Annotated in this window: 63 protein-coding genes (1 of these 63 cut by a window edge); 24 read left to right on the top strand and 39 right to left on the bottom strand. The window is 58.9% G+C overall.

Annotation, left to right across the window (positions count from 1 at the left end; all coding sequences use genetic code 11):
• The 13 genes from ACR0NO_RS12735 to ACR0NO_RS12675 all read right to left on the bottom strand — a co-directional run.
• Positions 1-656: the 5' portion of a DUF2163 domain-containing protein gene (locus tag ACR0NO_RS12735; RefSeq protein WP_480724197.1), read on the bottom strand. 232 nt of this gene lie to the left of the window's left edge; the window shows 656 of its 888 coding nt (coding positions 1-656); it begins with the start codon at positions 654-656; its stop codon lies off the left edge, out of view.
• The gene (locus tag ACR0NO_RS12730) at positions 656-1,288 is read right to left on the bottom strand and encodes a phage distal tail protein, Rcc01695 family (protein ID WP_480724196.1); all 633 of its coding nucleotides are present in this window, start codon (positions 1,286-1,288) and stop codon (positions 656-658) included. Before ACR0NO_RS12730 ends, ACR0NO_RS12735 begins: the two co-directional genes overlap by 1 nt.
• A gap of 12 nt (positions 1,289-1,300) precedes the next feature.
• Positions 1,301-1,963, bottom strand: coding sequence for a phage tail tape measure protein (locus ACR0NO_RS12725; protein WP_480724195.1), 663 nt, complete (start codon positions 1,961-1,963; stop codon positions 1,301-1,303).
• Entirely contained in the window at positions 1,950-2,159 is a 210-nt protein-coding gene (locus tag ACR0NO_RS12720; RefSeq protein WP_480724194.1) for a rcc01693 family protein, read from the bottom strand. Before ACR0NO_RS12720 ends, ACR0NO_RS12725 begins: the two co-directional genes overlap by 14 nt.
• Positions 2,156-2,473: a gene transfer agent family protein gene (locus ACR0NO_RS12715; RefSeq protein WP_480724193.1), complete on the bottom strand. Its 318-nt coding sequence runs from the start codon at positions 2,471-2,473 to the stop codon at positions 2,156-2,158. Before ACR0NO_RS12715 ends, ACR0NO_RS12720 begins: the two co-directional genes overlap by 4 nt.
• On the bottom strand, positions 2,473-2,886 hold the full coding sequence (locus tag ACR0NO_RS12710; protein ID WP_480724192.1) for a phage major tail protein, TP901-1 family: 414 nt from the start codon (positions 2,884-2,886) through the stop codon (positions 2,473-2,475). Before ACR0NO_RS12710 ends, ACR0NO_RS12715 begins: the two co-directional genes overlap by 1 nt.
• A 20-nt stretch (positions 2,887-2,906) precedes the next feature.
• Positions 2,907-3,320, bottom strand: coding sequence for a DUF3168 domain-containing protein (locus tag ACR0NO_RS12705; RefSeq protein ID WP_480724191.1), 414 nt, complete (start codon positions 3,318-3,320; stop codon positions 2,907-2,909).
• Entirely contained in the window at positions 3,317-3,655 is a 339-nt protein-coding gene (locus tag ACR0NO_RS12700; RefSeq protein ID WP_480724190.1) for a phage head closure protein, read from the bottom strand. The genes ACR0NO_RS12705 and ACR0NO_RS12700 overlap by 4 nt, the downstream gene beginning before the upstream one ends.
• On the bottom strand, positions 3,652-4,251 hold the full coding sequence (locus ACR0NO_RS12695) for a head-tail connector protein (protein WP_480724189.1): 600 nt from the start codon (positions 4,249-4,251) through the stop codon (positions 3,652-3,654). The genes ACR0NO_RS12700 and ACR0NO_RS12695 overlap by 4 nt, the downstream gene beginning before the upstream one ends.
• Positions 4,252-4,420: 169 nt before the next feature.
• Positions 4,421-5,599 (bottom strand): phage major capsid protein, encoded by a 1,179-nt coding sequence (locus tag ACR0NO_RS12690; protein WP_480724188.1) that lies wholly within the window; start codon positions 5,597-5,599, stop codon positions 4,421-4,423.
• Between the two features lie 34 nt (positions 5,600-5,633).
• On the bottom strand, positions 5,634-6,191 hold the full coding sequence (locus tag ACR0NO_RS12685) for an HK97 family phage prohead protease (RefSeq protein ID WP_480724187.1): 558 nt from the start codon (positions 6,189-6,191) through the stop codon (positions 5,634-5,636).
• 14 nt (positions 6,192-6,205) lie between these two features.
• Positions 6,206-6,424 (bottom strand): GTA head formation protein, RCAP_rcc01685 family, encoded by a 219-nt coding sequence (locus tag ACR0NO_RS12680; protein WP_170676437.1) that lies wholly within the window; start codon positions 6,422-6,424, stop codon positions 6,206-6,208.
• Positions 6,417-7,565: a phage portal protein gene (locus ACR0NO_RS12675; RefSeq protein WP_480724186.1), complete on the bottom strand. Its 1,149-nt coding sequence runs from the start codon at positions 7,563-7,565 to the stop codon at positions 6,417-6,419. Before ACR0NO_RS12675 ends, ACR0NO_RS12680 begins: the two co-directional genes overlap by 8 nt.
• Before the next feature lie 239 nt (positions 7,566-7,804).
• Here ACR0NO_RS12675 and ACR0NO_RS12670 point away from each other — a divergent pair, with 239 nt between their 5' ends.
• On the top strand, positions 7,805-8,653 hold the full coding sequence (locus tag ACR0NO_RS12670; RefSeq protein WP_170639582.1) for an SDR family NAD(P)-dependent oxidoreductase: 849 nt from the start codon (positions 7,805-7,807) through the stop codon (positions 8,651-8,653).
• A 261-nt stretch (positions 8,654-8,914) separates the two neighbouring features.
• Positions 8,915-9,169, top strand: coding sequence for a hypothetical protein (locus ACR0NO_RS12665; RefSeq protein WP_480724185.1), 255 nt, complete (start codon positions 8,915-8,917; stop codon positions 9,167-9,169).
• A 72-nt stretch (positions 9,170-9,241) separates the two neighbouring features.
• On the opposite strand, the gene ACR0NO_RS12660 is transcribed toward ACR0NO_RS12665, so the two are convergent.
• Together ACR0NO_RS12660 and ACR0NO_RS12655 are read right to left on the bottom strand one after the other, a co-directional pair.
• Entirely contained in the window at positions 9,242-10,585 is a 1,344-nt protein-coding gene (locus ACR0NO_RS12660; RefSeq protein WP_480724184.1) for a DNA-packaging protein, read from the bottom strand.
• Entirely contained in the window at positions 10,521-10,865 is a 345-nt protein-coding gene (locus tag ACR0NO_RS12655) for a hypothetical protein (RefSeq protein WP_170466153.1), read from the bottom strand. Before ACR0NO_RS12655 ends, ACR0NO_RS12660 begins: the two co-directional genes overlap by 65 nt.
• 414 nt (positions 10,866-11,279) lie before the next feature.
• Between ACR0NO_RS12655 and ACR0NO_RS12650 the strand changes: the two genes are divergently transcribed.
• The gene (locus ACR0NO_RS12650; RefSeq protein ID WP_480724183.1) at positions 11,280-12,785 is read left to right on the top strand and encodes a peroxidase family protein; all 1,506 of its coding nucleotides are present in this window, start codon (positions 11,280-11,282) and stop codon (positions 12,783-12,785) included.
• Positions 12,786-13,109: 324 nt separating this feature from the next.
• Positions 13,110-14,366, top strand: coding sequence for a DEAD/DEAH box helicase (locus tag ACR0NO_RS12645; RefSeq protein ID WP_480724182.1), 1,257 nt, complete (start codon positions 13,110-13,112; stop codon positions 14,364-14,366).
• A gap of 44 nt (positions 14,367-14,410) precedes the next feature.
• On the opposite strand, the gene mltG is transcribed toward ACR0NO_RS12645, so the two are convergent.
• From mltG to fabD, 7 genes are all read right to left on the bottom strand, one after another.
• Positions 14,411-15,568 carry an endolytic transglycosylase MltG gene (mltG, locus tag ACR0NO_RS12640; RefSeq protein ID WP_480724181.1) on the bottom strand — a complete coding sequence of 386 codons (1,158 nt, stop codon included), beginning with the start codon at positions 15,566-15,568 and terminating at the stop codon, positions 14,411-14,413.
• Positions 15,569-16,834 (bottom strand): beta-ketoacyl-ACP synthase II, encoded by a 1,266-nt coding sequence (fabF, locus tag ACR0NO_RS12635; RefSeq protein ID WP_480724180.1) that lies wholly within the window; start codon positions 16,832-16,834, stop codon positions 15,569-15,571. It lies immediately after the preceding gene.
• A gap of 191 nt (positions 16,835-17,025) precedes the next feature.
• Positions 17,026-17,769: a 1-(5-phosphoribosyl)-5-[(5-phosphoribosylamino)methylideneamino]imidazole-4-carboxamide isomerase gene (locus ACR0NO_RS12630; RefSeq protein WP_170639577.1), complete on the bottom strand. Its 744-nt coding sequence runs from the start codon at positions 17,767-17,769 to the stop codon at positions 17,026-17,028.
• 124 nt (positions 17,770-17,893) lie between these two features.
• On the bottom strand, positions 17,894-18,433 hold the full coding sequence (locus tag ACR0NO_RS12625; protein ID WP_480724179.1) for a GNAT family N-acetyltransferase: 540 nt from the start codon (positions 18,431-18,433) through the stop codon (positions 17,894-17,896).
• A gap of 139 nt (positions 18,434-18,572) precedes the next feature.
• Positions 18,573-18,806 (bottom strand): acyl carrier protein, encoded by a 234-nt coding sequence (locus ACR0NO_RS12620; RefSeq protein ID WP_008756330.1) that lies wholly within the window; start codon positions 18,804-18,806, stop codon positions 18,573-18,575.
• 209 nt (positions 18,807-19,015) lie between these two features.
• Positions 19,016-19,753 (bottom strand): 3-oxoacyl-[acyl-carrier-protein] reductase, encoded by a 738-nt coding sequence (fabG, locus tag ACR0NO_RS12615; protein ID WP_480724178.1) that lies wholly within the window; start codon positions 19,751-19,753, stop codon positions 19,016-19,018.
• A 42-nt stretch (positions 19,754-19,795) separates the two neighbouring features.
• Positions 19,796-20,734, bottom strand: coding sequence for an ACP S-malonyltransferase (gene fabD, locus ACR0NO_RS12610; protein ID WP_480724177.1), 939 nt, complete (start codon positions 20,732-20,734; stop codon positions 19,796-19,798).
• Between the two features lie 174 nt (positions 20,735-20,908).
• Between fabD and ACR0NO_RS12605 the strand changes: the two genes are divergently transcribed.
• Positions 20,909-22,135, top strand: a complete 1,227-nt coding sequence (locus tag ACR0NO_RS12605) for a cytochrome b/b6 domain-containing protein (protein ID WP_480523288.1) — start codon at positions 20,909-20,911, stop codon at positions 22,133-22,135.
• A gap of 60 nt (positions 22,136-22,195) precedes the next feature.
• Here ACR0NO_RS12605 and ACR0NO_RS12600 read toward each other — a convergent pair whose 3' ends face one another.
• Positions 22,196-22,768: a YceI family protein gene (locus tag ACR0NO_RS12600; RefSeq protein ID WP_170374040.1), complete on the bottom strand. Its 573-nt coding sequence runs from the start codon at positions 22,766-22,768 to the stop codon at positions 22,196-22,198.
• A gap of 130 nt (positions 22,769-22,898) precedes the next feature.
• The gene (locus tag ACR0NO_RS12595) at positions 22,899-23,417 is read right to left on the bottom strand and encodes a hypothetical protein (protein WP_480724176.1); all 519 of its coding nucleotides are present in this window, start codon (positions 23,415-23,417) and stop codon (positions 22,899-22,901) included.
• Positions 23,418-23,701: 284 nt separating this feature from the next.
• Here ACR0NO_RS12595 and rpsF point away from each other — a divergent pair, with 284 nt between their 5' ends.
• The 6 genes from rpsF to ACR0NO_RS12565 all read left to right on the top strand — a co-directional run bounded on the left by rpsF (position 23,702) and on the right by ACR0NO_RS12565 (position 27,461).
• Positions 23,702-24,055 carry a 30S ribosomal protein S6 gene (rpsF, locus tag ACR0NO_RS12590; RefSeq protein WP_068332653.1) on the top strand — a complete coding sequence of 118 codons (354 nt, stop codon included), beginning with the start codon at positions 23,702-23,704 and terminating at the stop codon, positions 24,053-24,055.
• A gap of 27 nt (positions 24,056-24,082) precedes the next feature.
• The gene (gene rpsR, locus ACR0NO_RS12585; protein WP_005608650.1) at positions 24,083-24,310 is read left to right on the top strand and encodes a 30S ribosomal protein S18; all 228 of its coding nucleotides are present in this window, start codon (positions 24,083-24,085) and stop codon (positions 24,308-24,310) included.
• Between the two features lie 12 nt (positions 24,311-24,322).
• Positions 24,323-24,943, top strand: coding sequence for a 50S ribosomal protein L9 (rplI, locus tag ACR0NO_RS12580; RefSeq protein ID WP_480724175.1), 621 nt, complete (start codon positions 24,323-24,325; stop codon positions 24,941-24,943).
• A 148-nt stretch (positions 24,944-25,091) separates the two neighbouring features.
• Positions 25,092-25,577, top strand: a complete 486-nt coding sequence (locus ACR0NO_RS12575; protein ID WP_480724174.1) for a transglycosylase SLT domain-containing protein — start codon at positions 25,092-25,094, stop codon at positions 25,575-25,577.
• A gap of 220 nt (positions 25,578-25,797) precedes the next feature.
• On the top strand, positions 25,798-26,499 hold the full coding sequence (locus ACR0NO_RS12570; RefSeq protein ID WP_170374044.1) for an autoinducer binding domain-containing protein: 702 nt from the start codon (positions 25,798-25,800) through the stop codon (positions 26,497-26,499).
• Between the two features lie 107 nt (positions 26,500-26,606).
• Positions 26,607-27,461 (top strand): acyl-homoserine-lactone synthase, encoded by an 855-nt coding sequence (locus ACR0NO_RS12565; RefSeq protein ID WP_170374045.1) that lies wholly within the window; start codon positions 26,607-26,609, stop codon positions 27,459-27,461.
• 94 nt (positions 27,462-27,555) lie between these two features.
• On the opposite strand, the gene tig is transcribed toward ACR0NO_RS12565, so the two are convergent.
• The 3 genes from tig to ACR0NO_RS12550 form a co-directional block, all read right to left on the bottom strand.
• Positions 27,556-28,887: a trigger factor gene (gene tig / locus ACR0NO_RS12560; RefSeq protein ID WP_170660300.1), complete on the bottom strand. Its 1,332-nt coding sequence runs from the start codon at positions 28,885-28,887 to the stop codon at positions 27,556-27,558.
• Between the two features lie 184 nt (positions 28,888-29,071).
• Complete coding sequence (locus ACR0NO_RS12555; protein WP_480564029.1) at positions 29,072-30,196, bottom strand: porin; 1,125 nt, start codon at positions 30,194-30,196, stop codon at positions 29,072-29,074.
• Positions 30,197-30,504: 308 nt separating this feature from the next.
• Entirely contained in the window at positions 30,505-32,148 is a 1,644-nt protein-coding gene (locus ACR0NO_RS12550; protein WP_480724173.1) for an NAD(P)H-hydrate dehydratase, read from the bottom strand.
• Between the two features lie 169 nt (positions 32,149-32,317).
• Between ACR0NO_RS12550 and ACR0NO_RS12545 the strand changes: the two genes are divergently transcribed.
• The 5 genes from ACR0NO_RS12545 to ACR0NO_RS12525 all read left to right on the top strand — a co-directional run bounded on the left by ACR0NO_RS12545 (position 32,318) and on the right by ACR0NO_RS12525 (position 36,795).
• On the top strand, positions 32,318-32,656 hold the full coding sequence (locus ACR0NO_RS12545) for a P-II family nitrogen regulator (RefSeq protein ID WP_170325301.1): 339 nt from the start codon (positions 32,318-32,320) through the stop codon (positions 32,654-32,656).
• A gap of 33 nt (positions 32,657-32,689) precedes the next feature.
• On the top strand, positions 32,690-34,096 hold the full coding sequence (gene glnA / locus ACR0NO_RS12540) for a type I glutamate--ammonia ligase (protein ID WP_170374049.1): 1,407 nt from the start codon (positions 32,690-32,692) through the stop codon (positions 34,094-34,096).
• A gap of 103 nt (positions 34,097-34,199) precedes the next feature.
• Complete coding sequence (locus ACR0NO_RS12535) at positions 34,200-34,844, top strand: MSMEG_1061 family FMN-dependent PPOX-type flavoprotein (RefSeq protein WP_480724172.1); 645 nt, start codon at positions 34,200-34,202, stop codon at positions 34,842-34,844.
• A 63-nt stretch (positions 34,845-34,907) separates the two neighbouring features.
• Complete coding sequence (locus ACR0NO_RS12530; RefSeq protein ID WP_170553052.1) at positions 34,908-35,699, top strand: lytic murein transglycosylase; 792 nt, start codon at positions 34,908-34,910, stop codon at positions 35,697-35,699.
• A gap of 199 nt (positions 35,700-35,898) precedes the next feature.
• Positions 35,899-36,795, top strand: coding sequence for a hypothetical protein (locus tag ACR0NO_RS12525; RefSeq protein WP_480724171.1), 897 nt, complete (start codon positions 35,899-35,901; stop codon positions 36,793-36,795).
• A gap of 36 nt (positions 36,796-36,831) precedes the next feature.
• Here the strand turns inward: ACR0NO_RS12525 and ACR0NO_RS12520 are convergent, their stop codons facing one another.
• Positions 36,832-37,575: a heme-dependent oxidative N-demethylase family protein gene (locus ACR0NO_RS12520; protein ID WP_480724170.1), complete on the bottom strand. Its 744-nt coding sequence runs from the start codon at positions 37,573-37,575 to the stop codon at positions 36,832-36,834.
• A 124-nt stretch (positions 37,576-37,699) separates the two neighbouring features.
• Here ACR0NO_RS12520 and dddP point away from each other — a divergent pair, with 124 nt between their 5' ends.
• Positions 37,700-39,043, top strand: a complete 1,344-nt coding sequence (gene dddP / locus ACR0NO_RS12515; RefSeq protein ID WP_480724169.1) for a dimethylsulfonioproprionate lyase DddP — start codon at positions 37,700-37,702, stop codon at positions 39,041-39,043.
• Between the two features lie 4 nt (positions 39,044-39,047).
• Here the strand turns inward: dddP and ACR0NO_RS12510 are convergent, their stop codons facing one another.
• Entirely contained in the window at positions 39,048-39,239 is a 192-nt protein-coding gene (locus tag ACR0NO_RS12510) for a hypothetical protein (protein ID WP_170666482.1), read from the bottom strand.
• A gap of 216 nt (positions 39,240-39,455) precedes the next feature.
• Here ACR0NO_RS12510 and ACR0NO_RS12505 point away from each other — a divergent pair, with 216 nt between their 5' ends.
• Positions 39,456-40,670 (top strand): bifunctional alpha/beta hydrolase/OsmC family protein, encoded by a 1,215-nt coding sequence (locus ACR0NO_RS12505; protein WP_480724168.1) that lies wholly within the window; start codon positions 39,456-39,458, stop codon positions 40,668-40,670.
• A gap of 12 nt (positions 40,671-40,682) precedes the next feature.
• Here the strand turns inward: ACR0NO_RS12505 and ACR0NO_RS12500 are convergent, their stop codons facing one another.
• The 4 genes from ACR0NO_RS12500 to ACR0NO_RS12485 all read right to left on the bottom strand — a co-directional run bounded on the left by ACR0NO_RS12500 (position 40,683) and on the right by ACR0NO_RS12485 (position 42,814).
• The gene (locus ACR0NO_RS12500; RefSeq protein ID WP_475215438.1) at positions 40,683-41,018 is read right to left on the bottom strand and encodes a hypothetical protein; all 336 of its coding nucleotides are present in this window, start codon (positions 41,016-41,018) and stop codon (positions 40,683-40,685) included.
• Positions 41,019-41,027: 9 nt separating this feature from the next.
• Positions 41,028-41,585, bottom strand: a complete 558-nt coding sequence (locus tag ACR0NO_RS12495) for a hypothetical protein (protein WP_480724167.1) — start codon at positions 41,583-41,585, stop codon at positions 41,028-41,030.
• Between the two features lie 140 nt (positions 41,586-41,725).
• Positions 41,726-42,313: a biotin transporter BioY gene (locus ACR0NO_RS12490; RefSeq protein WP_480724166.1), complete on the bottom strand. Its 588-nt coding sequence runs from the start codon at positions 42,311-42,313 to the stop codon at positions 41,726-41,728.
• Between the two features lie 72 nt (positions 42,314-42,385).
• The gene (locus ACR0NO_RS12485; protein WP_480724165.1) at positions 42,386-42,814 is read right to left on the bottom strand and encodes a DUF6314 family protein; all 429 of its coding nucleotides are present in this window, start codon (positions 42,812-42,814) and stop codon (positions 42,386-42,388) included.
• Positions 42,815-42,931: 117 nt separating this feature from the next.
• On the opposite strand from ACR0NO_RS12485, the gene purB reads away from it, so the two are divergent.
• The 4 genes from purB (at position 42,932) to ACR0NO_RS12465 (ending at position 47,129) form a co-directional block, all read left to right on the top strand.
• Positions 42,932-44,236, top strand: coding sequence for an adenylosuccinate lyase (gene purB, locus ACR0NO_RS12480; protein WP_170458892.1), 1,305 nt, complete (start codon positions 42,932-42,934; stop codon positions 44,234-44,236).
• 173 nt (positions 44,237-44,409) lie between these two features.
• Complete coding sequence (locus tag ACR0NO_RS12475; protein WP_170466070.1) at positions 44,410-44,958, top strand: tetratricopeptide repeat protein; 549 nt, start codon at positions 44,410-44,412, stop codon at positions 44,956-44,958.
• Positions 44,959-45,035: 77 nt separating this feature from the next.
• On the top strand, positions 45,036-46,121 hold the full coding sequence (locus ACR0NO_RS12470) for a flagellar motor switch protein FliG (RefSeq protein ID WP_480724164.1): 1,086 nt from the start codon (positions 45,036-45,038) through the stop codon (positions 46,119-46,121).
• Positions 46,122-46,205: 84 nt separating this feature from the next.
• A complete protein-coding gene (locus ACR0NO_RS12465) occupies positions 46,206-47,129 on the top strand; it encodes a lysophospholipid acyltransferase family protein (protein WP_480724163.1) in 924 nt (307 codons plus the stop codon).
• Here ACR0NO_RS12465 and ACR0NO_RS12460 read toward each other — a convergent pair whose 3' ends face one another.
• Positions 47,130-47,831, bottom strand: a complete 702-nt coding sequence (locus tag ACR0NO_RS12460) for a DUF1223 domain-containing protein (RefSeq protein WP_480724162.1) — start codon at positions 47,829-47,831, stop codon at positions 47,130-47,132.
• A gap of 222 nt (positions 47,832-48,053) precedes the next feature.
• Between ACR0NO_RS12460 and acnA the strand changes: the two genes are divergently transcribed.
• Both acnA and ACR0NO_RS12450 read left to right on the top strand, forming a co-directional pair.
• A complete protein-coding gene (gene acnA, locus ACR0NO_RS12455; protein WP_480724161.1) occupies positions 48,054-50,744 on the top strand; it encodes an aconitate hydratase AcnA in 2,691 nt (896 codons plus the stop codon).
• A 143-nt stretch (positions 50,745-50,887) separates the two neighbouring features.
• Entirely contained in the window at positions 50,888-51,589 is a 702-nt protein-coding gene (locus tag ACR0NO_RS12450) for an SDR family NAD(P)-dependent oxidoreductase (RefSeq protein ID WP_480724160.1), read from the top strand.
• On the opposite strand, the gene ACR0NO_RS12445 is transcribed toward ACR0NO_RS12450, so the two are convergent.
• The 5 genes from ACR0NO_RS12445 to ccmA form a co-directional block, all read right to left on the bottom strand.
• A complete protein-coding gene (locus ACR0NO_RS12445; RefSeq protein ID WP_170553002.1) occupies positions 51,586-52,125 on the bottom strand; it encodes a DsbE family thiol:disulfide interchange protein in 540 nt (179 codons plus the stop codon). The genes ACR0NO_RS12450 and ACR0NO_RS12445 overlap by 4 nt on opposite strands.
• Positions 52,118-52,276, bottom strand: a complete 159-nt coding sequence (gene ccmD, locus ACR0NO_RS12440) for a heme exporter protein CcmD (protein WP_170374069.1) — start codon at positions 52,274-52,276, stop codon at positions 52,118-52,120. The genes ACR0NO_RS12445 and ccmD overlap by 8 nt, the downstream gene beginning before the upstream one ends.
• Positions 52,273-53,046, bottom strand: coding sequence for a heme ABC transporter permease (locus tag ACR0NO_RS12435; RefSeq protein ID WP_480724159.1), 774 nt, complete (start codon positions 53,044-53,046; stop codon positions 52,273-52,275). Before ACR0NO_RS12435 ends, ccmD begins: the two co-directional genes overlap by 4 nt.
• A 61-nt stretch (positions 53,047-53,107) precedes the next feature.
• Positions 53,108-53,764 (bottom strand): heme exporter protein CcmB, encoded by a 657-nt coding sequence (gene ccmB, locus ACR0NO_RS12430; RefSeq protein WP_480724158.1) that lies wholly within the window; start codon positions 53,762-53,764, stop codon positions 53,108-53,110.
• Positions 53,761-54,375: a heme ABC exporter ATP-binding protein CcmA gene (gene ccmA / locus ACR0NO_RS12425; RefSeq protein ID WP_480724157.1), complete on the bottom strand. Its 615-nt coding sequence runs from the start codon at positions 54,373-54,375 to the stop codon at positions 53,761-53,763. The genes ccmB and ccmA overlap by 4 nt, the downstream gene beginning before the upstream one ends.
• Positions 54,376-54,414: the final 39 nt, after the last annotated feature.

Genomic DNA, 54,414 nt, shown 5'->3' with positions numbered 1-54,414 from the left:
TCCTGCTTGATAGACCCCCATAGCCCATTTGCTGTGCCCGAGGTCACATCCAAACGTCCCCGTTCAAACCAAGCTTCGTCAGAGGAGTTCCCACCACGCAGCCGCAACGACGTGCCTCCGTCAAAACCGGAGACTTCAGCCTCGACCTGATAGCCGGGCTGGCCTTCGGCAAATCGGCACGCGGAATCCCCCAAGACGGCTGTGCAGGGCTTTTGATAGATCCGTCCCAGAGGGCGGTTCAGCAGATCGGTCAGCCCGCGCAGCTCTGCGTGAAAGGCTCCGCCCGCACGCCGTAGCTCACCAATCGAGCCGCGAAACTGCAGCACACGCTGCTCTGGCGCGGCCCAATTGACCAGCCAGGCACGTACCTCGGCCCCGTCAAAGCGACCGGCCTCAATATCATCCTCACGGACCGAGGCATCGGAAAGCGCGCCCATCGCCTCGGAATTATCAACCGACAGCCCGGTCGCCTGTTCGATAGCGGCTGCAGTCAGGCCGGTGCTGGCCCGAAAGGTCAGCTCGTCGAACTGCAGCTCCATATCATGATCAGTAAAGCCAAAGACCTGACCATCCTTGCGGGTGATCGCCCAGCATCTGCAGACCGTGGTCAGACCGCTTTGCAGATGGGCTTGCAATGCCTGAGTATCCCCACCCATCAGACGCGCACCTCGACCACTGGGACATTCGGCACATCCCCGGCCTGAAAGCTGGCCACGCTGGTCTGGATCTTGTCGGTGTCGAAACGCACCGGCACGTCAAACTCGAACCCCGCCGTGATCTCGACTTGCTCGGGCGGAGGGGCCACGAATGTGACCACCCCACGGGCCAGATCGACCTCATAGTCGACGCCTTCGCGCATGGCGTCCTGATCAAGGCCCAGACGCACCGTACCAAGGACAGGCTTGGTGATTGGTCGCACATAGCTGACCCCGCCCGAGCTATAGGTCTTCACCAGTTGAAACTCGGTGCGTTCTCCGTCGCCGCGCGCTATGACCTGATCGCCGTGTTCGACGTCAGCCGTGGCCGAGCCGGACTTGTAGTCCGACCAGTCCTTCCAGCGGAATCCGAACATCTGGCCCTGACGCGCCTCGAAGAATGAGATCATCGTTTCGATGTCATTCAACGACCGCATCCCCAGCCCGGCATCATAGCGCCTGCGCGAATGCGCCCAGGGCGTGTTGCGTTCTTCAAACCCGTTGGCCAGCGTTACGATATCCGTGCGCCGTTCCGGACCGCCAACCGAGCCAAAGCTTAAGCTCGCGGGAAATCTCACCTCGTGGAAATTCATCTTCTGCTCCCCTTATCTGTTGCGATTGCCACGGCCCAAAGCGCGGCTCATCTGCGCCGCGATCTGGCCTTGCGACCGGCGGAACCCCTGCACATCGGGCGTGGAGATATTCATCACCACATTCACGGCACGCCCGCCGCCCTGCGTCCGAACGCCCAGCTTGCCGTCTGCGCCGCGCGCCAGAGGCATGATCGCCTCAGGCCCTGCCTCGCCCATCAGCCCAGTTCCGCCCCGCATCGGAAACATCGTCGGGCTGCTGACTACGCCACCATTTGCGAAAGGCATCACCCGGCCCTGGCTGAAGCTGCCACCATCCGCAAAAGGCAGAATGCCCTGCACCAGACTGCCGACCCCATTGGCCAGCATGCCGCTAAAATGATCCGTCACCGGCTTGATCGCCGCCGAATAGGCTGTGCGGATCATCGAGTTCTTCAGCACATCCAGCGCATCCGACAGGTTCATCCCGTCCAGCACCACGCCGTCAAACGCCTTGCGCAAACCGCCGGACAGACCCCGTTCCAAAGTGGCAACGTCCTTGCCTGTCTCTTCAAAGGCGGCCCTGACCCGCTGCAAGTGACCATCAAATGCTGCTGCCATGCTCGCCGCGTCACCCAGCGCGTCGCCCAGCGACTCGCCTCGTTCCTGCAGGTCGTCAAAACCCTCACGATCCGTCATCACACTCTCCTTGTTCTTTGTCCGGATAGGCCGCCAGCAAAGCGTCGAGGCCCTTCCGGTTCATCGCAGGCATCGCCGCGCCCTGCCCCAGCATCAGCCGCAACTCAGCCGGGGTCAGACGCCAGAACTGATCCGGCGTCAGCCGCAGGCCGAGGATCCCGGCCCGCATCAGCGCGGGCCAGTCGAACCCGCTCACTGCTCCGGCACCATGAAGGCGCGGGCCAGCAATTCGGCTGCCGCTTTGGCACCCGCCATCGGTCCACCAGCGATTTCGGCATGCAGCAGATCATCGCGTGTGACCGGCGCGCCGCCGCCGCGCAAACCAGCGACCAACAGCGCCAGTACATCGCCGCTGGAATAGGCACCGCCTTCGAACCGCTGCACCAATTCAACCAGAGATCCGGCCCCCAGTTCCCGTTCCAATTCCGCCAAGGCACCCAATGTGAGCTTGAGCACCCGCTGCTCCCCATCGATGGTCAAAGCCACCTCGCCCGTCCACGGATTGGCCATCAGAGCGCCGTAAAGCTCAGCGCACCGGCGCTTGCCATGCTCATCTCATAGGTCGCCTCACCGTTATGCGATCCCGCATATTCTATGCTGCTGACCTGAAACGGGCCTTCGACGATGCCGAAATCAGGGATGATCACCTGAAAACCGGGCGTCTCACCGTCAAAGAACAACTGACGCGCCCGTTCATCCGTGCCTTCATCCTTGAACACACCCGAGCCCGAGATCGAGGCCGACTTGACCCCCGCCCCTGACAACAGCTCGCGCCACCCGCCTTGACTTTCCAGGCTGGTGACATCCACGCTTTCCGTGTTGAAACTGATCCGCGTGGCGCGCAGGCCCGCGATGGTCTCGAACAGGCCGGTGCCGTTCATATCCACTTTGACCAACAGGTCTTTTCCGTTCTGGGCAGCCATATGCTCTCTCCGTTGATTGCTTAGTCGTCTTCCACGCGGGCGCGGAATCTCAGGTCGATCTGGCGGATCGCGCCGCCAGTTCCCGTGCGCCGGGCGCTGGCCCGTTCGAACCACAAACCCACCAGATGACCCCGGTCCAAACTCAGCGCCGCACCTTCCAGTGCGTCACACACCGCGCCGGCCAGCGTCTTGGCCGCGCCAAAGCCCGCTGCCTCGGACACCACCGAGACCGTGAAGCGATGCACAGCCCCTGCGTTTGCGCGGTCCGAGGCCTCTCGCACCTCTTCCGGACCCAAAGTCACGTAGGTCTGCGGCATGGTCCCCGCAGGCACCGCGTCGTAAATCGCTCCGCCCGACAGCGTGCTGACCTGCGCATCGCTTGACAGCTGCTGAAACACCGCCGCCTGCAAAGCAGCTGAAACGCCATAGCTCATGCCGCCACCTCTTCATCTGCAAAACAGGTCAGGTACTGGCCGCGCGGATCGCGCTCGGCCACCGCGCGGATCACGAAACGCCGGGCCCCTTCGCGGAACCGCTGGTCCGGAGCGGGCCGCATGCTCGACCCCTCAGGCGCACCCCGCACAACGATCCGGTAGCCCACGCGCGAGACCGAAGCCCCACCGACCGCTCGCTCCGCCCCGCTACGCGCGGTCACCTCGGCCCAGAGCGAGCCCAAAGCGGCCCAGGTTTCGGTATAGCCCCCAGCGCCGTCAGCGGCGCGAACCGGCGCCTCCAGCTCTAGCTTGCGGTTCAGTCGAGGCGCGTTCATTGCAGCACCCCAGCGCCGAAACGCACCGTGCGATAGCGCTGGATTAGGCTCGTCACGCCAAAGGGCATGCACCCCGCGCCCAGCGCGGTCTCATCGCGGTATTCATAATAATGCGCCGCCAACAGCAGCACCGCCTGTCCCAGATCGGCGGGCAAACCGCCCCAATCTGCGGCCATGCCCGCTGTGAAGGCGATCTTTACCGATCCACCCGTCTGGATTCTCGGCAAACAAGACCCCGCCGCACGCACCCGAGGGCGCTGCTCATCCCGCTCCAACCGGTACGTCGCGCTGTCCGCCACGGTTTCAGCGCCCAGCGCATCCGTCAGCGTGACAACGCCAACTGAAACCACCGGCGCTACTGGCAGAACTTCGCTTTCCGGATCGCGCCAGCCGTTCAGGCTCCACGAAAACTCCCGCTCGATCAGCACCTTGCCGGTGCGCGCCTCGATCGCTGCAATCGCTGCACGCAGAAAACCGGTCAGAACCTCATCATGCGTATCACCCTCAGCGAACCCCGTGCCCAGCCGCAGATGGGCTTTGAACTGATCCACCGGCAGCGCCGCATCCGCGATGGCGGTTTCTTCGATCAACATCATCTATTCACTCCGCAATCTCGGACCCCTCCGGGGCCGTATCCTTGAAAATGACGGGCACGCGCCGCCCCACGTTGCTCGGACGGAGGGGAGCAGCTAGACAACGCAGGGGATCTCACCCCGGCCCGTACCCGCCGCCCGAGGGACTTGCGCCCCCCGGATTCAGCCCGTTTTAGGCGGTGCCGAATTTCACCAGCTTGATTGCAGCAAAATCGCTCACATCACCGCCCACGCGCTTGGTCGCGTAGAACAGCACATGCGGCTTGGCGCTGAAGGGATCGCGCAACACGCGCAGGTCGGGACGTTCGGCAATGGTGTACCCCGCCTGGAAATCGCCAAAGGCAATCGAGAAGCTGTCGGTCGCCGCATCCGGCATGTCCTCGGCGATCAGCACCGGATAGCCCATCAGACGCGCAGGCTCACCCGCGGCCAGACCATCGGACCACAGGAAGCGGCCATCGCTGTCCTTCAGCTTACGGATCAGACCAGCGGTTTTCGAGTTCACAACGAAGGTGCCGTTCACGCGATACTGTGCGCCCAGCGCATAGACCACATCCACGATCGCATCCGCATCGACATCACCCGCCGTGCCGGTCGCAACATAGCCCAGATTGCCCCAGGCCCAGACGTCATTGTCGACAGCCGGGTGATCCAGAATACCCTTGGGCTTGTCCGCCCCATCACCACCGATAAACGCAGCCGCCTCGGCGCGGGCGAATTTGTCGGCGATACGGCTGGCCAGCCAGCCCTCGACGTCAAAGGCACTGTCATCCAAAAGACGTTGCGAGGCCTTGGGCAGCGCGCTCAGCTCGTGCAGCGGGATCGAGATGCGGTCGATGGACGGCGTCGCGGTCTCGGTCGTCGCCGAAGCCTCATCAGCCCAACCAGCGCCAACGTCGGCATGGTCGATCAGCACGTCGAACGAGTTCGCCTCGACATTAACCACCGACGCAATAGACCGGATCGAAGCGGTCGAATTCAGAACTGATTTGATTGTTTCCGCGGTCTGCGGATCAACCAGATAGCCGCCATCGCTGTTCACCGCGCTCGACAGAGATTTCGAATCCATCTCGAGCCCGCGCAGCCCATCATCTTCGCCCGAGCGCACATAGGCGTCGAAGGCTTTCTGATGTGGTGCGCCGTCCTCGATCAAGGCCGCAAGATGCGGGCGCGCCGCGATGGTTGATTTACGATCCAGCATGGTCAGTCGCTCTTCTGTCTGTTGCAGTTGGGTTTTAACTTCAGCCTTGAGGCCCTTGAATTCATTCACGAAGCCAGCCATCGCGTGCTTCACCTCCTGAACCAGGGGCGCACCCTCTCCGGTCAAGGCCGGGGTTTCGGTCTTGCTCATCAGAACTTCCTTTTTGGGTGGGTATTGAGGCGCGCTAGGTCCGCGCCAGCTCCTGCCGGGCGTCGCTGAACACCTCGGCAATACTGCGCCAAGTGTTCTCGGCATCAGGGTCGCACCCCTTCGCCGCCACCCGCGCACTGGGCAACATCGGAAAGGTCACCAAAGACACCTCCCACAGCTCCAGTTCGGTCAGGACCCGCTGGCCCTTGTCATTCTTCACGGCCCGCTTGGTGCGATAGCCGATCGACAGGCCATCCATCGCGCCCGCCCGGATCAGTTCCGCCGCCTCACGGCCCTTTTGCGTAGCCTCCAGCAGACGCCCTTCGACCCAAAGGCCCCGGTCGTCCTCGCGGACCTCGTCCCAGACACCGATGGGCTGCGCTGGATCGTGCTGCCACAGCATCTTGACCCGCTGCCCAGCCTTTGCCAGCCCGTCAAGCGAGCCGCGATACGCCCCGCGCTGCACCACATCGCTGCCCTGATCGACCTGTCCGAACAGGCTGGCATAGCCTTCGATCACGGCGTCATCGGTGACGGACAACGCGTCTCCGAACCGGGCAAATTTACGCTCTAAATCCATGAACTTCTCCATGTAAACTACTGAATTCAAGGCGTTACAACCAAGATGGATTGAAACGCCTGCGCCAGGATCACCGCGACCACGCCATAGACCGTCAGCCACAACCGGCGCTCCAGCCGCTCCATCATCTCTTCGATCTGATCCAGCCGCCTGCATAGATGCGCGTGCTGGATCTCGACCACCCGCTCATGCGCGGCCAGACGCAGGCCCGGCGCGCATTCGAACGGAGGATACCCTTCAGACATCGGCACGCTCTGGCAACCCTAGCAACGCGCGTTTCTCGGCATCCGTGAGGAAATCAGCCCCGTTGACCCGCGCCCATTGCGCATCGCGTTCCGCCGACAGCGCGGGAACTTGATCCAGATCGGGCTTCAGCATCAGATCCTCGCCGGTAAAGCCAACCAGCCATTCTGACACCGCCGCCGCCACCCGCGTCACCAGAGGCAGCACCGTCAGGCGATAGAACGCCCGGTTGGCCTCCTGATAGTTCGAATAGGTCGCGTCCCCTTGGATCCCAAGCAACATCGGCGGGACCCCAAAGGCCAGCGCGATCTCGCGGGCGGCGGCTTCCTTGGTCTTTTGAAACTCCATATCGGACGGAGAGAACCCCATCGGCTTCCAATCCAGTCCCCCTTCCAGAACCATCGGACGCCCCGCATTCCGCGCGCCGCGATAGTTCTGCTCAATCTCATCGGACAGACGCCGGAACTGGTCCTCGGCCATCACCCCATGGCCATCGCCCTTCCACACCAGCGCCCCCGAAGGCCGCGCCGCATTGTCGAGCAGCGATTTTGACCAGCGAGACGCGCTGTTATGCACATCAATCGCCATCGCCGCCGCCTGCATAGGCGAGAACCCGTAGTGATCATCCTGAGGGTGGAACGACTTGATATGACAGATGTTTTCCGCCGCAAATCGGTGCTTCTTGCCACCGACCGCATAGTCATACGCCTTGGGCCACCCATCCGCACCCGGCACCACGCTCATCCGGTCGGACCGCAGCACATGCAGTTCAACCGGCAGGCTTTCATCAGTCTGGACAGCCTCAACATAGGCATTGCCCGACAGCAGCAACTGTCCGAACAGCGCCTCCATCAACTCCGCCCGCCCCTGCGCCGAATTCGGACGGCGCATCAGCGACAGGATCGGATGCGCATCATAACGCTGCGCCTGATCCTGCAAGACCAGAGGCAGCGCCGCCGCCGCCTCGGCAATCAGCTTGACCGAGCGAAACCCCACCGGGTTCCCCGAAAACCCCGTGCGTGTCAGCGACACCGCGTCCCGAGGGCTCCACGCCACGCGCCCGCCCGGCTGCCAAGCCACGACGGGGCCAGCCGCGCTCGCCTTCGCCTCGGGCGCTCCACGACGCAAGAAATCGAATACCATCTGTGCTCCTTTCTGCCGCCGCTGTGTCCGGCTTGTTGAAAGGAGTTATGACGGAAAGAAGTTTAAAGCCTGGGAGCGGAGCGCGCGGAGGGTGAGCAACACAAGCACCCAAAATCATCTGTTGCCTGTGTAGTAGACAGAATTGGTGACGAGCCTGATACTCTATTGAGGCAACCTTTGTTACTTTTGGATGGCAATTTCAAATTTGCGCATTTTTATGGATCGGGAAGGAAAGCAAAATGTTCAACGACGCGGTGAAGCATGGTGGCGTTGCGGTTGTTACCGGGGCAGCAAGTGGGGTCGGACGTGCTGCGGCACTACGGTTTGCGCAGGCGGGTTTGGGCGTCGTTCTGGCAGACCTACCCGGAGCACAACTTGAAGCAACAGTTCAAGAAGCACGCCAATTGGCGTTCGCTGACGCACCTATTGAAGGCATACCGACTGATGTAACATCAGACGAAGAGGTAAACAACCTTGCCGATCGCGCATTTGAGATAGGTCCAATTGCTGCTTTGATGAACAACGCGGGGATTAGTCTGCCGACAACCGCTTGGTCAGAAACGGAAAACTGGCAACGGCTTTTTCAAGTTAACTTTTTCGGCGTTCTGCGAGGCGTGCAGGCCTTTATGCCTCGCATGATCGAAGCGAACCGCCCTGCTGTAGTCATAAATACCGGCTCGAAACAGGGCATTACAACACCACCGGGCAACCCCGGCTACAATGTCACCAAGGCCGCGGTCAAAGTGCTCAGCGAACAATTGGCCCATGAGTTGCGTGAAGCCGGAGCGCCAATTTCTGTTCACTTGTTTGTGCCAGGTTTTACATACACTGGTATGATTGCGTCTTTCCTCCCGGAAAAACCGCCCGCGGCGTGGACTAGTGAACAAACAGTTGATCACTTGTTCAATCGAATGGCCAATGGTGATTTCTATATCCTTTGCCCGGACAACGATGTCGACGAGACACGCGACCGACGTCGAGCACAATGGGCTATTCAAGACATTACCGAAAACCGCCCTCCACTCTCTCGCTGGCACCCCGACTACGCAGATGCATTTTCTAAATTCGAGAAAACCGGTGAGCAATAACTAAAGGCACCACGCCCGAGGCCCCCGATACGCCCTCGCAAACCCCACAACCAACTCATGCAGCGCCCAGACCAGCGCGTCGACCTGGTCGCGTGAGCCCTGCCCTGAATCCAACATGGCCAATTGTAAGAATTAGCTGCTCGTTGAAGTTTGAACCAAATTCCTTTTCAGTCGCAGCCAAAGTCTTTTGAATTCATGCCAGAGATGTTGTTTGCGTCTCACTTGCCCCCCACGTGCGCTTCGAATGCAAGAGGCCACACGATGAATGAAAATGACCCTGTCCCGCCCATCTACTCCGATGGGCACGATATCTGGACAAACGAACCTACCGCTGCCGACAAACACGTCTACGAGGCGTTTGCGTCAAGTGTAGTCAATCTTGTGCAGGTGCTTGATGACTACAAAACAATGATGTCACCGGATGTCTATGGAAGGCTGTTTTCTTCGCTGTTGGCGTTGTCCCGATTGCTCGGTGAATATGAGGATAGTTGGAGCCAAGGGAAGCCGATGCCCTGAACCAGAGTGCTTCCAACAAGCGATCAGTCCGCTATGCAAAACCTGATTGATGGCAAGCACACTTCTTAGAGTTCACAAACTCCGCACCCTTGGCCGCTGATACGTTCCCGCAGGCCCCACAATCAACTCATGCAGCGCCCATACCAAAGCGTCGACGCGGTCGGGCGAGCCTTGCCCCTCGAACCCGCGTGCAGTCATCTGGCACATCTGCTCCTCCAGCGCGTCCAGCCCGGCCACGTGGCTCACTCGTCCCTGTTCGTACAACGCCGCCACAGGCTCGGCCCGCGCGACCTTGCCGCGTGAGGCGCGAACAGCGCGGAACGGGACCAGAGGGTCCACCTGCCGCACGACCTCTTCCACCAGCTGCCCGCCCTGATTGACCTCGGCCACCAGCCGTTCGGCCCCGAATTCGTCCATCGCGTCAATCGCCGCCTGCGCCCAGCCCGCCGGGCCGACGCCCTGCACTGTGCGGTCGACCAGCACGTAGGCGCGCCACGCCTCGGGCAGGCCTTGCAGCTGCGCGCCCACGACCACGATTCCGCAGGCATCGGCGTTCGATCCCGCCGTCACCGCCGGATCCAATGCCACAACCACCCGGTCCAGCTCGGGCAGATGCGCGCAACGCGCCGCCTCCAGCATCGAACCCGTCCACAACGCCCCCTCGGCATCTGACAATAGCACCCCGTCCAACTCCTGCCGCCCCAGCCGCGTGCCTGCATAGCGCGCACGTACCTCCTCGAGGAAGGACGCGGCCAGATTGGCGCGGTTCGCCTCGGTCGGCGCATGGGTTTGAACGGTGGACGGAGACGCCAGCAACTCTTTCAGAACCTTCACATTGCGCGGTGTTGTCGTCACACAGACCCGAGGCTGATCGCCCAAACGCAAAGCAAATTGCAGCATATCCCAGGTCTCCCCGGCCTTCTTCCATTTGGCCAACTCGTCCACCCAGGCCGCATCGAACTGAGGCCCACGCAGCCCTTCGGGATCATGCGCCGAAAACGCCTGCGCCTCGGACCCGTTGGGCCAGATCAACTTGCGCTCCGAAGCCTTCCACGTGGGCCGACGATCCGGCGGCGAACATTGCAAAATGCCGCTATCGCCAAAAATCATCACATCACGCACCTGATCAAAGGTCTCGCCCACCAAGGCCACGCGAGACGCCGCGCCTTTGTCCAACGGCTTGGCCCCTTCGACCATCGAGCGCACCCATTCAGACCCCGCGCGCGTCTTGCCAGCCCCCCGACCGCCCATGATCACCCAGGACCGCCAGTCGCCCTCCGGGGGCAACTGATGCTGCAAAGCCCAGAACTCGAAAAGGAAAGGGAGGGCACACAGCCCCCCCTCCCCGATCTCACTCAGAAATCTGTCCTGCACCGCAACAGGTGCGGAGGCGAGCCAGCCTGCACCCGACCTCAAACCGAGCCCGGTCAAGGTCGAGTGCGTATCCCCCTTGGGCAATTCCGGCTTGTCTGTGATGTTGTTCGACAAAGCTTGTCTCCACTTTCTGGCAACTGCGGATCAGCCCCTCTAGCTGGCCGAGTTGCTTGCCTGTTCCGGCAAGGTCTGCATCCTCCCCGGCTCCGATCTGCTGGCGCAGTTCTTCCGCTGCATGGCGCAGATCTCGAATGGACCTCTCGAGCGACTGCAACAAGTCAGCCGTCTGGGAAATCCGCTCTTCCGGGGTAATCAAAGTCATGTTTGCCTGTGACCTCATGCGTGAGTTTTCTCCGCACGAGAGAAATGAAAAAACGGCCACCGGGTCGCCCCGGGGCCGTTCCCCACTTCTTCTAGCATGGAACAACTTATACGAGAATGAGTGCGCTGTGTCAAGTTTGTGCGCAACGGATCGCAACCCCTAAGCCGTTCTTTACATTAAACTTTTCATAACCCTCCGCGAGCGTTCTCCTGCGCGAACCACCTTATCGACAGAAAAAACCCGCCAATACAGCTCGCATATGCAGATTAAACACAGACTTATTTCCCGATTTCGTTTCCTATTTTGAGAAAAAGAAGGAAATTGATCCTCATTTGTGCTATTTTGGCCATTATGCCCATCATTTTGTGAGCATGATTCAACCTAGAACGAAGTTGATTATTTTTTGGAGTAGTTATGTCACGCCAACCCCATGGGCTCAGCCGATATGAAACGCTGGTAAAAGAATGCGCGGATACCCCGCGCCCGCCGCTGCCGGATACGTTTGGACGAATTGGGCATCGAAATCCGCTCTCAGGTATTGCCCCAGGCGGTGAGCCCTTTGATACCGCTGATGTCCTCGCCGCATTTGATTCAGCGGTCGACTCGATGAAAGACACCAATGACCCACAGGGTCATGACGTCGCCGCCGGTATGACCTTCTTCGGTCAATTCGTCGACCACGATGTAACGCTGGACGCAACCTCAGCCATTGGGACAGTTATTGATCCAGCCACCATTCGCAATATCCGTACCCCGACACTGGACCTCGATTGCGTTTACGGCGATGGCCCCGAAGCATCGCCGCACCTTTATCACCCGGACCATCACGGCTTCCTTCTTTTTGGAAACGCTGACAATCATCTCGACCTTGCCCGAACCAAGCAAGGTACAGCCCTTATTGGCGACCCTCGTAACGACGAGAACCAGATCGTATCGCAATTGCAGGGCGCATTTATCTGCCTACACAACATCGTTATGACAGCCTTGGAGGCAGACAGTGGCATGGCGCGCAAAGCCTTGTCCGGCATTTCAGCGGCAGCCATGCATACATTCAAGAAGAGCGAGGAGCCTTTCCAGGTTGCGCGCCGAATTTGTCGGCTGCACTATCAGTATCTCGTGGCCCATGATTTGCTTCAGGCATTCGTCGACGCCGACATTCTGAAAGATGTACGCGATCATCTTGAAGGTGGGACACTTCCGAAACCTTTCAAAGATGACTCCCCGGTTATGCCGATAGAGTTCTCCGGCGCTGCTTACCGCTTCGGACACGCCACAGTGCAGTCCAAATACCAGCTCAATCATGACAATCTGGATTTCGACCTGTTCAAGCTAGGACGGCCGGAGTTCTCTTTCCGACCGTCAGACCTGAACATTCACTTCGAGAAATTGTTCGACTATCCAGGTCAAACTGCTGACGCGCGTGCGCGACCCATTGGGCGCAAAATGGCGCAATCCATTTTCGCGCTCCCCTTCATCAGCGGCACGGCCGATATCGGCGGCGCCACAATGACCGAAGATCAGAACCGCAAACTTCCCTTGCGCAACCTGCTTCGCGACCGCCTCACGTTGGAGCTCGCCTCAGGTCAGCAAATGGCGCGCAAGATGCATGTGTCCGAACTTGCCGCTCCGCCTGAGCTGTCAGACCACGGCGTCACCAAAACACCGCTGTGGTACTACTGTCTGCAAGAGGCTGAAGGTCATAGCGGTCGACTTGGGCCGGTGGGCGGGACGATCGTCGCGACGGTGTTGCTGCGGCTTCTGTACCTTGACCCGGAAAGCCTGGTTTGCTCGACCCACGACTTTAAGCCGTGGAAAGAACTTGGCGCAGAAGATGACGGCACATACTCAATGGGTCATATGCTGAAATTCGTAGAAGACAATCGCGATAGCATCGCCCATGCGCGGGATCTTCGCACCTAAACCTACCATGCCCTGATCCGGTAAGTCGGATCAGGGTTTTCGCGCGACCAAGGAACCATCAATCACAAGCCTTGACATTTCAGTCGCCACGCATCATGTGCCTCTGACCAGCGCTGACGCGTGAGCCTCGGCGGGCACTATCTGCCCCACAGCGCCACAGATTTCTCCAGTTCCCCATCACGCAGGGTTCTTAACGCGACGACCAGATAGAGCAGGAACCGCCTGTCTGTCCCGAGGTCTCGCTTGACCCTACCGGTCGCGAATGCGGCCCATCACGACTTGCCCGTTGGCGAATGCAATGCTGCGGGCGGCAAAGGATAAATATTGTTCGACTTCGATATGCTGGGCCTTGCACCAGCGCTCAACGATGCACTGAAGAGTGCGAATTTTTCACAGCCCACTCCGATCCAGAACCAAGCGATCCCGCTGGCTCTGAACGGGCATGACATTCTGGGGCTGGCGCAGACCGGTACCGGCAAAACGCTGGCCTTTGGCCTGCCGTTGATTGATCACCTGCTGAACCAACCCGGCAAACCTGCGCCAAAAACGGCCAAGGCATTGATCCTTGCGCCCACGCGCGAACTTGTGAACCAGATTGCCGACAGCCTGCGGGTTCTGACCGGAAATACCAAACTGCGCGTAGCAACTGTTGTGGGTGGTCAGTCCATCAACAAACAGATCGCCTTTCTGGGTCGCGGCACAGATATTCTGGTGGCCACACCGGGGCGTCTGATCGACCTGATGGAGCGGAAGGCTGTCGACCTCGGCTCGGTTCGCCACCTTGTACTGGACGAAGCCGATCAGATGCTGGATCTGGGCTTCATCCACGCGTTGCGCAAAATCGCGCCTGCTCTGGGCACACCACGTCAGACTATGCTGTTCTCGGCCACGATGCCAAAGCAGATGGAAGAGATCAGCCGCGCTTACCTGACTAATCCGCAGCGGGTGCAGGTCTCTCCTCCAGGTAAAGCGGCGGACAAGATCACGCAATCGGTTCACTTCGTCACCAAACCCGAGAAACCTGGCAAATTGCGAGAGATCCTGTCGCAGGACACCGACGCCCTGACCCTTGTCTTCTCGCGCACCAAGCACGGCGCCGAGAAGCTGATGAAGGGGCTTGTCGCCGATGGCTACAACGCCGCCTCGATCCACGGCAACAAAAGCCAGGGGCAGCGTGACCGCGCTATCAAGGCCTTCCGCGCCGGAGAGATCAACGTGCTGGTCGCGACGGACGTAGCCGCGCGTGGGATCGACATTCCCGGTGTGGCCTATGTGATCAACTACGACCTGCCCGAGGTGCCCGACAACTATGTCCACCGCATTGGCCGTACGGCTCGCGCCGGTCGCGAGGGTGAGGCGATTGCGTTCTGCTCGGCGGAAGAGGTTGATCTGCTGCGTCAGATCCAGAGGCTGATGAAGATCGACATCCAGGTTGCCAGCGGCACACAGCCAGAACCTGTTGAGGCGGAACGCGGCGGGCGTCGCCAGAACAACCGGCGTTTCAAGCCGAGACCGGCGAACGGAGGCGCGAAACCCGGGCAAAACAAGCGCCGGCGCCCCCGTCGTAAACCCGCAGCCTGACCTAAAAAAACAGCGCCGAAAGCGGCGCTGTTTTTCGTTTTGGCTTAGTTGCCCGAGTTTCGTTCGGCCTCAATCTCGCGCCATTTCGCGACATTGCGGTTATGTTCCTGCAACGTCTCGGCGAAAGCGTGGCCTCCGGTACCATCCGCAACAAAGAACACAAAGTTCGTGTTGTCGGGCGCGACAGCTGCTTCGAGGCTCGCCAGACCGGGGTTGGCGATCGGGGTCGGTGGCAGCCCGTCGATTTGATAGGTATTCCAGGGCGTTGGCCGGTTCAGCTCGCTGCGGCGCAAACCGCGTCCCAACGTTCCCTGCCCTTTGGTGACGCCGTAGATAACCGTAGGGTCGGTCTGCAGGCGCATGCCTTGATTCAGACGGTTCACAAAGACGCTGGCGACCTGGCCCCGCTCTCCGGGAACACCCGTTTCTTTTTCGATGATCGAGGCAAGGATCAGCATTTCCTCAGGGCTTTCCAGCGGCAAACCCTCTTGGCGGTTTTCCCAGGCAGCATTGATCCGAAGCTGTTGTTTGTCCTGCATCGCTTTCAGGATGTCGTTGCGGTCCTGACCGGCAGCGACATCGTAGCTGTCTGGCGCAAGCGAGCCTTCTGCGGGGATTTCGGAAATCTCACCGCTCAGCGCTTCAAAACTCTTCAATGCCTCAACCACCTGCCATGAGGTCACGCCTTCTGCGAGTGAAACACGATAGCGTGTGTCTGCCTCTTGGCGCTTCGCCTGATAGGCCGCCGGGGTTTCTTCCTCGGCCATGTCAAACTCGGCGATTTCGTCGAATTCCAGCGTGGCTGGGTTTAATTCGCGCACGCGTGTCTGGGCGCGGGTCACGCCGATGCGATATTCGATCTCCGAGCCGCAGGTGCTCGCGCCACTGCTGGTGATCTCGTAGATGATCTGCTCCATCGACGCGCCTTCACGCACCAAAAAGCTGCCTGCTTTCAACTGCTGCGCCCGGTCGGTGTAGTCGGCGGCCATGCGAAAGATCGTGGCGTTGGTGATCGCGCCCTGATCCTCAAGCTCGCGGCTGACCCGCGTCATGTTCGAACCGCTTTCCACCCGCAGGCAGATCGCGGTTTCCAGCGGGCCTTCCGACTGATACTGGGTCTGACCCCAAAGGATCAGACCGCCCACCAGAAACAGGCCGACCACCAGGATGGTCAGCGCGTTCGATGCAATGGCCCGCCACATTTAACTGGCCTTTCCGAAGATCACGCTGGCATTGGTGCCTCCGAACCCGAACGAGTTCGACAGGGCCACATTGATCTCACGCTTGCGCTTTTCGTTCGGAGCCAGATCAATCGGCGTTTCAACCGCTGGATTGTCGAGGTTGATAGTCGGAGGAGCCACCTGATCGCGGATCGCAAGGATTGAAAAGATCGCCTCAATCGCGCCCGCAGCCCCCAGCAAGTGGCCGGTGGCAGACTTGGTCGAAGTCATGGTGGCATTCGCTGCATGGTCACCCAACAGACGCTCAACAGCACCCAATTCGATTGTATCCGCCATGGTCGAGGTGCCATGCGCGTTGATATAGTCCAGATCTTTCGGCTCCAGCCCAGCGCTGCGTAGCGCGGCTTTCATCGAACGCTCGGCCCCGTCGCCATCTTCCGACGGTGCGGTGATGTGATAAGCGTCGCCCGACATGCCGTAGCCCAGAACCTCGGCATAAATCTTCGCGCCACGCGCCTTGGCGTGTTCATATTCTTCCAGAATGACGATGCCTGCGCCTTCACCCATGACAAAACCATCGCGGTCAACGTCGTAGGGGCGGCTGGCTTTCTTCGGATCGTCTGCATATTTGGTCGAAAGCGCCTTACAGGCGTTGAAACCTGCGATGCCGATCTCGCAGATGCAGCCCTCGCCGCCACCGGCCACCATGACATCGGCGTCGCCCGCGCGGATGATGCGGCTGGCGTCCCCAATCGCATGGGCACCTGTCGAACATGCTGTCACGACCGAGTGGTTCGGTCCCTTGAACCCAAACCGGATCGACACCTGACCGGACGCCAGGTTGATCAGCGCGCCGGGAATGAAGAAGGGCGACACACGGCGCGGGCCTTTGTCACGGATCAGATTTGCTGTATCCGCAATCGAGCCCAGCCCACCAATGCCAGAGCCGATCAGAACGCCAGTGCGCAGGCGATCTTCCTCACCCTCAGGGGTCCAGCCTGCATCCTTGCACGCCATCTCCGCTGCGGCGATCGAGTACAGGATAAAGTCTTCGATCTTGCGTTGTTCTTTCGGAGGCATCCAGTCATCGGGGTTGAACGTTCCGTTTGTTCCGTCCCCACGCGGCACCTCGCAGGCATAGGTCGTAGTGACCCCGCTTGCCTCGGCATCGAAATGTGTGATTGGCCCTGCGCCGGACTCTCCGTCCAGCAGACGCGACCAGGTTTCCTCGACTCCGCTGGCCAAAGGAGTGACCAACCCCAGACCGGTTACGACGACTCTGCGCATGAAGTGCCTCTTGCCTGCTTACTGTTATGCGAACCGCTCATACCCCGGCCCGGGGTGCGGGGGCAAGGGCCACGCTCCATTCCCCGTCTGCATCTTGCGGTTTCAGCTTGATTTTGGGCGAACCTGCGCCTGCAAATCCCCCTCGCCCTGCTGACATCGCAGGGCGAGAGAGAGTTTCATTTTCGGTTCCGTTACTGGAACTGCGCCACTGGCTCATGCGCGCCAGCTGCTACACCCAGAGCGTCGGACAGATCGACTGTTTTTCGGAACAACGCTCTGCCGACAATCGCGCCTGCAATGTTCGGGATGTAGGACAGACGCGAGATATCGTCTGCCGTACGCACCACGCCGCTGGCAATGACTGGCGTCCGCGAATGCTGTGCCACACCGGAGATCAGGCCCAGCTGCGCTTCGACGTCTTCCATGTCACTGTCGATATCCGTCACGACGATGGCTGCGAAAGGCGTACCGTCGAAGGCGTCAATGAACGCCTCGGGAGTGAACGCGCTTTGGCTACGCCAGCCGTCGGTCATGACAAAACCCTGCCAGACATCGACCGCAAGAACGATCTGATCCGGGTAGAGCTTCGCAAGCTCTTTTACCAGGTTAGGGTCCCGCGCCGCAAGCGTCCCGATGACAACGCGGCCTGCGCCCTTGTCGATCCAGTATTCGACCTGCTCGCGGTTACGCATACCACCGGCCAATTGCACGGGGATCTCGGCCGACCGAATGATCTCTTCCACCAGTTCATGGTTGGTGTCGCGGCCTTCTACGGCATCGAAGTCTGTCAGATGCATCCACTCGGCCCCGGCCTCGGCCCAACCCCGCGCGGTTTCGACCGGGTTCACGTGCCAGATCATCGCATCCTCAAGGCGCCCTTTGTCCAAGGTGACACAGCGACCGTTCTGAAGTTCCATTGTGGGGTAGATTCTCATGAGCTTTCTCCTCCGCCCAAGCGCCCTAAAGTCTCATTGTAACATACACGCTCACATCCGAGCCTGCTGCGACCAGGATCGGCATTGTTTGCACTGTTTGCGGCATTGCGGAGTATTGGCGGTATTACGCCCGTGCCGGAGGACCATTGCGACGCAGAAGATGGACAGGGGTGCCGTTATACTCGGCCTCTCGCATCACGACATAGCCCAGCTTTTTCGCAAGCTTCTGTGACGAGGCGTTGGCTGCGTTCACCATCGCCACCAATCGGCCCGGCATGATCCGATCAAACCAATCATGGGCGGCCTGCGCGGCTTCATATCCCAGACCAAGGCCCTGTGCTTCGGGCGCCAGAACCCAACCGGCTTCGGGATAGATGTCGAAATCCTCGCCCATCGCACGGTTTCCATAGAAGAACCCGGCCTGCCCAATCAGCTTGCGATTCGATTGCTGCAGCACACCCCATTGCCCGAACCCGGCCATCTGCCAATGCCCTGCATTACGCAGAAACGAGTCCCAGGCCTCACCGCGCGACCGCGGGTTGCCACCGATATGGCGCGTTACACACGGGTCGCGCCATATCTCGGCGAACCGTTCAAAATCCTCAGGGCGCATCGCACAGAGTGTCAGACGCGCCGTATTTATCATCGGGGTGGATCTTATCATGTCCTGCCCACCTTGAATTGTGCCTCAGTGGAAACAGTGCGAATCGAAATCGCCTCGTGCAACCCTGAATTTAACGCGGGCACAAAAAAGCGGCGCCTCCGTTGCCCGGAAGCGCCGCTTTTCTATCAGTACGATACGCTTAGGACGCTTCGCTGATGAATTTGACGGCGTCGCCAAAGGTCTGGATGGTCTCGGCTGCGTCATCGGGAATCTCGATGCCGAACTCTTCTTCGAAGGCCATGACCAGTTCAACGGTGTCCAGGCTGTCTGCGCCCAGGTCGTCGATGAACGAAGCGTTTTCCGCTACTTTGTCTTCTTCAACACCCAGGTGTTCAACAACGATCTTCTTCACGCGATCTGCGACGTCGCTCATGTCTATTCCTCATTCTTTCTTCAGGGCGATCCGCCCGGTTCTGCCCTTGCCCGCTCGGGATGGACTTGTTTTGCCCGTTCCGGGCGGTTTGGCTCCCGGCTGTCCGGGAAAGTCGAGGGCCGACCAAAACGACCGGCCCCAGCATGGATGCGCCGCCTATAGCATAGTCGACGCGCAAGGCAAACGCTTTCGCACCGCCTTGGTGGCGGTCACAACATGGCCATGCCGCCGTTCACATGCAAGGTTGTTCCGGTCACGTATCCGGCCTCGGGGCTGGACAGGTAAAGAACAGCGGCCGCGATTTCCTCAGGGTCACCCATTCGACCAGCCGGAACTTTCAGCAACAAACCTTTTTTCTGCTCGTCCGTCAGCTTTTCCGTCATCGCCGTCGTGATAAAGCCAGGGGCCACTGCGTTCACCGTAATCCCACGCGTTGCGACCTCATGCGCCAGCGCTTTCGAGAACCCGATCATCCCCGCCTTGGAGGCCGCGTAGTTCGCCTGCCCCGGATTGCCGATCGCCGCAACCACTGATGAGACATTCACGATCCGACCCCAGCGCGCCTTCATCATGCCGCGGATCACGCCTTTGCACAGCTTCATGGTCGAGGTCATGTTGACGTCGATCACGCTCTGCCATTCCTCGTCGGACATACGCATGAACAGGTTGTCACGTGTGATACCCGCGTTGTTGACTAGGATATCGACCGAGCCCATTGCTTCAGCTGCCTGTTTCGGCAGGGCCTCGACGGCCTCAGAATCGCTCAGGTTGCACGGCAGCACATGGGCGCGTTCGCCCAGTTCGTCGGCCAGTTTCTGCAGCGGCTCGACCCGCGTGCCGGACAGACCGACCGAGGCACCCGCGCTGTGCAGGGCCCGTGCGATATCGCCTCCGATACCACCCGAAGCACCAGTGATCAGCGCGTTCTTACCTGTCAAATCAAACATTCTATTTCCCTCGTGAGGCGCCCCGAAGGGCGCGTTCTATGCTTACGATTCGGCCTGTACGGCCTTCTGAACATCCTCGGGCGTGCCGACGGCCTTGCCCGCAATTGCCCGGTCAATCTTGCGGATCATACCAGACAGAGCCTTGCCCGCGCCAATTTCCCATGTCTCGGTGACACCCTGCGCTGCCATGTATTGCACGCTTTCCCGCCACCGGACCGAGCCTGTGACCTGCTCGACCAGCAATTGACGGATCAAATCCGGGTCTTTGACCGCCTCGGCCCGCACATTGGCGATCAGAGGAACAGCTGGCGCCTTGATCTCAACTGCGGCCAGGGCCTCGGCCATAGCATCCGCCGCGGGCTGCATCAGCGCGCAATGAAACGGAGCGCTGACGGGCAACATAACTGCGCGCTTTGCGCCCTTTTCCTTGGCAATCTCAGCCGCACGTTCCACAGCAGCCTTCGCGCCGGACACCACAACCTGGGTCGGGTCGTTGTCGTTGGCCGCCTGGCAAACCTCACCCTGCGCGGCTTCTTCGGCAACGGCGCGCACGGCATCGAGATCCAGCCCCAAGATCGCGGCCATCGCACCTTCGCCCACCGGAACGGCGCTTTGCATGGCTTGCCCACGGGTCCGCAACAGGCGAGCTGTATCAGCCACCGTCAACGCACCAGCCGCAGCCAGCGCGGAATACTCACCCAATGAATGCCCGGCCACAAAGGCAGCATCGGTGACCGAAACGCCTTCGGCCTCAAGCGCGCGCATCGCCGCCATCGAGGTCGCCATCAGCGCCGGTTGCGCGTTCTGCGTAAGGGTCAGATCGGCAATGTCGCCTTCCCAGATCAGCTGGCTCAGCTTTTCGCCAAGCGCGTCGTCCACCTCTTCAAAGATGGCCTGAGCTGCCGGGTATGCCTCGGCCAGAGCCTTGCCCATGCCGATGGTCTGGGCACCCTGCCCTGGGAAAACGAACGCGCGTGTCATTGCAACCTCTTGGATGACGTTAGGTTGCGGCGGGGTGTAAACCGTGTGAGGACGCGGCACAAGTAGGGCCTGCGCTCTGCATTCGGGCACCATATCTGTGCGCGGGTCAGGCTTGTGCCGAATCCTTCTGGCTTTAGGTTCAAGACAGCCAATCGAATCCGGAGCGTGCGAGAGATGCCCTCGACCAATACCTTTTCCACCTATGGCAGCGTGACCAAGACTTTCCACTGGTTGACCGCCCTGCTGATCCTGACCGCCCTGCCTTTGGGCTGGTTTGCCAATGATTTGGCGCATGCCATCTACGACCCGAACATCCCGACCAGCGAATCCGATATCGCGCGGGCCGCAACACTGTTCTCCCTTCACAAAACGATAGGGGTCACCGTGTTCTTCGTGGCTCTGGCGCGTATCCTTTGGGCGCTGACCCAAACCAAACCCGGCCTGCTTAATGCCGACAACAAGCCCGAGGCCTTCGCAGCTGAGACCGTTCACTGGATGCTCTACGCATCGCTTGTTCTGGTGCCCCTGACCGGCTGGATACACCACGCCGCGACCGAAGGCTTTGCGCCCATCTGGTGGCCCTTCGGCCAAAACCTGCCCTTCGTGCCCAAATCCCTCTATTTGTCCGAGTTGACGGCAAACCTGCATTGGCTGTTCATCTGGGTTCTTGCCGGGTCGCTGGCGCTGCACATCGCGGGCGCGCTGAAACATCATGTCGTGGACAAGGACAGCACCCTGCGGCGGATGCTGCCGGGACGAACTGACGCGCCCGAGCCTCCAACGCAACACCACTCACCCGTACCTGCATTTGCAGCCCTGGCCATCTGGGGCGCCGTTCTGGTCGGTGGCTGGTCCATCGGAGTGTTCGAGGATCACGCAAAAGGCGCCGTGGACGCCGCCGAGCTTGGCGATGTGCAATCCGACTGGAACGTCGAAGAAGGCACCCTGTCGATCACCATCTCGCAGTTGGGCAGCCCCGTCACCGGCAGTTTCAACGAATGGACGGCGGCAATCGCGTTTGAAGAACCCGCCCAACCGGGCCCTGCGGGATCGGTGGATGTGACCATCGCCATCGCGTCGCTCAGCCTCGGGACAGTCACGGACCAAGCCATGGGCGCTGATTTCTTCGACAGCGCGCAATTCCCAACGGCCCAGTTCAAAGCTGACCTGTTCAAGACAGATACAGGCTACGAGGCCCGAGGCCCCCTGACCATCCGAGACAAATCGGTGGACGTCATACTGCCCTTCTCCCTGCTACTCGAGGACGACACGGCAAGCATGTCCGGCACATTAGAACTGAACCGCATGGCGTTCGATGTCGGCACATCCCAACCGACCGAGGAGTCTCTGGGCTTCAACGTTACGGTCTCCGTTGACCTGACGGCGAAACGTTCTGAATAAAAAAGAAACCGCCGGGGGTTTTGGCCCCCGGCGGTTGTGATCCAAAGGATCAGCACAGATTTACTCGGCTTTCTGAGCCTCGACAGAGATCTGCACCTGAACTTCATCGCTCACGAAGGGCGCGAACTGACCCAGGTCGAACTCGCTGCGCACCAGCGTCGTCGTGGCGTCGAAGCCAGCCCAAGGCTTGTTTGCCATCGGGTGGTTGTCAGCCTTGTTCAACTTGGCATCCAGAACGACCGATTTGGTAACGCCGTTCATAGTCAGGTCACCGGTGATGTTTGCGGTGTTTTCGCCGGTCACTTCGATCGAGGTCGAGGTGAACGTAATCAGGTCCCCTTCGGCGGCGCCAAAGAAATCCTCGGTCATGAAGTGATCTTCACGCGGCTTCCAGCCTGTGAACATCTCTAGAACCGGCATGGAGACCGAAACGCTCGACGCGGCAGGATCTTCCTGATCGAACATGATCTCGCCTTCAAAGCCCGAGAACATGCCGTAAGTGGTCGAGAAACCAAGGTGATCGTAGCTGAAAAGCACCTGGCTATGGCTAGAGTCCAGAACGTATTTTTCGGCGCTGGCGAAAGCAGTGGTTGCCGTGAGGGCAAGCGCGGCAGCAAGGAGGGTGGATTTCATGACTGTCTCCGGGTTTGTGGACTATACGCAAACATAGTGCGTTTGCTCGGAAACAAAAATGTGCTGCCCAAGGGCAGCACACAAGTCTTTTTGATTCACAATTTCTGTGCTTGGTTGAACAGAATAAATCTCAGGCGAAAATTGTTACACTTTGGCTGAGTTGCCCTTTCAGTGCTCGGCTGACATCCGCCGATTGCAGTGGCAGTTTCATCAGCAGGCTGCCGTCAACATCGAACAACTGCACCTCGTCATCCTCGAACTTTGCACCACCCAGGCTGTCATAGCTGCGACGCAGAACGGTCTGAGGGCGTCCGTTTTCATTCTTCTGCAGCACGCGTACCTCGCGGCGGATCGGATCAAAATAGGCATCCGGGCGGCTGTCCATCACTTCGATCGTCAACAGGCTTACGCCAACGATCAAAAACACCATCGAGGCCACCATTTTGATCGGCCAAACCTCGGCTCCCAACATCGAACCGGGCATCAGCCACATCGAAAAGGCGGAAACGATCAGGAAGGCTCCGACGGCGCGCGCCAGAACCAGCCGTGCTTGCCAGTTCGCTTTGAACGTGATCATGACCGGAACGGAATGCTCAAAGCTCGTACCCGTCGCTTTATTGTCGAGCGCATTTGTCTGAATCGCGGTCATAACATCCATACCCTTATTAAGGTTACCGTCGTAAGTCTGTGCTATCCGGTTATTTCCGGGTTGCTTATCAACTTCGGGGCGAAAAGCGTCAGGAATTGGGCGCAGCAGTGGAAATTGGGCGACTTCACAGAGGCATATGTGGCAGGGCTTGCCCCGCCCGCTCAAACGTGTATACGAAGCCATCCTTCGCAGGAGATATGAATCGCGCAGCCTCTCGTGGCAGGGTCGCGAAGGACCAGATGGCCCCGCCTTTGAAATGCGCCTTGATATAAACAGGAGTGCACATGCCACTGTATGAGCATGTAATGATCGCGCGTCAGGATCTGTCCAACGCGCAGGCAGAAAGCCTTGTCGAACATTTCGGCACCGTTCTGGCTGACAACGGCGGCAACGTCGTCGAAAGCGAGTACTGGGGCGTCAAGACGATGGCTTACAAGATCAACAAGAACCGCAAAGGCCACTACGCCTTCCTGAAAACCGATGCCCCCTCGGGTGCGGTTCAGGAAATGGAACGCCTGATGCGCCTGCATGACGACGTTATGCGCGTTCTGACCATCAAGGTCGACGAGCATGCCGAGGGCCCCTCGGTCCAGATGCAGAAGCGCGATGAGCGCGAAGGCCGCCGCGAGCGCCGCTGATCAACGCCTGACGAAAGGACATAAACCATGGCCGCAAAACCATTTTTCCGCCGCCGCAAGGTCTGCCCGTTCTCGGGTGAGAACGCGCCGAAAATCGACTACAAAGACACCCGTCTGCTGCAGCGCTACATCTCTGAGCGTGGCAAGATCGTACCTTCGCGCATCACCGCCGTTTCGGCGAAAAAGCAGCGTGAACTGGCCCGTGCTATCAAGCGCGCCCGCTTCCTCGCCCTGCTGCCCTACGCTGTGAAGTAAGGAGAGACTGACATGCAAGTTATCCTTCTGGAACGCGTTGCGAAACTGGGTCAAATGGGCGACGTCGTTGACGTTAAGCCCGGCTACGCTCGCAACTTCCTGTTGCCGCAAGGCAAAGCCCTGAGCGCTTCGAACGCCAACATCGCGTCGTTCGAAGCCCAGAAAGCACAGCTGGAAGCGCGCAACCTGGAAACCAAGAAAGAAGCTGAAGCGCTGGCTGAAAAGCTGGACGGTCAGCAGTTCATCGTGATTCGCTCGGCATCGGATGCTGGCGCTCTGTACGGTTCGGTCACGCCTCGTGACGCCGCAGACGCTGCGACCGAAGCAGGCTTCACCGTTGACAAGAAACAGGTTGTTCTGGTCGCTCCGATCAAAGAACTGGGCCTGCACGCGGTTGCAGTTCGCCTGCACCCCGAGGTTGAAGTCGAGATCAAGATGAACGTTGCTCGTTCGGAAGAAGAAGCCGAACTGCAGGCATCGGGCAAATCGATTCAGGAACTGGCTGCTGAAGAAGAAGCCGCTGCTGAATTCGAGATCGCCGAACTGTTCGACGACATCGGCTCGGCCGCGTCGGATGACGAAGATCTGGCTCCCGAGGCTGCTCCGGCTGACGAAGACGAAGCCAAAGCCTGATCTGGCTGAAGCAAAATTTTTAAGGGCTGCGCCATTCGCGCGGCCCTTTTTCGTATCGGAACCAGCAAAATTCAGCCAAATTTCAAAGCTAAGGTTGCGACAAGACCCGCGATCCATATGATCGCCGCCTGAAGTTCGGAGTAGTTTGATGGCCCTATTTTCTCGTCGCAGCATCATTGCTTTCCTTGCAATGGCTACCCTCGCCGCATGCAGCGGTTCCGAGGTTTCACGCGGTGACCCTGATCCCTTTGATCCGCCGCTTTACCCCAACGAAACGCCCGAACTGAGGGCGTCGATCAACAAATGGGCCGATCACTACGAACTCCCCCGAGAGCTGGTCCACAAACTTGCGATCCGCGAAAGCACGCATCGGCCATGGGCTGTAAATCGGCCGTATTACGGGCTTTTGCAGATCCTGCCAGCAACGGCCCGTTCGATGGGATACAGCGGCAACGCGCAAGGCTTACTGGACGCAGACACCAATCTGGAGTTCGCCGGAAAATACCTGCGCGGCGCCTGGCTGCTGGCGGACGGAGATCAACAACGCGCGATTTTCCTTTACGCCAAAGGGTTTTACCCCGAAGCAAAGGCGCGCGGCATGCTTGTCGAAACAGGGCTACGACCCGCACCCTAGGCCCTGTGCGCTGTTAGCAGTTTGGGCAAAATAGTGACAAAAATGCTCTATAGCCTGAAACAACACGCCAAAAGCTTAGACATTTCCTGCATTGACTTGTCATGTTTTGAATTATGTGATGTCCTGATTGCCGTGAGGTAAGTTGGGTTCCACTCTAGGTAAATTGCAAGTCCGGCCACACCACTGGACTTCAAGATAAGCCGCAGGTCGTAGGCGAAAGATGGAGATCGTTGATCTGAGCACTCTGCCGGACTCGGAAACTCGGTACACCGAGTTTCTGAAGCAAGTGTGCGAAAAACACGATATGGATCACGCCGCCTACGCTGGGATGAACCCCGCTGCGGGCAAAGTTGCTGGCTTTGTGACCTATGATGATGCCTGGAACGAGCATTACCAGAAACAGGGTCTGGTCATGATTGACCCGACACTTCACATGGCAAAACGCAGCATCGCCCCCGTTGATTGGAGCCGCCTGGAACGCAGCCCCGACTTCCAACGCGTATTCCGCGATGCACATGATTTTGGCTTGTCCAATCAAGGCGTTACGATACCGGTTCGCGGCCCATACGGGGATATCGGGTTCCTGAGCGCGACGCGGGATTGCTCCAAGGAAGAATGGCGTAAGCTGTATACCCATGTGATCAGCGATCTGCAGTCCATGGCCGTGCATATCCATGACAACGTGGTGACCTCGGATGAGCTGACAGGTGCGCTTTATCACCCGAACCTCTCGACCCGCGAGGCCGAGATCCTGCAATGGGTCGCGGCAGGGAAATCTCAGCAGGATATCGGCGACATTCTGTCGATCTCGCACCGCACGGTTGAGGTTCATCTGCGCTCCAGCCGCGAAAAACTCAGCGCTTTGACGACGCCTCAGGCCGTTGGGCGGGCGATCGCGATCGGGCTTATCACCCCGGGATAAACACAAAAATCACACAATTCGGCCAAAATACGGGAAACCCCCAATAGAAATCTCCCTTCAAACGAGTAACGATCGGTTTACCGAACAACCACTCGAAGGGGGAAACCATGATCATCGTAGTAGATGGGCTGAACAGACACCAATTCAGCGACGTTCTTGACGAAATGTTTGAACTGCGCGCGCGCGTATTCGGCGAGCGCTTGGGCTGGGACGTCAAAATCGAAGACGGCAAAGAAATCGATGAATTCGATCATCTGGATCCTGCATACGTAATCGGACTCGACGACGGGGGGAATGTCGTCGCAGCCGTGCGTGCCCTGCAGACCACCGGACCGCATATGTTGTCGGACGTATTCTCGGCCATCCTTGACGGCGAACCTCCGATCCGTAGCGCGACCATGTGGGAATCTACCCGCTTCTGCGTCGACACCCAAAGGCTGAACCGCGGCAAAGACAAGAACTCGGTCTCTTACGCAACCTGTGAGCTGATGATCGGTTCGCTGGAATATGCGAAGAACGCCGGTATTCAGGACATCATCACCGTAATTGACCCGATCATGGATCGGGTGCTGAAACGGTCGAACTGTGCGCCCTATGACTATGTGGGTAAAACCGTGCCGATGGGCAAAGTCTCGGCCCTTGCCGCCCTTCTGGATTGCACCGATGAACGTATCGACGCCATTCGGGACTTTGCAGGCATCAAAACCGATGTCTTCCTGGAGGAAGACAAGGCGCTCGAGCTGTTCAACAGCAAGAAGCAGGTTGAACAGAACCCTGCAAATCGCGACCACAAGCCGCTCACAGAGCTTGAGAAGTACTTTGTGGAGCAGATGAACGCAGCGCGGAATGAGGCCGAACGGCAAGATGTTCTGAGGCTCATCGAGACGCTCTCCAACACCTTCACGCCAGAGCAGAAGACTGCTCTGCTACATACCCCCCGTGCTTTTGCTCATGAGGCCTGACCCCCTCACCTCATAGTACAAAGCCACCCTAGCGGAGTCGCCCTGATCAGGCGGCTCCGCTTCTTTTTTGGTGCCCCGAAAGGGGGGAAAAGGATTATTCCTCTTCCAATGCCTCAACGGCTTTTTGCAGGTCGTCCTTGCTGACTTCTTTGTCAGATACCTGAGCCAGTTCGAACACGTAGTCGACGACCTTGTCTTCGAAGATAGGCGCGCGCAGCTGCTGCTGCATCTGTGCGTTCTGCTGAACGAACTCAAAGAACTGACGCTCTTGCCCCGGGTACTGACGCGCCTGGTTCATGATCGCCTGAGTCATCTCAGCATCGGTAACTTCTACCTCGGCCTTCTGACCCAGCTCTGCCAGCAGCAGGCCCAGACGCACGCGGCGTTCGGCCAGTTTGTTGTGCTCATCCGAAGGCTCGATCTCGCCGTGGTCGTGACCTTCCACATCCGGGTTTTCCTCGTGGAACAGCTGGTGTGCGATTTGCTTGGCTTCGGCTTCAACCAGCGACGGAGGCAGGTCGAACGACACTTTGGTGTCCAGCGCGTCGAGCAGACCACGCTTCATGACAGCGCGTGCGGCACCGGCATATTCGGCTTCCAGACGCTCGGAGATCTGGCCCTTCAAAGCTTCCAGATCCTCGGCACCGAATTTGGTTGCCAGCTCGTCGTTGATCTCGGCTGCAACCGGCTCTTTCACTTCTTTGATGGTACAGGTGAAGACAGCGTCTTTACCGGCCAGATGCTCGGCGCCGTATTCCTCGGGGAAGGTCACGTTGACGTCTTTTTCTTCTTCAGCTTTCACGCCAACCAGTTGCTCTTCGAAACCTGGGATGAAGCTGTTGGAGCCCAGAACCAGCGGGTAGTCCTCGGCCGAGCCACCTTCGAATTCTTCACCGTCAACCTTGCCAACAAAGTCGAACACGATCTGGTCGCCGTCTTTGGCTTTCGAACCCTTACGACGCGCTTTGAAGTCCTGCGCGGTTTCGGCCAGGTTGTTCAGCGCTTCTTCGACGGCTGCGTCGTCTGCTTTGACAACCAGCTTTTCCAGCTCAACCGATTTCAGGTCAACTTCCGGGATTTCCGGCAGCGCCTCGTAGGACATCGCGACCTCGACATCGTCGCCTTCTTTCCAGTCCTCGTTGGTCATCTTGACCTCGGGCTGCAGCGCAGGGCGGTCGCCGCTGTCTTCAAAGTGCTTGTTCATTGCACCGTCGATGGTTTCCTGCATGGCTTCGCCCAGCAGACGCTGGCCAAACTGCTTTTTCAGCAGCGCCATCGGCACTTTGCCTTTGCGGAAACCCTTCATTTCGACCTCGGGCTGCGCTTCGGTCAGTTTCTCGTTGACCTTGTCGTCCAGCTCGGCTGCGGTCACAACGATGTTGTAGCCGCGTTTCAGACCTTCGTTCAGCGTCTCGGTAACCTGCATTATGGTAGTCCCCATAGGATTCGGGGCGCGCAAAACGGCGCGCCGGGCAAATTTGACGCCTTCTATTTGCCCAGCCGTCCACGTGCAAGGGGGCAATGCCCGGATCACCCCGGTTTTACCCTATTCAACAGCAAAAAAACGCCCCAGCTGGAACCGGAGCGTTTTTTGAAACATCTATCGCTGATCAGAACTGCCAGCGCGCGCCCAAGACCCAAGCTTCGTTCTTGTCGAACGACGTCCCATCTTCGAAATCGTGGTTGCGATATTTCAGGTAGGCATCCGTGTTGATCGAGTCGATCCGCTGCACGACAGCGATACCCCACGCTTTGGTGTCCGAACCATCGTTGTTGAAGTCTGAGCCATCGTAGTAGTCGATGCCCACACCGGTTTTACCCCAGGCCACCCAGTCGCCCTCGTAGGCAATTTTTGCATACCAGAAGCTTGGGTCCGATGCGCCACTTGCGGTGTCGTCCCGCGACCCTGCAGCAGCGGTAAAGCTGAACCCGCTGGGCAGCAGAACCGAGGCAGACCCTATGGTATCCTTGCGCTCACCCGATACATTGTCGAAATCTCGCACGGCATAGGCCACGCTGGCAGCAAACTCGACGCCACCGGCAAAGGTGTTGTTGTACGCGATCGCAAAGTCGTAATACGTGTCATCGTCGCTGCTGGAGAGCGCGTTTTCACCATAGGCGATAGCTGCACTGAACCCGTTGAAGTCAGGCGTATCGTAGCGTACGCGCGTCCGGCGGCCACCGTCAAAGTTGCTGCTGGAGTCACCGACCGTAATGTCGCTGAGTACCCCATCGGTTCCGCGATAGAAGAAGCCCGAGTTTTCATCGTTGGTGAACGAATAGAGCGCCGTTCCAACATAAGACAAGTCCGTCTCAGCCGCCCCGTCCGAAGCCATGCTGCCCTGCCCCGCCGAGAACTTGCCGTAGCCGCCCTTCAGCGCGAAATCCACGTGACGGATATCTTCCCGCGTCCAACCGCTGAAATCCGTACCCAGCTGGTTCCATTCGCTCGAGTTTGGCAGTCCTAGTCCGGTTTCGAGCCGAAACGTAAACTCGTTGTCACCGTAAGGCTGCATAAGGCGCAAGCCGACACGGCTGTTGGACAGGTCGTTGTCCAGCAAACGTGTCTCGGTGTCTTGTCCGTCGTCAACTGAGATCAGCGCGGGGTTGAACTGTCCGTAGAGCTCTACATATCCGCCGCTATTGTTTTCGTATTTCAGCTCAGCCGCCGCCGGAATGGCCGTGGTCGCCGCCAAAATCGCGGCAACAGACGAGGTTTTCAGGTTAAGGGTCATGTCACTCACCTTGAAAGGGTTTATTATTAGGTCTTGCTCACATGCTCACCACACCGAGCCGTTCCAATGGGGCGCGCCCTACGCTGAAAGAAGGTGACGAATCCGCAACAGAATACCTTGGCGCAATCAAGATAAGTTGTTTTAATTCAATCATCTAACTGCCTTCCCGCAAAAACAACGGGCTGCCCCCAAGAAAAATCTGACAGCTTCTCATGAGCGCAGCAAATAGCCGCTATGCGCACAGGGAAATTCCTGTAACGAACGCGCGATCAGATGTGATTTTCGCATCCCGGTCGCGCAAGACGCACTTACATATTCATACACTTAAAAACATCAGGCAAGGCCTCAGGCAGATCTTCAGCGATTAATCCGGGACCGAACTGGCGCGCGCATTCCACGTGAAGCCACGCCGCCGTCTCCGCCGCGCCCATCGCGTCGAACCCCCGAGCCAATAATCCGGTGATGAAACCGGCTAACACATCCCCGGACCCGGCCGTCGCCAGCCAAGGGGCCGCGCGCTCATACTGCGCCGAATGAACCGAACACCGCCCGTCCGGGGCGGCGATCACTGTATCTGGCCCTTTGAACAGCACCACACAGCCCGCACGCTTTGCAGCCTCACGCGTTGCATCCACCTTAGAAAAGGCAGGACCACGGGTCGGTGGGGCGGAGAGCTTCTCGGCAATATCAGGAAACAGCCGCGCAAACTCGCCGCCGTGAGGCGTCAGAACACACGCCACATGTAGCTGAGCGAACAAGGCCGAAGGGTCTTCGGAAAATGCCGTTAGCGCGTCCGCGTCCAACACCGTCGCGCGCTTCGCCGCGAGGGCAACAGGTACCAGATCCGCCGCCCGCTCAACACCCATTCCAGGACCAAGACACACAGCGTTAAGTCGATGATCCGTCAGAATGTCGCGCAGGTCATCGCCCCCTTCGACCCGCTTCACCATCAGGGCCGTGATCTGAGAGGCCACCTCCACCTGCGCTGAGGGCGGCACACCCAGTGTCACCAAACCTGCCCCAATCCGTAACGCCCCCCGTCCCGAAAGTCGCGCGGCTCCGGTTTTTCCAAACCCACCCGTCAGAATCAAAGCATGCCCATGCGCGTATTTGTGGCCTGGCGCTCCCTTCCCTAACTCCTCGCCAGACGGCTGCTGAACCGCCGTCACCACCTCGGGCGCGCTCGGCTCACCCTTAAGCCCGATATCCTTGACGACCAGCTTCCCGCAATAGGACGCCCCATCCTCCAGCACATGCCCAAGTTTGCGCGAATGAAACGTGACCGTCAGGGCCGAGCGGGCACAGCGCCGGCCATGTGCCGGAAACGCACCCCCCAAAACCATTCCTGAGTCTGAACAAAGCCCCGAGGGCAGATCAATCGCAACCGTCCGCGGCGGCACGATTTCTGTACCGCGCCCCTGTCGCCGCAAAGCCCAGGCATCTGCTGCATCATCATGCGACCAAAGGCGTTCCCAAAGCGCAGCATCGTCGATTGGCCGCGCCAACCCTGTCCCAAACAGCGCATCAATCGACACATCCGGGTGGTGCAAATCCTCGCCCCCCAAATCCGCCGCCGCGCGTGTTGGTCCACCCCACCGCTCATAGTTCGTCCGCGCGTCCTCAGGCAGTTTTGACGGGTCGCCAAACAAGACCACCTCAACCGCCCACCCCCGTTGTCGAAGCAGCCGCGCGACCACAAACCCGTCGCCCCCATTGTTCCCAGGCCCGCACAGCACCATGGCTCGCAAGGGATCCCCTTCATCTGGCCTAAAATATCCCGGGGAGCTCGAGGGGCTGGCCCCTCGATCCCTCAGCTCTGGCCATTCCTTGAAGATCGCGTCCACAACGCCCTGACCCGCGCGCTCCATCAGCTCCAGCCCGGTCACCTCGCCCGAGTCGATGGCCGCCCGTTCCAGCGCACCCATCTGCGCAGCCGTCAGCAAATCAACCATCTCAAATCCTCACGCGATTCAATTTCGATTACTTTTTGTGCAAACCGATCAAAATTTGACCATGCGCCTTTTTTCAATGCACCAGATCACGCCGAAGCGCGCAATCGGATTGCTGCATCCCTTTAGACGTGATCACTGCACCTCAGACAACCATGCAAGGTGAGCCGGAATGAAAAAGATCGAAGCGATCATCAAGCCGTTCAAACTGGACGAAGTGAAAGAGGCACTGCAGGACGTTGGTGTCCAGGGTCTCAGCGTGATCGAAGTCAAAGGCTTTGGCCGCCAGAAGGGTCACACCGAGCTGTATCGCGGCGCGGAATATGTCGTCGACTTTCTGCCCAAAGTAAAAGTTGAGGTCGTATTGGACGACGATCAGGTTGACGCCGCGATCGAAGCCATCGTCTCGGCCGCAAAAACCGACAAGATCGGTGACGGCAAGATCTTTGTCTCGCCTGTCGAGCAAGCCATTCGCATCCGTACCGGCGAGACCGGTTCGGAAGCCCTTTAACACACCCATCTTCAACTCAGAGGAATCAAGAGAATGAGCAAGGACGCAGTTCTTCAGCTGATCAAGGAAGAAGGCGCAGAGTACGTCGACATCCGGTTCACCGACCCGCGCGGCAAGCTTCAGCACGTGACCATCATGGCCGACCAGGTAGATGAAGACTTCCTGGAAGAAGGCTTCATGTTCGACGGTTCGTCCATTGCGGGCTGGAAGTCGATCGAAGCGTCGGACATGAAACTGATGCCCGACACCGAAAGCGCCTATGTCGACCCGTTCTATGCGGAAAAGACCATCTGCTTGCACTGCTCGATTGTTGAGCCCGACACCGGCGAAGCCTATGAGCGTGACCCGCGCGGCACCGCTCAGAAAGCTGAAGCTTACCTGAAATCCTCGGGCATCGGTGATGTAGCATACATGGGCCCAGAAGCCGAATTCTTCCTGTTCGACGACGTCCGTTTCTCGAACAGTATCAACAAGGTATCCTACGAAGTTGATGCAACCGACGCGTCGTGGAACACCGACACCGAGTACGAGATGGGCAACATGGGCCATCGTCCGGGCGTCAAGGGCGGTTACTTCCCTGTGAACCCCGTTGACGAAGCGCAAGACCTGCGCTCGGAAATGCTGTCGACCATGAAGCGTCTGGGCATGAAAGTGGACAAGCACCACCACGAGGTTGCGTCCTGTCAGCACGAGCTGGGCCTGATCTTTGACAGCCTGACTAAGCAAGCCGACGAGCTGCAGAAGTACAAATACGTCATCCACAACGTTGCACACGCCTACGGCAAATCGGCCACCTTCATGCCGAAGCCAATCGCTGGTGACAACGGCACCGGCATGCACGTGAACATGTCGATCTGGAAAGACGGCAAGCCTCTGTTCGCTGGCGACAAATACGCCGACCTGTCAGACGAAGCACTGTACTTCATTGGCGGTGTTTTGAAGCACGCGAAAACCCTGAACGCCTTCACCAACCCTTCGACCAACAGCTACAAGCGTCTGATCCCGGGCTTCGAAGCACCTGTTCTGCGCGCCTACTCGGCTCGTAACCGTTCGGGTTGTGTCCGTATTCCGTGGACCGAAAGCCCGAAAGCCAAGCGCGTCGAGGCTCGCTTCCCTGACCCAGCTGCGAACCCCTACCTGGCGTTTGCTGCACTGCTTATGGCTGGTCTGGACGGCATCAAGAACAAGATCGATCCGGGCGAAGCCATGGACAAGAACCTGTACGATCTGCCTGCTGAAGAACTGGCCGACATCCCGACCGTTTGCGGCTCGCTGCGTGAGGCTCTGGAAGCTCTGGCATCCGATCACGACTTCCTGCTGCAGGGCGACGTGTTCACCAAAGACCAGATCGACGGCTACATCGCACTGAAGATGGAAGAGGTCGAAACCTACGAGCACACACCGCACCCGGTAGAATACGGCATGTACTACAGCTGCTAAGCCGGTTGCAGACCTACCATTCCAAGGGCGTCCATTCGGGCGCCCTTGTTTCGTTTGGCGTGATCTTTCAAACTGACAGTCAAAACAGGTTGGGAGAGAGCGCATGTCACCCGATGACCCGTTCGCGCAATTCACCGAATATGTGACCTCGGCGGAACAGCTGGAACGCATCACCGGCGCGCCATTGCCTCAGATCATCGCAAAGGAACTGTCGGCTCTGGATCAGATGTGCCGGGACTTCATCGACAGGTCCACATTCTGCCTGATAGCATCAGCCAACCCGGACGGGTATCTTGATATCTCGCCGCGTGGCGATCCCGAAGGCTTCGTGCATGTGATCTCGGATAAAATGCTCGCTATCCCTGACCGACCCGGCAACAAACGCGTCGATACCTTTCACAACGTTCTGAAAGACCCACGCGTCAGTGTGATCTTCTTCGTCCCCGGCAAGATGGAAACGCTGCGCCTTCGCGGTATGGCGCGTATCTGTGCTGATGAAACGCTTTTGGGGACCATGGCCATCAAAGGCAAAGCGCCGAAGCTGGCGCTGTTGGTCCATGTCGAAACCGCCTTTGCCCACTGCCCCAAATGCGTCATCCGCTCCAACCTCTGGCAGCCGGAGAACTGGCCTGACTCCTCAGTCCTGCCGAATATGAACGCGATGATGGTCAAACACGCCAAGATCGATAAAACCCCGGATGAATGGTTCGAAGACCTCAAGCAAGCAGGCGAGTTGGACCTGTATTAAACCCTTTGCGAAGCAGGAACTGGCGTTTAGCCTTGATGCAGATTGTATGAGGGAATTGACCTGATGTTGCGCATTCTAACCCTGACGCTCGCCCTATCTGCACCTACGCTTGGTCTCGCGGCCCCCTGTGGGAACACCAGTGCCGGGTTCGAGGCCTGGAAAGCCGATTTCGCCAAGCAGGCCAAGAAATCCGGGGTGAAGAAGAAGGGCCTGCAAGCCCTTGCACAGACGCAATATGCGACCGGAACCATTGCCGCGGATCGAAACCAGAAAAGCTTCAAATACTCGCTGGATAAATTCATGCGTGTGCGCGGGGCCGACACCATTGTTGCGCAGGGACGCAAACGGAAGGCCAGAAACCCGGAATTCTACGCCGCGTTGGAACGCCAATATGGAGTTCCCGCCGGGGTTCTGATCGCCATCCACGGTATGGAAACCGGCTTTGGGGGTTTTATGGGCGACAGTCAGGTTGTGTCAGCAATAACTACTCTGGCGTATGATTGTCGCCGATCTGAGTTCTTTATTCCCCATGCAATTGGGGCACTAAAACTGGTCGATCAGGGTAGTATCACCATGGCGACAAAGGGGGCAAAACATGGCGAACTGGGTCATACGCAGTTTCTGCCCGGCAACGCGCTGACCTATGGTGTCGATGCCACGGGGGACCGACGTGTGGACTTCTACAACATGACGGATGCGCTGGCCTCAACCGCCAATTTTCTGCGCAAGAAGGGCTGGAAACCCGGTCGCGGCTATCAGCCGGGGCAGCCAAATTTCAAGGTTATCCAGCAGTGGAACGCAGCCTCGGTCTACCAGCAATCTATCGCGATAATGGCTGCCCGAATCGATGGATAGCCCGGCCGCGATCCCGCCGCGCACCCCTCACAGTTCAGCCACAATATCGCCATAGTTGCACGGAAAAAGCCTCAATCGCTTGGTTTCCAAAGCGTAGTCAATCCATCTGAATTTCGATTTTTTTGTAATTTCGTCAAATTCTGCCCCACATCGCGCTTTAGAATGATGTCCAAGACGGTTTGCGACAAAGGAATGCGCAGTGACCAAAAAGCACAGCTATCATGGCGGCTTGCAGTTTGCAGGCGACACCGACGGCGCGGTCGAGCGTTTCGGAACTATTGTCGCCGCAACTCTGGAAGATTACGGCCACCTCGTTGAGCGCAAGGCCCTGCTGAGCAACACTGAGGCCAGCATCGTCTGCAGCCAGTATCTCGTTCGTTTGACGCTCGAGACCGAGGAGCTGCAGCCCGACGACCGGCATGAGCGTCTGGACCGTGCTGCCGGCCTGAAGACCCTGGTCAGGCCGTCTGCATCGCGTCCTCGCAACCGTTTGGTTATCAACATCTCCCCAGTGTCCCCCTTGCTGGATGATTCCGAAATCTCGGAGTTGATGCTGGTGGTTATCCTGTATCGCATGGTCGACATCTGCTCATCCCAGCGGGTGGAGTGGCTGTCGCCTCATACGGTTCTGACAGTCGAGCAGTTCATGAGCGCCTTTGACACGCTCGCGCCGACCAAACCCAGAAATCGCAAACAGATCTTTCAGTCGGTCAGCGGACAGTTTGCAGGGTTGAACTATCCGGAACCCGAAGAGCCCGAGATTGCCAAACCTGCCCCCCGCCCCATCCAACTGACCGATGAGCAATTGCTGAGCATCGCCTTTCGAACCGAAGATGACCCGGTGGCGCAAGCGACACCTGATCCGCAAGAGGACACGTCCGACCGCCCCAGCGACGCCCTACGGCTGAGTAGCTGGTGCCTGACTGGTGTCGTCGCCAGCATGTCGGCTCCGATTGCTGTGTCGATGGCCGCAGTCAACCTGATCCGGGGCGAGGATTTCCGCCTGAACACTCAGGTTCTGGTCTTTACCTTTGCCATCGTTGCGCTGAACACCAGCAATGCATTTGCCGATGTCGCCACCGTGCTTGGCATGTAACCTTATTACCGAAGACCCTCCTTGGAGGCCCCGCCATCAGGCGGGGTTTTCCATTTCTGGCATCTGGTTTGCTGCCAAAACATAGGTATGGATCGAAAACACCACTGCCCGCGTTTCCGGCAGGCGCAGAAGGGTCTGACGTTCGCTACGCAAATATGGGGCGCGACCACGACCGCGGATTTCACGCCGATCGCTGGCACTACGGGGCTGGTGCAGCTCGGGGTCGTCGTACCATAGGGCATTGAACCGCCAGAGCGGTCGCCCCGGTTGTATCCCGTCAAATAGGCGCTGTACACGACGGGCGATATTGTCATCATAGCTGTCCACGGGCACATGAATTCCAACCAACGGCCGCATGAACTTTTCACGCAAGAGCCAACTGGCCGGAAAGCACAGGATCGCACCGGTCAGAACATGCTCATTCCCCTGCTTCTGAAGGATGCAGAAATCCTCTTGCACCAGATTGCACAGCGTATCCAACGGGTTTGCAAAATCAATCGGCACACGAACGCCATCCAAGCGCAACGCGCAGTCCGTCGCCTTTGGGTAGGTTTGACGCAGAACAAGCTGTAACAACTCCTGCGCGGCTGGCTCCGCCTCGGGGCACAGGGCCAGAACATCGTCCCGCTGGTTTTTCAACAGGGCTGCACGGTGCGCCATCTGCGCGGCGAAGGCATCGTCCTGATGCAACCATTCCGCCATATCGGTGGGCTGAATGCCTGGCAAGGCACGGGTTTGGCTAGGGTCGTACGGGATACTAGACTGTAAAATGGCAACCATGCCATCCACTTACCATCTGCCTGACCGACTGTCGGTAAAAAAGCGACCAAGAATCCGTCGTATTCTTCTGGGACACCACAGACTGAAGTTTGATACCTCTCGGGTGAACCAGCAGAGGCCAGTCATGAACCAGCACTACCGCGACACGCGTAAAATTGACCCGACCCGAGGCGCAACGCTCGGCGACGGCACGCCGAATGACAATGACCGAATCGAAATCGGGCCCACCCAGCTTGCCTTTGAGGAATGGGCCGCGGCCGGGCTGACCCTGCCCAACCTCGAGCGTATGCGCGAGCATCGCTGGAAGCGTCTGACCCAAGCCATCGTGGATCGTGGATATGGCGGTCTGCTGATTTTTGACCCGCTCAACATCCGCTATGCAACCGACAGCACGAACATGCAGCTGTGGAACACCCACAACCCGTTCCGCGCCGTTCTGCTGTGCGCGGACGGGTATATGGTGATCTGGGACTATAAAAACTCGCCCTTCCTGTCCGAATTCAACCCACTGGTGCGCGAACAGCGCTCGGGCGCGGATCTGTTCTATTTCGACCGAGGCGACAAAGTGGATGTCGCGGCGGATGTGTTCTCGAACGAGGTGCGGATCCTGATCGAGGAACATAGCGGCGGCAACAAGCGTCTGGCCGTAGACAAGATCATGCTGCACGGTCTGCGCGCACTTGAGGCGCAGGGTTTCGAGGTAATGGAAGGCGAAGAGCTGACCGAGAAGACCCGCGCCATCAAAGGCCCGGATGAGATTTTGGCCATGCGCTGCGCCAGCCACGCCTGCGAAACAGCCGTGGCCGAGATGGAGAAATTCGCCCGCGCCAATGTGGGGAACGGCAAGACCTCGGAAGATGACATCTGGGCGGTTTTACACGCCGAGAACATCCGTCGCGGTGGCGAGTGGATTGAAACCCGCCTGCTGGCCTCGGGCCAGCGCACTAACCCGTGGTTCCAGGAGTGCGGCCCACGCATCACGCAACAAAACGAGATCATCGCCTTTGATACCGATCTGGTCGGTTCATACGGGATCTGCATCGATATCTCACGCACATGGTGGATCGGTGACCAGAAGCCGCGCCCGGACATGGTCTATGCCATGCAGCACGCGCATGAGCATATCATGACCAACATGGAAATGCTCAAACCCGGCGTCATGATCCCTGAGCTTACTGCCAATGCGCACAAGCTGGATGACAAGTTCCAGGCCCAGAAATACGGCTGCCTGATGCATGGCGTCGGGCTGTGCGATGAATGGCCTTTGGTTGCCTATCCCGACAAAGCGGTCGAGGGCGCCTATGACTACGCGCTCGAACCCGGCATGGTCCTGTGCGTCGAGGCCGCCGTTGGTGAGGTCGGTGGGGACTTTTCGATCAAGCTGGAGGATCAGGTTCTGATCACCGAAGACGGCTATGAGAACCTGACCAAATACCCGTTTGATGCCCAATTGATGGGTCAGGAATAAGCACTCAGTCCGGCCAGGTTGAGCGCCGGACATTCCCGTGCCAATCCTCGGATGGAAGGGCGGCTTCGACACTGGTCGGGGTCGCCCTTTCCCAATTTTGACCCAGTGAAAAGCCCAATACCCCGCTTAGCATTATAAGGATCAGCAGATCAGCGCGGAGGTTAGGCTGGCGAGGGGTGCATAACGTATGTGTCATCTCGGTCTCCTTGTCTTGCTTGGTGTGACAGCTGCAAGATGGGGGGAAGAGATCAATTATGAAAACGAATATTTGATGTGTGTATCATCACATTTCGTGAATATCGAAATATTCACTGGTTTTTGCTCACCTTCCCGTGACGCTTCCTACAATGGGGTTGAGACATCCGGCACAACTGCACACTATTGATCCCATACCGAAATCCAAGGAACTGCCATGCCCACCGAACGCATCACTTTTGCCGGTCACGACGGCGGCCGTCTGGCCGCGCGACTCGACCTGCCGGAAGGACCCGTCCTGGCGACCGCTCTGTTTGCGCATTGCTTCACCTGCTCAAAGGACATTCCTGCCGCGCGTCGGATCTCGGCCCGTTTGGCGGCAATGGGCATTGCCGTTTTGCGTTTTGATTTCACAGGGCTGGGCCATTCCGAGGGTGAGTTCGCAAATACGACCTTCACCTCGAATGTCGAAGACCTAATCGCGGCCGCGCGCTACCTTGCGGGCCGAGACATGGCCCCATCGCTGCTGATCGGGCACTCGCTGGGGGGCGCTGCTGTTCTGCGCGCGCGGGCGGGCATTCCTTCGGTCAAGGCGGTGGTAACGCTTGGGGCACCAGCCGATCCGGGACACGTCTCGCACCATTTCGAACAGGCTCTGCCCGAGATCGAACAAGAAGGCAGCGCCGAGGTTTCTCTGGGCGGTCGCCCCTTCCGCATCGGCAAGGCCTTTGTCGATGATATTTCGGAGGCTGCGCTGACCCCCTCGGTTGCCGACCTCAAGGCCGCACTTTTGATCTTGCACGCGCCGCGGGATGAAACGGTGAGCATCGACAATGCCAGCACGCTCTTTTTGGCCGCCAAACACCCCAAGAGCTTCGTGACACTCGACGATGCCGATCACCTGATCACGCGGGCCAAAGACGCCGAATATGCCGCTGACGTCATTTCAGCATGGGTTTCGCGCTATATCGACCTCCGCCCGCCAGCGCCGCCTCCCGGCGCACCCGAAGGTGTTGTCCGGGTGACCGAGGCCGATCCCCATGGCTTCCTGCAGGATATCCAGGCCGGGCCGCGCCATCATGTCGTCGCGGATGAGCCCGCCTCATATGGCGGCACGGATCGGGGTATGTCGCCCTACGGCTTTGTCTCGTCTGGGCTTGGGGCTTGTACGTCGATGACGATCCGCATGTATGCGCGCCGCAAGAAGTGGCCGCTGACCAGCGTGTCGGTTGATGTCTGCCACAACAAAGTCCACGCGCAGGATGCCGGGCTGAACGGGGACGCCAAGGTCGACCTGTTCCGCCGCAAGATTCGGCTTGAGGGGCCTCTGGATCAGGCCCAGCGCGACCGTCTTCTGGAAATCGCCGACAAATGCCCGGTGCATCGCACGTTGGAGGGTTCGGCACATATCACGACCGAACTCCTACCCTGAGCCTGACGATTCTCAGCCCCGACGAGGCGCGGGCCGATGGATCGGAGGCCGTGCTGCTGGCGGCCGCGCAACCGGAGGACGCGGCCGCGCCGGAGGCTTTGCGATCGGCGGCGTCGGACGTGCCGGAGGTCTATTGACCGGCGGTCGGTCCGGCCTGTCCGGACGGTCGATATCGATATCCACATCCACGTCGTGATAGTAATCGTTCCACAGCATCGAGTCGTAGAAGGGATCATAACCATATCCGACCCCTACCCCCACGCTGACGCCATCACAGGCCGCCAGAGTCAGGCTTGAAATCCCCAGACCCAACACAAGAACGGATCGCTTCATCAGTTTACGTGCCATTTGAGCCCCCTATTGCAAAGACCGGAAAGACTCGAACACGGCGTTCAGATCATCCACATAGGCAGGATCGGCCCCATTCCGCAGGATTGTCACGGCAATCGCAACGCGCCCACGGGGCAGATCAATAATGGTGGCAGTGAAACTCACGCCTCCGTCTCGCGTGCCGGTGCCCCGGATCACCTTGGCAGGCAGTCCTGCAATCCGAATGTTGCTGGTGCTGGTAACCGTGGGATCATTCACCAGAAACTTGTCGATATCGTCCAGATACCGCAACCCGTCCTGAATGCTGTTAACTCCGGCCGGCGAGACAAAGCCCATCCAGACCGAGTCATCCGTGACCGGCTTGAACCCCATCACACGCGCCACAGCGCGGGGGTCGCCCAGCTCCGTGTCTTCAATGTCGCGTGGTCCGCCTGTGCGCAGCACCCAGAAATCCGGCACCGCAAAGCTGAAGAGCGCACGCCCGGCGTCGGTATAAGTCACCGGGGTATCTGCGACAGCTGGCACAGCCGCCCCGACCCAAAGGGCCGCGCAAGCCGCCAGAGCCGTCTTTAAACGAATACGCATATCTCAATTGCCTAGTTATTTCACTGATCGCAGATTGGCCCGTCGCGGCTGGTCTTGTCCAGCACCCCCTTGCCTGGAAAAGAAAAAACCCGCGCCTCGGATCTCGGGGTGCGGGTTAGAATTTCAGCAGGCTCAGGCGCTTAGCTGCGCGCGTCTCCAACCAGTTTCCAAACGGCGGGGATCAGCATGGCCGCCAGACCCAGCTTGATGGCGTCGCCCAGCAGGAACGGTGTTAGGCCCCATTCCAGGATCGGCTTGTCCCAACCGTAGAGCTGACCCAGCCACAGCAGGCCCGGTACGTAGATCAGAACGTTGGCCAGCAACAGCGCCAGTGCCAGTTTGGCAACCGAGCGGTCCCAGCCGCGCGCGGCCAGAGCGCCCAGCAGAACGGTCGCCATCAGGTAGCCGACCAGATAGCCGCCGGTGCCGCCCATCATGTAGGTCAGACCGAATTTCTCGGCCGAGGAACCTGCGAATACGTCAAAGCCCAGCGCACCGACCAGCAGATAGCCCAGCATGGTGATCAGACCCAGACGTGCGCCATAGGCGGTGCCGATGGTCAGGACGGCAAAGGTGCCCATGGTGATCGGAACAGGCCACATCGGCACTTTGATTTTCGCGGCAACCGCCAGGGCCACGATGCCCAGAACGACCAGTACAACCTGCTTTACAAGCAGCGCCGTACCTTCACGCGGGCCAAACGCATTGGCCAGAACGTTTACATTCATCTTAACTTCTCCCAATTCGGACCAAGATTTCTGCACCAGCAATGCCTTGTCAGCGCTCAAACTGCAACATGATTACGCTACCGCAGCATAGTCTGTGGTCATTTCGTAGGATTTTCGCGGCCCATTCACCGTCCATTGCACTGACCAACGGGGCCAGTCGTGGAAATCATAGACCGCATCGTAACTGTCAGGCGCACAATCATGGTGGTCCGAGGCGTTTTGCTCACCCAAAGTCAAGGCGTGGAAAAACCGCCCGTCGTCGAAATGGATCAACACGCGATCTCCACCGTCGTGCCAAAAATACTTGCGGGTCCCTTTCATCGGAGGCTGACCGGGGATGTCGAGCGTCACCTCTTCAGTGTAGATCAGCCCGTCCTCGGATCGCAGCAGCTGGGCCTCTCCCTTAGCCTGCACGACCTGCCCGGCCCGCGCATCGTGGATCGTGCGCGTCAGGCGCCAGCGCCCTTCGAAATCGGACAATGTTGTCGGTGCAGTCGTCATTTCCACTATCCCGGCCAGATCGCCGCAATCGGGCACTCATGCCTTGTTCCCATACGCCTGCGGCGTTAAACCCCGCCGCAACGCTCTCTGCCAAATCACAATAAGGTCCTGCTGCCAATGATTCCTCGTTATTCCCGCCCCGAGATGGTTGCCATCTGGTCGCCCGAAACCAAGTTCCGCATCTGGTACGAGATCGAGGCGCATGCCTGCGAAGCCATGGCTGATCTGGGCGTAATCCCGCGTGAAAACGCCGACGCGGTGTGGAAAGCCAAGGACGTGGAATTCGACGTGGCCCGCATTGATGAAATCGAAGCCGTCACCAAGCACGACGTCATCGCCTTCCTGACTCACTTGGCCGAGCATGTGGGCAGCGAAGAAGCCCGCTTTGTGCATCAGGGCATGACCAGCTCAGACGTTCTGGATACCTGCTTCAACGTTCAGCTGACCCGCGCCGCCGATATACTGATCGCAGACCTCGAAGGCCTACTGGCAGCCCTGAAACGCCGCGCCATCGAACACAAAGACACGGTTCGCATCGGCCGCAGCCACGGCATCCACGCTGAGCCGACGACGATGGGCCTAACCTTTGCCCGTTTCTATGCCGAGATGGACCGCAACCTGTCTCGTATGCGTGACGCGCGCGCCGAAATCGCCACCGGCGCGATCAGCGGCGCGGTTGGCACCTTCGCCAATATCGACCCGCGCGTCGAAGAGCATGTGTGCGACCAGTTGGGTCTGGTGCCCGAGCCGATCAGCACTCAGGTCATCCCGCGTGATCGCCACGCGGCCTTCTTTGCAACTCTGGGCGTCATCGCCAGCAGTATCGAGAACATCGCCATCGAAATCCGTCACATGCAGCGGACCGAGGTTCTTGAAGCCGAAGAGTTCTTCTCGAAAGGACAAAAGGGTTCTTCGGCGATGCCGCATAAGCGCAACCCGGTTCTGACTGAAAACCTGACCGGTCTGGCCCGTCTGGTCCGCATGGCCGTCGTACCCGCGATGGAGAACGTGGCCCTGTGGCACGAGCGTGACATCTCGCATTCGTCGGTCGAGCGGAATATTGGCCCTGATACCACCGTTACTCTGGATTTCGCACTGTCGCGCCTGACCAGCGTGGTCGACAAGCTGGTCGTTTACCCGGAAAACATGCTGGCCAACATGAACAAGTTCCGTGGTTTGGTCATGAGCCAGCGCGTGCTGCTGGCCCTCACCCAAGCCGGTGTCAGCCGCGAGGATGCCTACCGTCTGGTGCAGCGTAACGCGATGAAGGTTTGGGAAGAAGGCAAGGACTTCAAAACCGAACTCCTGGGTGATGCCGAGGTCACCGCCGCCCTCAGCGTGGAAGAGATCGAAGAGAAATTCGATCTAGGCTACCACACCAAGCATGTCGACACGATTTTTGAGCGTGTCTTCGGCGAATAAACCATCCTAGAAAAGCGCCCGGCCCCCATCGACCGGGCGCTTTTTGCATCATAACGCACTTCGTGATCAAAAATTCTGTCTGCTTTGTGAATAAATCGAAAAGCTCCGGTGTTAGCTTTTTTGAAGATCACACTATGATTTCAATGAGCAGACCTGACCACGGAGTTAAAACTATGCGCATTCTTCTTGCATCCGCGATTGCACTGACCTCTTTCGCCTTTTCCCCCATCGCTGCCCACGCGGCCGGTGGCGGCGGTGCCAATCCCCCCAAGCCCACCAACACGACAAAAAAATGCCTGTTCGGTCGGGTCTGGAGCGAAGACCGCGGGCGCTGCGTCAAACCGAGCGCGACGAATTTCACCGATGAGGACCTCTATGAGGCCGTGCGTGAGCTGGCCTATGATGGTCAGTTGGAAAACGCCCAGAACATCCTGCGCGTCATGAGCGATCAAAGCGATGACCGCGTTCTAACCTACTGGGGCTTCACGCACCGCAAGATGGGCAATATCGAGTTGGCGAATGCCTACTACGAGCAGGCCATCGCCACTAACCCCGACAACCTTCTGGCGCGCAGCTATATGGCTCAGGGCTTTGTTTCCGAAGGGAAAACCGATCTGGCCATCGCCCAATGGCGCGAAATCAAGGCTCGTGGAGGCGAAGGCACATGGGCCGAGGCATCTCTGCGCGAGGCCATCAAGACCGGGCTGACCTATAACTACTGAGGTTCAACCTTTCTTTACCTGATTCCCGCTAACCTGCCTGTGGAACAGGACTTTGGCACCGCAGGCAGATGCAGGACATGAATACTTTGGTTCAGGTGGCCCCGGGGGCTCAGCCCTCGGGCGCAGGTCAGGCGGACGACGCGCCCCGCGTCGTCCCACGCACACTCAGCAATCGTCAAAAGGCCGCTATCGTGGTGCGTCTGTTGCTGAATGAAGGGGCGGATATTCCACTTGAGGAACTGCCCGACGAATTACAGGAAAAACTCACGCATCAACTGGGTCAGATGGGTCTTGTAGACCGTGTGACGCTGGATGCGGTGGCGCAGGAGTTCGGCGATGCGCTGGATAGCGTCGGCCTGTCCTTCCCTCATGGCCTCGCTGGGGCGCTGGATGCGGTGAACGGCAAGATTGCCCCGGCCACTGCGGCAAGATTGCGCAAGATCGCCGGCGTTCGTCAGATCGGCGATCCGTGGCAGCAACTGCGAGAGATTTCGGCCGAAGATCTGGCCCAGATGGCGCAGTCAGAAAGTACCGAGGTAGCCGCCGTGATGCTATCCAAGCTCGACACGGCCAAAGCCGCGCAATTGCTGGGGCACCTGCCCGGCCCCATTGCGCGACGCATCACCTATGCGATCTCCAAAACGGCCAATGTGACCCCCGAAGCGGTGGAACGGATCGGCTGGTCGATGGCTGCTCAATTGGATCAACGGCCTTCTCAGGCCTTTTCCGACGGCCCCGGCGCGCGTGTGGGGGCGATCCTGAATCAATCGGCGGCCTCGACCCGAGATGGTTTGCTGACGGCCCTGAACGAAGAGGATGCCGAATTCGCGGATATCGTGCGTCAATCCATCTTTACCTTCGCGCATATCCCGGCCCGTGTCGCCGCACGCGATGTGCCCGCCATTCTGCGCGGGGTGGAACAAACCAGCCTTGTCACCGCTCTGGCGGGGGCCGCCGCTGATGATGACAAAGCCTCGGTTGAGTTCATCCTATCCAACATCTCCGCCCGTATGGCCGACAATCTGCGCGAAGAAATGGCTGAGCGCGGGCGCGTCAAACAGTCCGAGGCTGAAGAAGCGATGACTGAGATCGTAGGCGCAATCCGCACGCTGGCGGACGAAGGTACGCTGACATTGGTCGAGCCGGAAGAAGACGAAGACTGACGTCAACCGGCTGAGTGCTTGAGCTTGCCGGGCCGGGCCTGTATGTCTGACCCAGCAAAACGCAACACGCCGTGAGACACCTCCATGCCTGTCGAAAAGTCAGAGCTCAGCCGGTTTGAGCTTGGGAAATACTATGTCGCCAGTCTCTTCCTGAAAGGCGTGATCGGTGGCATGCGGCTTCTGCCCTATGGGACCCGGATCGCGGCGATGGGGGCCTTGGTGCGCAGATTGGCCCCTCTGGTGGGGTTTCGCAAACGGGTTCGAGACAACCTGAAACTGACCTGCCCTGAGCTGTCAGAGCGTGACATCAACCGTATCTCGGCTGAGGTCTCGGACAATGCCGGTCGGGCTTTGATGGAGCATTTCTCGCCCGAAGGGTTCACTGCGCGCCAACGCGACGCCAAACTGTCCGGCCCCGGTGTGGCCGCTTTTGATGCCGCCTCCGCCGAGGGGCGACCGGTCATGATTATTGCCGCGCATTTCGGCCACTACCTGGCAACGCGGATCGCGCTGCAGGCCCGCAGCGGGCGCCCTTTGGGTTGCCTCTACCGTCGCATGGCCAACCCCTATTTCAACGAGGCCTATGTCGAAGCCTTCTACAAAACCGGCTCGCCCATGTTTGAACAGGGCCGGCGCGGAATGGTTGAGATGGTGCGCTCCCTCAAAGGGGGTGAGATGATCGCCATCGTCTCTGACCTGCATGTTCACGGCGGCGAGGAGTTGATGTTCTTTGGCAAACCCGCCGTCACATCCCTGCTGAATGCCGAACTTGCGATGAAGTTCAATGCGGTCATGATCCCCTGCTACGCAGTACGCCAACCAAATGGTCTGGATTTCGAGATCGTGTTACACGACCCGGTGCCACATTCCGACCCCAGAACCATGACGCAGCATATCAACGACGATCTGGAACAAATGGTGCGCCAGCATATGGGCCAATGGTTCTGGATTCACCGCCGCTGGAAGGCATGGAACGGGCTGGGTGTTCAGCCCGAGGATATGCCCTGATCACTTCACATGTGCAGCCGCAATAATTGGCCCGTGACCTGCCCGTTGCACCAAAACAACCGCTGGCAGGTCCGAATCCAACTGTGCTGAAAACGCCTGCTCATTGACCCCATCCCAGCGCCCGACCATCTGCCAGCTTTCCACCACATTGGCATAGTCTAGCTCATGGCCCGCAAGCTCACCACGCCGGATCGAGGCATGGCGCAGCGGCGTGTATTGGACGATCCGCACGTCGTAGGTATCCCCAACTGGCAAGTCGATCGGCGTCACGCGCACCATCACCTCTTGCCCCGAACGCTCGGCTTCGACTTCAGCTGTGGGCGCAGCGATCAGATGCGCCTTGATCAGCCGATCCAATTCCTGCGCCTTCGCACCAACCACATCATGCTGTCCGTTGATCACCATCTGTGGCGTGTAGATCATCGACCGGCCACCATTGCGGGCATAGGCCCGTTGCCGCGACGTATGATCAGGAATGGCGTATTCGTCCTTCCAGCCGATGTAATCCCAATAGTCCACATGTAGCGCCAGCCCGATCACGTCATCGCGCTTGACCAGCTCATGCAAAAGCCGATCCGCCGGGGGGCAGGACGAACACCCTTGCGAGGTGAACAGCTCGATCACAACCGGATCCTCTTGCGCCGATACTGAAAAAGCGGCACAGGCGGATAGAATGGCGGCTGCTAGGACGGATTTGAACATGAGTCCCCTCGGCTTGAAAATCCTGCAAAACGGATAAACGTTTTGCTCTTCAAGCTCCAATCAAGGTTTCTTGAGACGAGGCGGTCCCTTGCTCTTGATTTTGCATACCACAGTATACACTTTCATCTTGTCAGTAACTGACGCTTGAACCCCGGACAAACGTGATCAAGATAAACCGCAGCGAATCCCATTTTCCAAGTTATTTGAGAGGGAGGCCACAGGATGCCTATCAAAACCGGACAGGATACCGCCAAAACACGCCGCAGCCTGAGCGTGAATGGTAAAACCATTTCCTACTACTCCATCCCCGCCGCTCAAGAGGCCGGTCTAGGTGATTTCTCCAAGCTGCCCGCCGCGCTGAAAGTGGTGCTGGAAAACATGCTGCGGTTCGAGGATGACGGGTTCTCTGTCTCGGTCGACGACATCAAGGCCTTTGCGGAATGGGGCGAGAACGGAGGTAAAAACCCGCGCGAGATCGCCTATCGCCCTGCCCGCGTGCTGATGCAGGATTTCACCGGTGTGCCTGCCGTGGTTGATCTGGCGGCCATGCGCGACGGGATCAAAGCTTTGGGCGGTGACGCGCAAAAGATCAATCCGCTGAACCCAGTGGATCTGGTCATCGACCACTCGGTCATGATCGACGAGTTCGGCAACCCGCGTGCGTTCCAGATGAATGTGGACCGCGAATACGAGCGCAACATGGAGCGCTACCAATTCCTGAAATGGGGTCAGAACGCGTTCAACAATTTCCGCGTCGTACCGCCCGGTACCGGCATCTGCCATCAGGTGAACCTTGAATATTTGGCCCAAACCGTCTGGACGGATACCGATCAAAACGGCGAAGAGGTCGCCTATCCTGACACCCTCGTCGGTACCGATAGCCACACCACCATGGTCAACGGCATGGCCGTTCTGGGATGGGGCGTCGGCGGGATTGAGGCTGAGGCCGCGATGCTCGGCCAGCCGATCTCGATGTTGATCCCCGAGGTTGTGGGTTTTGAACTGACAGGCGCGATGGTAGAGGGCACTACCGGTACTGACCTTGTGCTGAAAGTCGTCGAGATGCTGCGTGAAAAGGGCGTGGTTGGTAAATTCGTCGAATTCTACGGCGAAGGTCTAGATCGTCTTCCTTTGGCGGACCGTGCCACGATCGCCAACATGGCCCCCGAATATGGCGCGACCTGCGGCTTCTTCCCGATCGACGGGGAAACCCTGCGTTACATGCGCAATACCGGGCGCGACGAAGACCGTCTTGCGCTGGTCGAAGCCTATGCAAAGGAAAACGGACTGTGGCGTGATGAGACCTACGCACCGATCTATACCGATACCCTTTCGCTGGATATGGGCACCATCGTTCCTGCCATCTCGGGGCCGAAACGTCCGCAGGACTATGTGGCGCTGACGGAAGCGAAAGCGGCCTTCCTGAACGAGATGGAGAACACCTTCAAACGCCCAATGGGCAAGCAGGTCGAAGTCAAAGGCGAGAACTACGGTATGGAATCGGGCAAGGTCGTGATCGCCTCGATCACCTCCTGCACCAACACCTCGAACCCCTATGTGATGATCGGAGCGGGTCTTGTAGCCCGCAAGGCAGCCGCGCTGGGTCTGGACCGAAAGCCATGGGTGAAGACCTCGCTCGCGCCAGGGTCGCAGGTGGTTTCCGCCTATCTTGAGGCCGCGGGTCTTCAAGACGATCTGGACAAGATCGGGTTCAACCTTGTGGGCTATGGCTGCACCACCTGTATTGGTAACTCTGGCCCGATTCAGCGAGAAATCAGCGAGGCGATTTCCGAAGGCGATCTGGTCGCCACCTCGGTTCTCTCGGGCAACCGCAATTTCGAAGGACGGATCTCGCCGGATGTGCGCGCCAACTATCTGGCCTCGCCGCCTCTGGTCGTTGTGTACGCGCTGGCAGGCACCATGGATATCGACCTGACCTCCGAACCCATCGGTCAGGATCGGGACGGTAATGACGTGTTCATGAAGGATATCTGGCCCAGCCAGAGCGAAATCGCGGAATTGGTCGAAGCAACCGTCACCCGCGAGGCGTTCCAGTCCAAATATGCCGACGTTTTCAAAGGGGATGAGAAATGGCGTGAGGTCGAGGTTCCACAGCAGGAAACTTATGACTGGCCGCCGACCTCGACCTATATCCAGAACCCGCCCTATTTTCAGGGCATGGGGGCCGAGCCAGGCACGATCTCGAACATCGAAGGGGCCAAGGTGCTGGCGATCCTGGGCGATATGGTCACGACCGACCATATCTCGCCCGCTGGTTCGTTTGCCACGACCTCGCCCGCCGGTCAGTACCTGATGGAACGTCAGGTGCAGCCGCGTGAGTTCAACTCCTACGGCTCGCGCCGGGGCAACCATGAGGTCATGATGCGCGGCACCTTCGCCAATATCCGCATCAAGAACGAGATGCTGGACGGGGTCGAAGGCGGTTACACCAAGGGGCCGGATGGCGCGCAGACCTCGATCTACGACGCGTCGATGGCGTATCAGGCGAATGGCACCCCTCTGGTCGTTTTCGGAGGCGAGCAATATGGCGCGGGCTCTTCCCGTGACTGGGCCGCGAAGGGGACTGCTCTGCTGGGCATCAAAGCCGTGATTGCAGAGAGTTTTGAGCGCATCCACCGCTCGAACCTCGTGGGCATGGGCGTGATTCCGTTTGAGTTCACCGGCGGAGACACGCGCAAAACGCTTGGTTTGAAAGGGGATGAGACGGTCTCGATCCACGGTCTGGACACGATTGAGCCGCTGCAGGAGGTGCCCTGCACCATCACCTATGGCGACGGGACCGAGAAGACCATCACCCTGAAATGCCGCATAGATACAGCCCCTGAGATCGAATACATCGAGAACGGCGGTGTTCTGCACTATGTGCTGCGCAATCTCGCGAAGGCGGGTTGACGCGGTGCTTATCAAGGGACTGAAAGGGACGCCGATTGGCGTCCTTTTTTATGCGAGGCTCTGCCTCGCGCTCCGAGGTATTTTTGAACAGAAGAAGTTGATTGTGTCCTAAGTGGACGATCAGCGGTGCGCGGGAGGTTGGTTTGGAGAAAGTGGTTTTGGTAACCGGCGGCGCGCGGGGGATTGGGCGCGCGATTGTTGAGGATCTGCGGCGCGATCATCGTGTTGCTTTCACATGGCTGTCAAGCGAGCCAGATCCTGCGTTGGAAGGGGAAGGTTTGCAGCCGATACGGTCCGATCTGACGCAGGACGGACAGCCTGAAGCAGTGATACGCGACGTTGTCGAACGTTTCGGGCGGCTGGACGTGATCGTGAACAATGCGGGTTTGGTCAGGTCTACTCCGAAAGAGGTTTTTGAACTGGAAGATCATCGCGCAATTTTGGATTTGAACCTGCTGGTCCCTTCTGCTTTGCTGGCGGCTGCCATGCCCCATTTGAAACCGGGGGCGGCGATTGTCAGTATTTCCTCGATGAACGCCGTTTTGCCACCGAAAGGCGCGGTGATTTACGGGGCAAGCAAGGCAGCCCTGAACCTTTGGACACGCGGGATGGCAAAGGAACTTGGGCCTCAGGGTATTCGGGTCAATGCTGTGGCACCGGGGGCGATTAACATCCCTGAAGACCCGCGCCCCGAAGACTTGACCGCCTTGTTCGTCGAGAACACAGCCGTAGAGCGGATTGGGCGGCCCGAAGATATCGCGAAGGCCGTACGGTTCTTGGCGTCAGACGACGCCGCATTCATCACGGGTGAGACCTTGGCTGTGACCGGTGGCTACAGGCTCTAACCGCCAGCCGCTTTTTCAAGCGCCGGGCGGATCGTGCTTTCGATCACACGTTGGGTGATCGGACCGGCGAAACGCAGGATCACGGTGCCTTCCCCGTCGATCACATAGGTTTCGGGAACGCCGTAAAGCCCCCAATCCAAAGCCATGCGGCCCTGCTCGTCGCGACCGATGCCGGTATAGGGATCGCCCAATTCAGTCAGAAAGCTTTGCGCATTGTCCAACTTGTCTTTGTAGTTGACGCCGTAGACCGGGATGCCTTCGTTCGACAGCGCCTCAAGGTTTGGATGCTCTGCGCGACAGGGGGCACACCAGCTGGCCCAGTAGTTGACCAGCTTGACCTGCCCGTCCCGCAGGGTCGCGTCGTCGAAAGGCGTTTTGCCCGGAAACTCGGTCAGGACGACCGGAGGGGCGGGTTGCCCTTCGCGGGCAGATGGAAGAGCGTTGGGGTCGTCTCGGAACATACCGATCCCGGCCAGAACGGCAAAAGCACCAAAAATCAAAGGCGGCGCGACCATCAAAGGCGAAATCTTAGCCATTGCGCGACATCCTTTGTTCGATTTTCTCCATCTCGGCCCGCACTTTGCGTCCCCGGATCACGCTAAAGACGACCAGCGCCACGAGCAGCAGGATCGAAGCAGCGTAGGACGACAAGACAGCGTCCGCGTATTTTCCAAGATCAGGCATCATGCGCCCACCCTTTCACGTACCAGTAGCGCTTTGATCCGACGCGCACGGATTTCGGTGCCGGTACGATACAAAACCAATGCGATGAACAGCAAAACGAAGCCAATGATGCAGACCAGCAATGGATAGAAGAACACGTTGCTAACCTTCTCTTCAGTATCGGTTCCCGTAACTGCTCCGGCCCGCATGACCGAGGCCCCCTGGTGCAGCCCTTGGTTCCAGAAATTCACCGCATAGCGGCTGAGGATCGCGAACACCGATCCTACAAGACACAGGACCGAAGTCAGGTCTGCCGCGGTGTCCGGGTCCTCGATCGCCTCCCACAGGGCGACGTAGCCGAGATAGAACAGGAACAGGATCAGGAATGAGGTCAGGCGCGGATCCCAGGCCCACCAGGTGCCCCACATCGGCTGGCCCCAAATCGCTCCAGTCGCAAGTGCGATCAAGGTCATCACGATGCCCACAGGTGCGGCGGCACGCGCAGCCAGAGCGCTGACGTGATGGCGGCGGACCAGCCATATGAGCGAGGTCACCAGCATCATCAGCCAGCAATTGATCGCCATAAGGGCCGATGGGACATGCAGGTAGATTATCTTAACCGTCGAGCCCTGTCGGAAGTCATCGGGGGTGAAGAAGAAGCCCCAGACCAGCCCTACCACGATGCAAACCGCGGAGGTGATCCAGAAAAAGGGCAAGACACGCTCGCTGGTGGCAAGAAACTTGCGCGGGTTGGCATATTCCCAGAGGGCGTTGGCTTTGGTTGCGATAGACATGGCCGTTATTTAGTCCGACTCGGGTTCATTCTCAATTGACCTTGCTCAAAGTTGTGGCGCTTCACCGCAGATTGATGCGCAGGACCGCTGCGCTGGCGAAGGGCAGCAGAGCGATCGTGGCCATCGTGATCCCCGCCAGCATCAAAAGTGGGGATTGGGTCTCCATCCCGACGGCACCTCGGCGGGCGACTTCTGCGCCGAAGATCAGGGTTGGGACGTAGAGCGGAAGAACCAGCAGCGACAACAGCAGGCCGCCGCGCTTCAAACCGACAGTCAGGGCTGCGCCGAAGGTGCCTATGACGCTCATGGCGGGCGTTCCGAGCAGGAGCGAGATCACCAGCCAGAAGAACCCCGGCGCGGGAAGGTTCAGCAAGACGCCCAGAAACGGTGCCGCCAGAACCAAAGGTAAGCCGGTGGTTATCCAATGCGCCAGAGCTTTGATAGAAACTACAGCCTCAAGCGGGAGAGGCGCGGTAGCCAGAAGGTCCAGCGATCCGTCCTCCCAATCCAGAGCCAGAAGGCGGTCGAGGGACAGCAGGCAGGCCAGCAACGCGCCCAGCCACAGAATTCCCGGCGCGATGGTCGATAGCAGCGACGATTGGGGGCCTACGGCAAAAGGCACCAGAACAGTGACGATCAGGAAAAAGGCCAGGCCGAGACCAAAGCCTCCGCCTGCGCGGAAGGCCAGCTTCAGGTCGCGCAGCAACAGGGCGATCACAGGAAGCCTCCGTCGAAGTCATCAATGGGTTGCGGTTTCGCTTTGTAGGGGCCGACGTCCAGAACCTCTCCGTCGAGGCCGAGGTCGATATGGGTTGCAATCAGGGCCGAGCCACCCTGCCCCAAATGCCCGCGCACAGCGTCAGCGAACATCTGAACGGCGTTTTTGTCGAGTGAGACGGTTGGTTCGTCCAGCATCCAGATCGGCCGCCCCGTGACCAGCATCCGTGCAAGGCCCAGCCTGCGCTTTTGCCCGGCCGACAAGTTGCCCGCATGGCGGTCGGACAGGTCATTCAGCGCAAAGGCGTCTAGTGCTGGCTGGATGTCATGGGTCCCAAAGACGGACGCCCAGAAGGCAAGATTTTCGACAACCGTCAGGGTTGGCTTCAAACCATCGGAATGCGAGGCGTAGGCGATCTGGTCCTCGGCACCTTCGATCTTTCCCGCCAAAGCAGGCTGTAGCCCTGTCAGAGTGCGGAGCAGCGTTGTTTTTCCTATTCCGTTCGGCCCACGCAAAATGAGCGCCTGACCGGGGGTGAGTTTGAAGCTCACCCCCTCGAGCACGGGCACGCCACCACGGGTGATGGTCAGATCGAAAACGGTTAGAGTCATGAGACTCGCTTATCCGATTGGGGACGCAGGCAAAAGGTT

This window comes from Ruegeria sp. CL3 (genome assembly GCF_056536505.1).
Note: the sequence above shows the minus strand (reverse complement) of the source record. Positions and strands in the feature narration are given on the sequence as shown.

Bases quoted from the DNA above. Each gene is read 5' to 3' on its own strand.
- ACR0NO_RS12730 (WP_480724196.1), bottom strand. From the start codon at position 1,288: ATGAATTTCCACGAGGTGAGATTTCCCGCGAGCTTAAGCTTTGGCTCG.
- ACR0NO_RS12725 (WP_480724195.1), bottom strand. From the start codon at position 1,963: ATGACGGATCGTGAGGGTTTTGACGACCTGCAGGAACGAGGCGAGTCG.
- ACR0NO_RS12715 (WP_480724193.1), bottom strand. From the start codon at position 2,473: ATGGCCAATCCGTGGACGGGCGAGGTGGCTTTGACCATCGATGGGGAG.
- ACR0NO_RS12710 (WP_480724192.1), bottom strand. From the start codon at position 2,886: ATGGCTGCCCAGAACGGAAAAGACCTGTTGGTCAAAGTGGATATGAAC.
- ACR0NO_RS12705 (WP_480724191.1), bottom strand. From the start codon at position 3,320: ATGAGCTATGGCGTTTCAGCTGCTTTGCAGGCGGCGGTGTTTCAGCAG.
- ACR0NO_RS12700 (WP_480724190.1), bottom strand. From the start codon at position 3,655: ATGAACGCGCCTCGACTGAACCGCAAGCTAGAGCTGGAGGCGCCGGTT.
- ACR0NO_RS12695 (WP_480724189.1), bottom strand. From the start codon at position 4,251: ATGATGTTGATCGAAGAAACCGCCATCGCGGATGCGGCGCTGCCGGTG.
- ACR0NO_RS12690 (WP_480724188.1), bottom strand. From the start codon at position 5,599: ATGAGCAAGACCGAAACCCCGGCCTTGACCGGAGAGGGTGCGCCCCTG.
- ACR0NO_RS12685 (WP_480724187.1), bottom strand. From the start codon at position 6,191: ATGGAGAAGTTCATGGATTTAGAGCGTAAATTTGCCCGGTTCGGAGAC.
- ACR0NO_RS12680 (WP_170676437.1), bottom strand. From the start codon at position 6,424: ATGTCTGAAGGGTATCCTCCGTTCGAATGCGCGCCGGGCCTGCGTCTG.
- ACR0NO_RS12675 (WP_480724186.1), bottom strand. From the start codon at position 7,565: ATGGTATTCGATTTCTTGCGTCGTGGAGCGCCCGAGGCGAAGGCGAGC.
- ACR0NO_RS12670 (WP_170639582.1), top strand. From the start codon at position 7,805: ATGTTCAACGACGCGGTGAAGCATGGTGGCGTTGCGGTTGTTACCGGG.
- ACR0NO_RS12665 (WP_480724185.1), top strand. From the start codon at position 8,915: ATGAATGAAAATGACCCTGTCCCGCCCATCTACTCCGATGGGCACGAT.
- ACR0NO_RS12655 (WP_170466153.1), bottom strand. From the start codon at position 10,865: ATGACTTTGATTACCCCGGAAGAGCGGATTTCCCAGACGGCTGACTTG.
- ACR0NO_RS12650 (WP_480724183.1), top strand. From the start codon at position 11,280: ATGTCACGCCAACCCCATGGGCTCAGCCGATATGAAACGCTGGTAAAA.
- mltG (WP_480724181.1), bottom strand. From the start codon at position 15,568: ATGTGGCGGGCCATTGCATCGAACGCGCTGACCATCCTGGTGGTCGGC.
- fabF (WP_480724180.1), bottom strand. From the start codon at position 16,834: ATGCGCAGAGTCGTCGTAACCGGTCTGGGGTTGGTCACTCCTTTGGCC.
- ACR0NO_RS12630 (WP_170639577.1), bottom strand. From the start codon at position 17,769: ATGAGAATCTACCCCACAATGGAACTTCAGAACGGTCGCTGTGTCACC.
- ACR0NO_RS12625 (WP_480724179.1), bottom strand. From the start codon at position 18,433: ATGATAAGATCCACCCCGATGATAAATACGGCGCGTCTGACACTCTGT.
- ACR0NO_RS12620 (WP_008756330.1), bottom strand. From the start codon at position 18,806: ATGAGCGACGTCGCAGATCGCGTGAAGAAGATCGTTGTTGAACACCTG.
- fabG (WP_480724178.1), bottom strand. From the start codon at position 19,753: ATGTTTGATTTGACAGGTAAGAACGCGCTGATCACTGGTGCTTCGGGT.
- fabD (WP_480724177.1), bottom strand. From the start codon at position 20,734: ATGACACGCGCGTTCGTTTTCCCAGGGCAGGGTGCCCAGACCATCGGC.
- ACR0NO_RS12605 (WP_480523288.1), top strand. From the start codon at position 20,909: ATGCCCTCGACCAATACCTTTTCCACCTATGGCAGCGTGACCAAGACT.
- ACR0NO_RS12600 (WP_170374040.1), bottom strand. From the start codon at position 22,768: ATGAAATCCACCCTCCTTGCTGCCGCGCTTGCCCTCACGGCAACCACT.
- ACR0NO_RS12595 (WP_480724176.1), bottom strand. From the start codon at position 23,417: ATGACCGCGATTCAGACAAATGCGCTCGACAATAAAGCGACGGGTACG.
- rpsF (WP_068332653.1), top strand. From the start codon at position 23,702: ATGCCACTGTATGAGCATGTAATGATCGCGCGTCAGGATCTGTCCAAC.
- rpsR (WP_005608650.1), top strand. From the start codon at position 24,083: ATGGCCGCAAAACCATTTTTCCGCCGCCGCAAGGTCTGCCCGTTCTCG.
- rplI (WP_480724175.1), top strand. From the start codon at position 24,323: ATGCAAGTTATCCTTCTGGAACGCGTTGCGAAACTGGGTCAAATGGGC.
- ACR0NO_RS12575 (WP_480724174.1), top strand. From the start codon at position 25,092: ATGGCCCTATTTTCTCGTCGCAGCATCATTGCTTTCCTTGCAATGGCT.
- ACR0NO_RS12570 (WP_170374044.1), top strand. From the start codon at position 25,798: ATGGAGATCGTTGATCTGAGCACTCTGCCGGACTCGGAAACTCGGTAC.
- ACR0NO_RS12565 (WP_170374045.1), top strand. From the start codon at position 26,607: ATGATCATCGTAGTAGATGGGCTGAACAGACACCAATTCAGCGACGTT.
- tig (WP_170660300.1), bottom strand. From the start codon at position 28,887: ATGCAGGTTACCGAGACGCTGAACGAAGGTCTGAAACGCGGCTACAAC.
- ACR0NO_RS12555 (WP_480564029.1), bottom strand. From the start codon at position 30,196: ATGACCCTTAACCTGAAAACCTCGTCTGTTGCCGCGATTTTGGCGGCG.
- ACR0NO_RS12550 (WP_480724173.1), bottom strand. From the start codon at position 32,148: ATGGTTGATTTGCTGACGGCTGCGCAGATGGGTGCGCTGGAACGGGCG.
- ACR0NO_RS12545 (WP_170325301.1), top strand. From the start codon at position 32,318: ATGAAAAAGATCGAAGCGATCATCAAGCCGTTCAAACTGGACGAAGTG.
- glnA (WP_170374049.1), top strand. From the start codon at position 32,690: ATGAGCAAGGACGCAGTTCTTCAGCTGATCAAGGAAGAAGGCGCAGAG.
- ACR0NO_RS12535 (WP_480724172.1), top strand. From the start codon at position 34,200: ATGTCACCCGATGACCCGTTCGCGCAATTCACCGAATATGTGACCTCG.
- ACR0NO_RS12530 (WP_170553052.1), top strand. From the start codon at position 34,908: ATGTTGCGCATTCTAACCCTGACGCTCGCCCTATCTGCACCTACGCTT.
- ACR0NO_RS12520 (WP_480724170.1), bottom strand. From the start codon at position 37,575: ATGGTTGCCATTTTACAGTCTAGTATCCCGTACGACCCTAGCCAAACC.
- dddP (WP_480724169.1), top strand. From the start codon at position 37,700: ATGAACCAGCACTACCGCGACACGCGTAAAATTGACCCGACCCGAGGC.
- ACR0NO_RS12510 (WP_170666482.1), bottom strand. From the start codon at position 39,239: ATGACACATACGTTATGCACCCCTCGCCAGCCTAACCTCCGCGCTGAT.
- ACR0NO_RS12505 (WP_480724168.1), top strand. From the start codon at position 39,456: ATGCCCACCGAACGCATCACTTTTGCCGGTCACGACGGCGGCCGTCTG.
- ACR0NO_RS12500 (WP_475215438.1), bottom strand. From the start codon at position 41,018: ATGGCACGTAAACTGATGAAGCGATCCGTTCTTGTGTTGGGTCTGGGG.
- ACR0NO_RS12495 (WP_480724167.1), bottom strand. From the start codon at position 41,585: ATGCGTATTCGTTTAAAGACGGCTCTGGCGGCTTGCGCGGCCCTTTGG.
- ACR0NO_RS12490 (WP_480724166.1), bottom strand. From the start codon at position 42,313: ATGAATGTAAACGTTCTGGCCAATGCGTTTGGCCCGCGTGAAGGTACG.
- ACR0NO_RS12485 (WP_480724165.1), bottom strand. From the start codon at position 42,814: ATGACGACTGCACCGACAACATTGTCCGATTTCGAAGGGCGCTGGCGC.
- purB (WP_170458892.1), top strand. From the start codon at position 42,932: ATGATTCCTCGTTATTCCCGCCCCGAGATGGTTGCCATCTGGTCGCCC.
- ACR0NO_RS12475 (WP_170466070.1), top strand. From the start codon at position 44,410: ATGCGCATTCTTCTTGCATCCGCGATTGCACTGACCTCTTTCGCCTTT.
- ACR0NO_RS12470 (WP_480724164.1), top strand. From the start codon at position 45,036: ATGAATACTTTGGTTCAGGTGGCCCCGGGGGCTCAGCCCTCGGGCGCA.
- ACR0NO_RS12465 (WP_480724163.1), top strand. From the start codon at position 46,206: ATGCCTGTCGAAAAGTCAGAGCTCAGCCGGTTTGAGCTTGGGAAATAC.
- ACR0NO_RS12460 (WP_480724162.1), bottom strand. From the start codon at position 47,831: ATGTTCAAATCCGTCCTAGCAGCCGCCATTCTATCCGCCTGTGCCGCT.
- acnA (WP_480724161.1), top strand. From the start codon at position 48,054: ATGCCTATCAAAACCGGACAGGATACCGCCAAAACACGCCGCAGCCTG.
- ACR0NO_RS12445 (WP_170553002.1), bottom strand. From the start codon at position 52,125: ATGGCTAAGATTTCGCCTTTGATGGTCGCGCCGCCTTTGATTTTTGGT.
- ccmD (WP_170374069.1), bottom strand. From the start codon at position 52,276: ATGATGCCTGATCTTGGAAAATACGCGGACGCTGTCTTGTCGTCCTAC.
- ACR0NO_RS12435 (WP_480724159.1), bottom strand. From the start codon at position 53,046: ATGTCTATCGCAACCAAAGCCAACGCCCTCTGGGAATATGCCAACCCG.
- ccmA (WP_480724157.1), bottom strand. From the start codon at position 54,375: ATGACTCTAACCGTTTTCGATCTGACCATCACCCGTGGTGGCGTGCCC.